Source organism: Streptomyces sp. CT34 (assembly GCF_000805335.1).
Taxonomy (GTDB): Bacteria; Actinomycetota; Actinomycetes; order Streptomycetales; family Streptomycetaceae; genus Streptomyces.
Map to the genome: position 1 here is coordinate 6364622 of NZ_KN708638.1, position 56631 is coordinate 6421252.

A 56631-nucleotide genomic window follows, 5' to 3' on the forward strand; every position below is an offset into this window, starting at 1 on the left:
GGGGTCCCCGGGGAGCCGCTGGACCACGGCTCGATCAGCCGCGGCGCCCATGCGGCAGACACTCTGGCGGGCTTCCTCCGGGCGCTCCATGTGGAGGTGCCCGCCGAGGCGCCGATCGCTACGGACCGCGGAGCCCATCCCAGGAACTGCACGGACGGCTTCGAGAATTTCTTCCAGGCCGTTGCCCCCGACGACATCGCTGCCGACGTCCGGGCCGTCTGGGACAACGCCGTTGCGGCCCACGCATGGGAGGGCCCACCGGTGTGGGTGCACGGCGACCTCCATCCCGCGAACGTCGTCGTCTCGGACGGAACGCTCTCGGGCATCGTCGACTTCGGTGACATGTTCGCCGGCGACCCGGCGTGGGACCTCGCCGCCGCATGGGTGCTGCTACCCACGGGCACGGCCTCACGGTTCTTCGACATGTACGCGCATGCAGACGAGGCGGCGATCCGGCGCGCCCGAGGGCTGGCCGCGATGAAGAGCCTCTTCCTGATGCTCATGGGACAGAACGGAGATCGGGGCCTTCCCGGCGGCAAGCCGAACTGGGGACCTATCGGCCGCGCGGCACTTGATCGTGTTCTGAAGGGCGTTTGATGCACGATTCTTTGCTTTGAGCCTGTTCTCGATCTTGGTTGAGGGCCATGCGGAAGCCCACCTTCGTGGGTTCATCGATCACTACGCGTGGTGGGGATGCCAAGGTCCACGGCCGTATGCTGCCCGTGGCCCCTATCGAGCTGGCGGAGCTTCTCCTCGGCGCCAGCCAGACTGACCTGGAGACCCTCGACCTCTCCGAGCCAGCCCTCCCGCTCGGCTTCGGCGATTCGGGCGATCAAGTTGTCGCGGATCTCGGCAAGCCGCGCCCGTTGGGACGGGTCAGGTCGAAGGAGCGAGCATCTGACACAAACTTCTCTGAACTATCGGTAGCGGGTGCGGATTACGTCTCGTCGGGGCCGATTACGGCGTTCAGCGCGCGCAGTAGGGCGTCATCGTATTGGCGACAGCCGAACTGGAACGGACCGAATGCCGTGTACTCGCGGGTCTTGCGATGGGGTTGCTCGAAAGAGTCCCAGATCACGAGGTCGACTGTCGCGGTGATGCGGGCCATGAGGGGCCAGCATCCCCACTCGCCGCATTCACAACCAAGAACGGGTGTCTTCGGCCCCCTCGCGTTGGTGGACCGTCCGAGGAAGTGATCCTGCATCGGGCCGAACCGGAAGAACTCCGGGATCAGACCGCCGTAGGCGTCGCCTGCGGGCTGCATCCCGGCCGCGATCTCGAACCCGTCGATCAGCTCGGTGAGTGGGGCTCCGTCGATACGGGGGACGATCACGAGCGGGCCGCCGTCGCCACGGTGCCGGCAGTCGAACCGGATGTCATTGCTGGTCATCTAGTGATTGTGTCAGCGAAGCCGTTCCCTCCACCTGAGCGAGTCGAGCTGGAGCTATGCGTGGCATGCCGAGGTCGATCGCCGTACCGCCGGGAGTATGTCGATCCATGTGAGCGAGCTTGTCTTCGGCACCAGCCAGGCTGACCCGGAGCCCCTCGACCTCTCCGAGCCAACCTTCGCGCTCGGCCTCGGTGATGCGGGCGACGAGGTTGTTGCGGATCTCCTCCAACCGGCCGCACTGGGCCGGGTCCGGCCGGAGAAGCGAGCAACGAATGCAAGCGTGTTCATGAACACAAGGGCTTGAAAGGCGCGACCGCAAGTACCGATGGAGACCTTGCGCTTCTCAAAGTGCGCGAGGAGAGCGTCCCATTCCTCCTCGGTCGGCGTCCGACACTCTTCGCTGGGCCGGCTGGCCCGGCAACGGGCGATGAAGACGCGATGGGCCTCGATGGTCGCGGTCGGGTAGATCGCCAATGGTGGAGTCGGGCATTGGAACTGTCTGCATGCCTGGAGTGCCTGTGCTCTCTCGCGCAATCCGAAATGCAGCCATGCGACCTCGTGTTCGTTCAGTTCCAACTGTCCGCTGTGGTGGGCGTCGTGGTCCCAGGCGGCGGTCCAGCAGGAACTGAGGGGCACCGCCTCGGGCGCCGGGCGGGCGAAGCCGCCCATGAACACGGTCACGGTGTGGGTGTGGAAGGACCGCTACGGAGGACTGCGTGCCGCCGACCAACAGTCCCGCCCCGAAGCCTCCGTTCGGCATGTCCCGCTGCCCGACGACACCGGCTCGCTGCAGCGCCTCTACGGCAACCTCACCCGCATGATCGCCGAGCGGGAAGCCGCCGGCGGGCCCGTGCACACCAACCGCGGCACGCTGCCCGTGAGGCTCTGGGAGACACGCGATGGCGACCTGACCGCCAGCCTCACCCGGCGCAAGGGCACCACCGTCGCGGCCCTTGACGCTGCCGGCCGAACTGGAGCCGTTGCGCGACCTGCGCGCCAAGGTGGTGGCGCAGATGAAAGCCCTAGGGATTCCCCGGCGGCCGTGGACGAAGCACAGCAAGCGATCATCATGAGTCCGAAGTCCCCGTCGGTGTACGGGAGCAGCGTGCCCCAAGGTCGAAGCTCCCGGGCTTCTGGCTCGGGAATAACGAACCTGCTGTGCGACTGCCTCAGCCGGCTGTTCGGGCGTGCATACGACGTCGTGCGGGGTGACCACGGGCAGTGGCTGCTCGCGTAGGCGGATGACGATATGGCCAGAGGAAGTGAGGGCTTCAGTTGCGCTATTGCTTGTTTCCGGCGTAGTCCTGCCTTCCAGGAAGGGCCTGTTCTTTTCCCATCGGGATGTAGGGTGAGACGAACATGATTGATGGTTCTGCTGTCTCGTCGTATCCGGGGGAGCGGATGACGGCGAACTGGAAGCCCTGGGCATCACTGTGCTTCTCCAGGACGTAGCGTTTCATTATGTATGACGACAGCATCCGGTACCCCGGTAGCTGCGTGACAAACGAGAAACCTTGACTCATGAAATGAAGGATCTCGTTTATCGTATCGAATACGGATTTTTCCGAGCGTCGGTTGGCATACCATAAAATATGGATTACTTTCCTCTCGGGTATGGTGCTTATGGATTTCCAAGGTGTTGTTTCTCCGTCCCGGCTTAGCACCCGGTAGACGAGGCAGTGGTCATGTGTCGCGGGACGCGGCGCGAAGAACCGCCAGTTCGGCAGAAAGGACAGAGTGTCCTTGTTCTGCAGGCGCATGAAGTCGGGGCTGTAGTGCTGGGTGAGGATGGTGGCCGCCACGAGGGCTGATCCGACGATCCTGGTGGTACCCCCGGGCCCTGTCACGAGTTCTTTGACATACTGTCCCGCTTTCACTTTGCCTGCTCCTTTGCTGCCTCGTTGTGGGAAGCTGTGGCTGCCGCGTCAAGGAAGCCGGCGATACGGGAAGCCAGGGGAATCGCGTACTCGGCGTTGGTGAGCAGAGTCTCGTGGGCTGCGCGTTCGACGACCGTTGATGCGACCAGGCGTTGTTGGCCGCGATGCGCCTGGGCGATCTCGTGATGCATGAGCAACTGTTCTGGATCGCGGTCGACGGTCTGCTGCGCCGAGACGACCAGGGCAGGCGTTTCGACAGGAGGCAGAGCCCCGCTGAACGTCTCGAACTCTGCCATTACCGCGTCCCACTCGCGTCGCCCAGACTTCCACGCACATGTGTCCGCGTACTGAGAGAAAGCCGTCGACCGGTACTTGGGGGGAAGCGAACCCACCGACCTGGGGGGAAGCATCACCAGTCCCGCGCCAACGCGCAGGGACCAGAGCATCACCGTCAGGTACTCCCGCGTGTTCGGCGCTGTCTTGCTTTGCTGGGGGGAGCGGTTCAGTTCTGCTGGGTGTGACGAATCTAGGTAGACCACGCTGTGTGTCCGGTGTTGTAGCCGGCGTGCGGCGCGTCGTGCTATCTCGCCACCCAAGGAGTGCCCCACCAGCACGATCTGGCGGCCGGTGGGAACTGCCTCGTTGACCAGGTCGTGCAGGTCGTCAACGGCCTCATCCAGCTGGAATGGTGCTCTGCAGTGCCGTTCGCTTCCGCAGTATCCAGCCCGGTCGTAGATGAGGACTCCATATCCGGTTTCTTCGGTCATGTATTCGGTGATCCATGAGAAGTACTCGGACGGGCTTCCCAAGCCGTTGCAGAAGACGAGGACAGGCTTGTCCTGCTCTCCTTGTGACAGCAACTCGTACTGGAGAACGTTCCCATGCCGCGTGGTCACGTTGCGTGCCCCGGGCTGGGGCTGACGAACACGCATCCGGCGCTGCGCCGCGACCATCGCGGCGGCCGACGCGGTCAGCAACAGAGCTGTTCCCGCCAGCGCGAGAGCACGGTCATCGCGTCCGGATACCTTCGGATGGCTCTTGGGGGCCGCGGTGTACAGGACTGCTGGGTGCATGGCGGGAAACGCGGTGGAAAAACGTCCCAGTCCCATCGCGAAGCCGTTGAGGACGTGGAAGGCCACGGCGCTGGATATCACGGGGCGCGCCAGTCTTCCTCCTGCGAGGTACGCAATGGGAAACAGGCACTCAAAGCCCAGTACACCGTGGGTCAACGCACGGCTGGCGCGAGGGTACTTGCGGGTGAGTTTGAACGCGCTCTGGCTCCCGTACGTCTTCGTGCGCAGCACTCCGCTCAGAGCGGATCCGTCACGCCAGGGCTTCCCCACGAGCTTGAACCAGCCCGCCACCACGTACGACAGGTTCGACTGCAAGGCTATGTACCACAGGGCCGCGTCCTTGACCTGCGGCGTGTTGGAGAGTCGTGCGGTGCCCGCAGCCATCTGCACCAGCATGGAAACTTGGTCCGAGCCGTCTGTGCCGTAACGGTGCCGGGGGTAGAGCAGCGATGTCGTCGCGCTCAGAAAGAGACTTCCCGCGCCGCGCCACCGGCTCTTTCCGGGAAGTAGCATCCCTGCGCTTACCACGGCTTCTGCCACGTGCACGGCGGTGGTGACCCGTTCGCTACTGAGCAGGTCCAGAAGCTTTTGGGTCAGAGGGGATGATGTCGTGTAGTGGTCCTTCGTGATGTCCCAGTCGTTCAGGCCGCCCTTTTTGAGCTGGTGCCGTTGCGTAAGGTATTCGAGAGATGAGGTCAAGCTCGTTGCCGCCGCAAGGCGTTCACCGACTCCTATGGCTGTCTCCCTGGACACCGGACAGGGTTTGAAGACATCCGCCGCGATTCTCCTGAGCAGACTCACAGCACCTCCACTGCTTCTTTCTTCCGGACGGCGATATTCGAGCATCGGCTTGGTCCGCACAAGGGTGCAGACCAAGCCGATGGGTATTCGTGCTGGGCGATAACGACTACCAGCCGACGACGCACCCGTGGTTGTTGATGTTCATGTCAGAGCTGAGAGTCGAGGTGATCACAGGAGCCACCTCCTGTATGAACTTGTCCGCCTCCTCGCCCATGGGAAGCGTGAGAGTGGAGTTCGCGAACGACTCGATCTTCTTCATGTCTTCCATGCTGACTCTTCTCCTGTGTTGAGACATTTCCTGGCCCAGGATGTGTGCCAGGGATATGCCGCCATTCACGCGGGATTGCGTGCAGGCGGCAGCATGAATGACGACAGGGCGGTTTCTCTGAACGGCTATCCGCCCGGTCGAGATTCCTGGTGCGACATCAGGCGTAGCGCAACGCGATGAAATTTTGATGAAATTGCGATGACTCGCCTGGTCGCGACGGTGGCGAACCGGCCAAGTGTGAGTCTGAACTGGTCTGCTACAACCGCAGACATCGCAACCTGCAATTGCCACATGAGTACAATATTCATCTGATGATTCCTGAAATAAGCACGCTCATTCTCCACCGCGTGGACTCGAGGTCCTGAGGACCGCGACCGTGACTTTCTCCCCGAAGAGATCCGTCCCCTGATCAACGGGCGGGACGTCATCGAGGGAGTCTTTGACCTTGGGGCCACCAACCTCTTCTGGCAGTCGCTGGAAGGAGATGTTCTGGTGGCCAGTGAGGCAGGGCGCGAGGTGCTGCTTGCCGGCCCGGAGTGTTCTACCTATTGCTGCGGCGCCGTGTCGGTGACCATCCCGCGCGAGGGCGCGTACGCGCCCTGGGGCGCTACCCACGCACCGCTCCGCGGCGAGACACGATGGTCCGAGCCCGTACGTCCAGCAACGCCTCGGCGGGGAGGCGTTGCCAGTGGTCGCCGGACGGTGAGGCTGCTTGCTCCGCGGGCGCACGAAGTGATTGCCGTCGAACCTCCTACGGCCCGAGGCAGCGTGTCGTCTGGATGCGGCCGAAGTCGAGGTTCTATTGAAGACCTCGCCAGCGCCATCACGGGTCTCGGAGACACAGCCACCGAGACTGACCTGACCACGGAGGAAGCGTGGCCATAGACCACCACACCGATATGACCATCAACGGGCATCTGGTGGCCAACGTCTCCTGGGCCTGGGGAACGATGTATCCCGCGGAGCGGAGGTGGCAAGAGGGCTGGGGAACCTCCATCGAGACCCCCGCAGTTCTCGAAATACTGGACATGGTCGCTCTCGGCCAGGCATCTGCTGGAGAGGTCCGGGCTGCCCTCGCTCAAACCGGGGAGAAGCTCTGCGCCACCCATGACCGCGACTACGGCGATCCGGATTCCGAAGCTCTCGCTCGCTGCTACGGCGACTGCCAACGGTGCCAGGATCGTGAACCTGAGGTCCGCCGAACCATCGAGGCCCGCGCTGAGCGCAGCCGCAACCTGCTCAAGCCCGAGTACCAGTACGTCATCTGTGGACGCCTCGCACACTCAAGCGAATGTCGTCATGTCAGTGACCTGCGCCGACACGCCGAGCCCGTTCCAGACTACGAGTTCCGCTTCCTGCTCCACGAAGTGGTCCACGACGAATGCTCCCTCGACGATTCCTTCGAGCCCGTCACCTACGACGGCTTGCTTCGCTGGTGCCAGGCCAACACCGGGCCACAGGGCGGGCGGTACTACCGCTCCTGCAAAACCTGCAACGTCCAGTTCCCCTGATAGAACGCCCTGGGGGAGAGCCCCATGCCTCTTCGACGCCACGCGCGCCGCCAGCCTGCCGCGCTGATTCACTGCCAAACGCTCCTTGATCCGCAGATCAGTACCACCGCCAGGCTCCTCTACGCCGTCCACACCGCGAGTCTCGACGAGGACCTGGACCTCGAACACATCGCACACCTTGCCGGGCTGGACGACGCCAACCAGATCCGGCCCTTCATCGCCGAGTTGGAAACCGTCGGGATCGTCGACCTCAAAGACCACCAAAGCCGCGGGGAGATCATCACCGTCCGTGCCATCCCTCTCGTCCCCGAAGAACGCAGCCACTCCTGCGTACCGTGCGAAGACTGTGGCGCATGCTCCTGCGAGTACATGAAAGGAATCTGCCGGATTTGCCACGAAATCCGGCGGGTGCGCGCGGAGGCCAAAGCCGATATCGCCCGATGGCAACACCAGGTAAAGGCGGGCAAGCCGTACGCGATGGGCGCCAACACGGCCCGCCTGCACCGATGGGACTGCAAAAGCCTCAACAGCGTCGACAAGGGCCTCAGCGCCATGAAGGCAGCCATCGAACATGCCAAAGAAAGCCGCCACCTCGCATACGTTTGCTGGCCGAAGCTCTCCACCCTGTACACGGCCGAGGAACTGCGGCTGAAGGGCACGAAGAAACGGAACTGCGCACTGTGCGGGCCCGACCACCTGTAGGTGGCCGGCTCGGCCCGAGCTCAAGGAAAGCCGCCAGCAGCCGCGAGCAACCACGGTCGTATTTCTCGCATTCCACTCAAACGGCCTCAGCCAGCGGTTTTCAAACCCAACTGGCCGGATGGAGACGCGTTGTCAGAGGTGCCCGCTTCGGTGTGACCGACGCTGAGAGGAGGGCCGGTTGAAGACCGAAGCTACGTGCCTACCGTTTCACCCTGGCCCCCACTCCTGCCCAGGAGCAGAAGCTGCTGCGGTGGTGCGGCAACGCCCGGCGCGCCTTCAACTACGCGCTCGCCGCGAAGAAGAAGGCCCACGAGCAGTGGGGGACGCAGGTCGAGCAGCTGGTCGCCAGCAAAGTGCCGGAGGCGGAGGAGTGGAAGACGATGAAGGTCCCGATCCCGTCGAAGCCCGCTGTCCAGAAGGTGTTCCTCGCTGAGCGCGGCGACACATGGGCGCCCTCTATTCGCGGAGCCGGATTCCCTTGACAGCGGTGTCGTAGGCCGGCCGATAGCGGTCCCATCGGTCATTCGGCGCGGAGAGGTAGATCACGTACTGAGTGCCGTCGGTGCCGCTGAAGGCCAGCTCCACTGCCCGGTATTCGCGTGCTCTGCCCTGGAACGTGAACTCCCAGTACCCCGCGGGCTGTCCCCGGAACGTCGTGGGGCCCATCCTGACCCGTTCATAGCCCGGGTTGTCGCGACGTGTCTGGGCCTCTTCGGTCTCCCGCCAGTGCCGGAGAGGATCTCCGCCCGCGAACTCGACGACGTCGATCCTCAGGCTGGCCAGCCCGGAGATGTAGGCGACCTCACCGCCAGGCATGTTCTTGAAAGTCCAGCCGTCCTGCACAGGGACGGAGAAGCCCTGGCCTGCCTTCTCCAGGTGGTACCCGTTGGGCAGTGGGGGCAGCGATGGCGGCGACGAAGGACTCGGGGCCGGCGGGTGGCTGGAGGTGACGGCCTCCGACGGGTGAGGGCTCGGTGTAGCTACTCCGCCCCCGGGCCAGAGCAGCACACCGCCCGTCGCGATTGCGGCCGCCACTGCCGTCGAGAGCATCCACAGCGCCATGCGGCGGCTGCGCTTGCCCCCGGCACCGGGGCTGCTGGGCTACTCGCACGGGCCTCCAGCCGCGTGGGCGAGTCGAGGGGGACGGCTCCCGTTGTGGGCGCAAGGCCCAGGAGGCGTTCGGCCTCGTGGGCGTCCATACGCTGGTCAGGTTCCTTCAGCAGCAGGCCCTCGATCACGGGAGTGAGGTGCCCGGCGTTGCTCGGGGGCGGGCACTCCTCGGTGGCGATGGCGTACGCCGTCTCGATCGCGGTGTCCCGCTGAAACGGGGGACGCCCTTGGACTGCCTGGTACAGCGTCGCCCCGAGGGCCCACAGGTCGCAGGCGGGGCCAGGCTCGGCGATCCCGGGCCGGAGGCGTTCCGGCGCCAGGTACTGGATCGAGCCGACCAGCTCGCCGGTCTTCGTCAGTGACGGCGTTCCGGGCTCCACTGCGATCCCGAAGTCCGTGAGGACGATCCGCCCGTCATTCCCCAGGAGAACGTTGGCGGGCTTGACGTCCCGGTGCAGCACTCCGGCGTCGTGCGCGGCGCGCAACGCGGCGGCCATAGCGCGGCCGACCCGGGCCGCCTCGCCGGGTGGCACCGTACTCTGCCGCTTCAGAACGTCGCTCAGTGTGACCGAGGGTATGTACTCCATGACGATGCACGGCAGCCCCTCGTCGTCGACAACATCGTGCACAACGATCACGTTGGGGTGGGTGATTCGGGCGGCGCTGCGGGCCTCCCGGCGGGTGCGCTCGTAGAGCCGCTGGACTTCATCGTCGTACAGATGCGGCGGAACGTGCAGTTTCTTCACCGCGACGTACCGGCCGAGCAACTCGTCCTCGGCCCGCCACACAGTGCCCATCCCGCCACGGCCCACACGCTCCACCAACCGGTAACGGTCGGCTATGAGCCGCCCCAGATCAGACACCGTGAAACCTTCGCTTCCCGCACGCCTGAGCATGCCTGACAGTTTGCGGGAGCACCTTAAACGCGTGCTCGTTGCATGGCCACGGCAGCGGATTGCCCAAGTGGCACGCCATCCCACGGGCACCCCTTCTGGCCCCATCCGGATCGCGTACTGATGGCAATCATGAGGGAGCCGACCGGCCCCATGGCAAATGATCTATCCCGTCCCGACCTGCCCGCTGCCAGTACGAGCACCACGACCGACCCCGCGCACCCCTCCCGCCAGCAACTTCAGCTTGGGATCGACTCAAGGTGCTGCCATTCGCACCAACAGACTCAGGCCACACGAAAACCATGCGTCACACTCTCCGACCAACCGGGGACGGTTCACCGCGCCGTGTGCATGTCGTCCGTTCATACCGGGAAGCCCGTCACCGAATTGTGAGGGGCTTCCCGGTGTATGAGGAGGTCAGTGGGCCTTGGCGTACGCTTCGCGTACCTCGGCTGGCACCCTGCCGCGGTTGCTGACCTCATAGCCGGCTTCCTTGGCCCATGCGCGGATGGCGGCGCTGTCGTCACGGCTGACGGCAGTGGCCTTGGGGGACTTGCGGGTCCTACCGGTCTTTCGCCCCGCCTTGGTGAAGGGGGCCATTGCCTCAAGCAGCTGGTCGTAGCTCTCGGGAGCCAGGTCAATCTGGTACTGCACACCGTCAAGGCTGAAGGTGTGGGTGGTGGCCTCCGAGGATTCTTCACCCGTGAGGTCATCCGTGTAGATGGTTACAACTTTCTGAGCCATGGCGCGATTGTAGGAGCTGGCAGTGCAGCCAAGAACGATCCGTGAAGCGGGCCGTTTCCGACTCGTCAGGCAGTCCTAGTGGGCCGCCAGCATCCCCACAACGAGGCCGACGACCGTCACCACGCCGACGGCCAGTAGCGCGTGCTTGGGATCCACTCCCGTGGAACGGTCCGATGACCCACGGCGCCGGAAAGCGGGGATCGAGACGAAGCCCTGTGCGTCCCCGGTGTGATGGTGGTGGCCGTGGTGGCCCAACCCACCGCTGTGATGGTGCCCGCCAAATCCACCCCCGTGGTGGCCGCCCCCGCTGAATCCTCCGCCGCCGTGCATGGTGCTCTCCCCGTTGTCCGTGATCCGTTCTTCAGCACCCCCTGCCCGGGGTGCGCCGGCCTACACCTGGACGACCGAGGCACCTCCGCGCCTACTCGCTGACTGCGTATCAACCACCTGGCTCATCGGAAAGCACACCTCGCCCTCGCAGGGGCCATCTCCGGCGCCACCAGTTGGTAAGTACGCTTGGGCACGTGAAGCAGTACAACCAGCGCGGTACCGATGCGCACACCTATACCGTCCTCGCCTTGACTCTGATCGGCACCGCCATCGGCGGCTTCGCCTTCAGCGCCGCCTCGGAGTGGCAGGGAAAAATCCTCGCGCTGATCATCTTGATCGGTTGGGGACTCGGCGTCCGATGGTGGAGCCGCACCCGGCCCCACCACACCAGCGACACCCACTGACCTCGCGAGGCGACGGGAAGGCGGGCGGGGACGACGTCACTTCAGCGTCGTATGCGCCGCCACCGTCAGGATCGACCGTAGCTGCGCAATGATGTCCAGCCGGTTCCGCACGAACTGCGGATCCGTGATCCTTCCGGTCGCCGGATCGGTGTTGCCGGCGCCGAACTGGAGCACCGGTGTGTGCACGTGCCCGCCCGGCAGCGTGTCGTGCAGGCCCAGCCGGTCGCGCAGCAGGGTCGCGCGGTAGGCGATCTCATTGGAGAGGTAGTTGCCGCCGCCGCCCTCACGGGCCGTGGAGCCCGGGGTGGGGCCGCCGGGGCGTACGACGGGTTCGGTGCTCCCTGCCGGGATCTCGGTCACCTCGGTGTGGTCGTAGGCCGGGAACCGGCCGGTGTGCGCGGTCACGATCGCCTTGTAGGGGAGGGTGGTCGTCGTCCACTGCGGCTGTGTGGCCGGGGCGGCGACCGGGATCGTCCCGGTGCTGCTGATGTTGTCGTTGTCGGGGGAGCCGCCACGCCAGGCCCCGTTCGTCCGCTCGACGTCGAAGCGGCCCACCCGGCCCTGGCTCACCGTCGTGTACAAGTCGACCTTCGGCAGGTACGGCGCCAGCGTCCGCTCCACCGTCCCCTCCGCGAAGTCCTGCCAGCGCACCGGGAACGTGACGGCCTCGATGCGGGCCGGACCGGAGTCGGTCTGGATCACCGTCCCGTCGAGAGCGAGCGCGACGGCCCCGGACGGGTTGGAGATCCTGATGTCCCGGTCCAGTGTGAACGGGTCGAAGCCGGTGACGAGAATGCGCTTGATGCCCGTGGCGCGCGACGGGTAGCGGATGTCGGTCTGGCCGCGCGAGGTCCGCTCCAACTGGTCCAGCAGGGACGAGCGTTGCGCGTCACCGAGCCCGAAGCCCGGCTCCCACGTGCGCACGTCCCGCGTCATCCCGAGCCGCGCCCAGTACAGCGGCCGGTCGTCGTCCCGGCCGAGGTCGCCGCCCGAGGGGCCCCGCCCCTGCGCCCGGTCGACGGCGCGCCGCCACAGCGCCGTACCGTCCCGTACGACGATGCCGCGGGCCTGCTCAAAGGAGTGCGCCCGGGTCAGGTCGCGGACGAAGTCCGCGTCCACGGAGTCGAATCCGGAGCGTCGCAGTATCTCCTGCGGCGCCGCCTTGTCGAGGCGCTGCTCCTCGACGGTCGGGGTCGGGGCGCCCTGAGCGGCCCGGGCCGCCGCCGTGGTCGCGGGTGCCGCCAGCCCCGCCAGCCCCGTCAGCAGGGCCATGCCGAGGATGCCGATCCGAACACGTAGGGAATTCAAGGGACTTGGGTCCTTCCGTCGCTGTGGGGGCGCGCGCACTGCCGGACCGCTGCAGTATCGCGTGACGGAAGTGGCCTACGCCATGGGGTGTGGCTCAGGAGCCTCGAACTCATACCGCAACCAGTAGAGATGGGCCGCCTTCACCATCAGCGTCACCTCGACGGTGAGTTCCGCCCTTGATCCGTCGGCGCTCCAGCGGCGAGGCGGCCATGAGCAAGGTCAACATCGACGCCACCCTGGTGCGCGGCGGCGAGGCGGCCCTGTCGCGCACCGAGGAACGCGTTGGGCGGGTAGGCGGTGCCATCGGCGTCTTCCTTGTACATGTCGTTGAACCGGAGCAGTTCGTTGCCGCAGCCGCCCTTGTCGCAGTCCTTCCACTTGACCGGTTTGTTCCACCAGCATTTCAGGTCGCCGCGGGTGCAGGCGCCCAGGCCCGGTTCGTTCTTGTCGTTCGGTCCGATCTTGCTGGGATCGCACTCGTTGTCCTTGGTACAGAACAGGCTCTCGGGCGGCTTGACTGCCGTGCGCGCGGGGTTGCTGGTCCACCAAGGCGGCACGGAAGCCGTGCACCATCGTGCCGGGGGACTCCAGCGCCTCGAGCGGGCGTGCGGCCCAGCCCAGGACCTTCTCCTGGTACGGCCAGTCCTGGGGGTGGGCTGCGTCCTTGTAGCTGTCGCCGCCGCTCGGGCTCTTCAGGAACGGAAGCCGGTTGGCCTTCCACAGTGGGTTGGCGGGGTTGTTGGTGAAGCCGACGCCCCACTTGCCGCCGTTCTTGTCTGCCTCCGCCTTGGGGTAGTAGCCGGAGTTGTAGGCCCACAGGGCGAAGAACCAGCTCTCCAGGTACTTCGGATTGCCGCCGTTGACGGTCAGGCCGTCCTTGTGGGTCACGTTCCACTTGTCGGCCAGGATGTTGACGCCGGCGGCGATGTTGGCGGTGTAGTCCAGTGCCGCGGCCTGCTGCTGCAGTGTGGTCAGTGGGCCCTCTTCGGGCTTCTCCTTGCCGCGGACGCGCATGCCGTCGGTGATCTGGGTGATGCCGTAACCGCAGTCGGCCTTGTCCCAGTTGATGCCCCACGACGTCCGACCGGTGCCGCAGCCGCGGACCCCGGACGAACGCGGCCTGGCGGACCTGTGGCGGCGTACGGCCCCGACCTTGTCCACCGCAGCTCGATCGCACTTGTGCGGCAACCTCGGGCTCTTCCTCGACAGCTATGTGCACGAACTCGCCGACGCGCACCGCGACCATGTGCCCGACCCCGCCGACCATGTGGCCAATCGCGCAGGCACGTTCGGATTCGCCTTTTCCCACGACCCTGTCCACCACCTGCTCAACCCCGCAGTGCCTCTACACCTGTTCGATACCTGGTAACTGCGCGCACTGCTCACCGCATTTGCCCAGGCCCCCACCGCGCAGAGCGACGCCCTGACCTACCCGCGCACCGCAGACACCACGGCTCGGCTGAACCACGGCGTGCACGTCCTCAAAACCTTCCTCGGATGCGACGCACAACACGCCGGCCGCCTCCTCAACGACCTGGGCAAAAGCCGCCTGGACACCTCCGGCTTCCTTGCGGCCTCGTTCAACCGAGGCCGCTGCGGCCGGATGCGGTAGGGCGTTGTCGTGATTGAACCGCTAGGCGCGACAGCTCCGATGGCCGCGCGCTCTGTCCCCTGCGACTTGCTTCGATAACTCATAGGGAGCGGTCGGGGCGCTTGACGAGGGCCGCCACGAGGAGCAGGCCGCTGAGTGAGGCGACGAGCAGGCCCGTGTGGTGCAGTGCGCGATCGTTGGCGGAGTCAGAGGTGAGGAAACTGAGCAGCGCGATGGCGAGGTTGGCGCCCAGTGACTGGCAGGTGCGGTACAGGCCGGAGGCGGCGCCGGATTGGCCGGCGGGTGCAGCGGCGTACATGGAGGTCTGGTTGGCCATGTTGTTGAAGCCGTCCGGCAGGCCGAGGACGATGCAGATGAGGACCAGGACCCACAGGGGGGAGGAGCTGGTCGGCAGGCAGAGCATCAGGCCGGCGGCGGCCATCGCGGCAGTACCGATCAGCAGTGGCACTCTGGGGCCCCAGCGTTTCTCCATGTAGGTGCTCACGACGGTGGTCGCGATCCCCAGGGCAGTGATGGGGAGGAGGACCAGGCCGGCCGTGGTGGTGCTCAGGCCGCGCGCTTCCTCCAGCCATTGCGGGAGGCCGTAGAAGATGCAGTAGAAGGCGGTGTAGGTGACGGTGGTGCGCAGGTAGGTGGCGCCGAGTTGACGGCTCGTCAGGAGACTCAGTTCCAGGAAAGGGACCGGGGCGCGGCGTTCGCGGGCGACGAGGGCCAGGGTGCCGAGGACGACGACGGCCAGCCACCAGGGCTGTGGCGCGCGGGCCAGGGAGAACAGGAACAGCATCAGTGCCGTCGAGACCGCGGTGAACAGCAGCATGCCCAAGACGTCGAACTGGGCCGCTGTCAGCCGTTCCCGAAGCCCGGTGGCCCGGGTGGGCGGCGTGGGTTCGGCGGGCACGGTGAGGAGCACCGCGGTGCCGGCGATCAGCGCCATCGGCACGTTGAGAAGGAAGATCCCTGGCCAGCGCAGCAGGTCCACCATGACTCCTCCGACGGTGGGTCCAAGTGCGCCCACCACCTGTGCGCAGACAGCGAGTGCCCCTAGCGCTGTCTGCGGCCGGGCCTGCCGCTCCTCCGTGACTTGGCGGATCATCGCGACGGCGCTGGGGTACTGGGCGGCGGTGCCGATGCCGAGCACCACCCGGCAGGCGATCAGTGTGCCGATGCCGGGGGCGTACGGAGCCACGCAGGAGCTGACGACGACCAGGCACAAGCCCGTCAGGAAGACCTTGCGTGCCCCCACGAGGTCGGCGATCCGGCCCATGACGGGGGCTGCGACCGCGGTCGTCAGGTACAGCGCCGAGACCAGCCAGAACGTCAACTGGCCGGCGTCGAAGTCCTCCCGGATGCTGACCAGCGCGACCGCGATCATCGTGGAGTTCAGGGCCTGGAGTACGGTCCCGAACGCCAGGGAGCCGATGATCCGTTTGGGTAGTTTCGCGGCGTCGTCGGTCCTGCAGTCCGGGGTGTCGGCGTGGGTCACAGTGCTCCTGACGCGATGCGGTGGACGGCTTCCTCCAGGAGGCCCCGGTCGGTGGCGAAGGTCATCCGTGCCCAGTGGCGGCCGTCGGAGCCGAACTCGCGGCCGGACAGCAGCCGGACCCCGGTGCGCCGCTCGATGAGCCCGGCTGCGTCCTCCCGCAGCCTGAGCCGCCTCAGGTCCAGCCAGAGGAAGTAGGTGGCGCGCGGCGGCCGGACCCGGACGGTGGGGGCGAGGTCGCGCAGTATGCGCACCATGGTGTCGCGGTTGCCGCGCAGATACGCCCGGGTACCGCGGAGCCAGGGGCTGTCCTCGGCGTAGGCGGCGGTGAGTGCGGCCTGTTGGACGCCCTTGGGGACGGTCATGCGCGGGCCGATGCGGCGTATCGCGTCCTTGAGGGGGCCCTCGGCAGGGGTGAGCGCGAAGGCCACGCCGAGGCCGGAGAGGTTGTGCGACTTGGTCGGCCCGGACAGGGTGATGGTGCGCGCGCGGGCATCCTCGCCGAGTGCGGCGATGGGTGTGTGGTCCCCTTCGAGGATGAGCCGGGAATGCAGCTCGTTGGAGATGATCGACAAGTCATGCTCGCGGGCGAGCCGTGCGAGTTGCCGGAGCTCTTCACAGGTGAACGCGTATCCCGTGGGGTTGTGCGGGTTGCACAGATGGAAGGCGCGGGTGCGTTTCGTGAGGCGCGCGGCAACGCTCTGATCCAGGGTGCCGTCGGGGCGCAGGGGTACTCCGACGGGCCGTCCCCCGGCGGCGGCGATGGCGTCCGGGATGAAGTGGTACGAGGGCGAGAAGTAGAGGACTTCGTCGCCGGGGCACAGGAGTTGGTCGAACAGCAGGTAGGCGGCGGCCACGCAGCTGCTGGTCAACCAGACGTCCGCGGGGGCGAGCGTCAGGCCGTGGTGCGCAGCGTAGTAGTCGCAGATGGTCTGTGCGGTCCCGTTGGTCGTGTAGTGCGGCGGGTAGCCGAGGGGGTGGCGCAGGCGGCGGCGGACCGTGTCGGTCACCGCGGGGTCGGTGGGGAAGTCCATGTCCGCCAGGTCGAGCGGGATGCCACCGGGCGGGCACTCCTGCCACTTCTTGGAGTGTCGCCGCGGGTTGTCGGCGTACTGTGCCGGAGCCGGGGCAGGCGGGGCAGTTTCAAACGGTGTCATGGCCGAAGTTCCGTGCCCCCAGGTGGTGGTAGTAGTCCTTGCGCAGCGTGCGCAGCGGCCCGGCGGTTTCGGCGAACGCGCCGGAACCGGTCACGAGTCGGTCGGCCTCGATGATGACGAGCCGCTCAAGCGCCTCGTGGGATGCGACGAGTTGGCTGCTGTCCAGGTGCCGCCATGCCTCTGTGATGGCGTCAGCGGCCCGTCGGCGCACTGGTTGCCCCATGGCGAGCAGGGCGTACAGCGGCAGGGTCCACTGGAAGACCGACAGCAGGTCGTGGTGGCCGCAGGCGCGCACGGCGAGTTCGTCGGCCACGCGCAGGGCGCGCTCGGTGCCGGGCGCGGTATCGCCGCAGCTGAGGAAGTGGGCCAGACTGTTGGTCATCCGCTGGACGGGATCGGGCAGCCTCTCCCCTGCGCCCGGTAGGACTTCACGGGCGCGGATGATCTGCTCGGCCTCTGCCGGCGCCGCGTCCCCGCGCAGCTCTGCTCGGTGCCGGTAGGCGTGCGCGTACCGCAAGGTGTCATCCTCTGGTACGTCGTGCAGCATCCACAGGCAGTCCGCCAGCATCCGGACCCGGGCGAGTTCGCCTGGGGGTGCGCTGTCCGGGTCTTTCCGGCCGCCCTCGGTGGTGGGGCCCAGCAGCCAGGCGGCGAGGTGGTGGGTGAACACTTCGAACTGCTCGGCCGCGGCGACTGGTGGTGGCGGCGGTGCGGCCAGCGGGAAGCCTGTGGCCAGCGGCCGGTCGAAGGCCACGTACATGTCGCGGGCGAAGAACGATCGGAGCGCACCGAGTCGGGCGGCGGGCGCGACGAAGACGGTGGGGTCCAGACCGGGGCACGTCGCTCGCAGCCGGGTTTCGAGGCCGTGGGCGGGATGGCCGTCGGCGGCCTTGTCCTGGACGACGGCCAGCAGGTCGATGTCGGACACCAGGCGGTAGCGGTCCGGGTGTTCGGCCTGGACGGTCGGTTCGCCGCGTGCCAGCGATCCGCTGACGTAGACGTTGACGTCGGTGCTGCCTTCCGCGTCCAGGTGTTCCTGGATGCTTCGGCGGAGCCGGGTCATCTGCCGGGCGACCTCGTGTCGCGCGGGAAGGGGGATGAACTGGGCGTGGCCGCACCACTCGTTGAGGGCGTGGGTGGTGTCGGTGGTCATGACAGGGCTCCTTCGCGGTTCGTCCCGGTCCTGGGCGGGGTGTGGTGGCGGACGGAGCCGTGGTGGACGAGTCGTCCGCGAGCCATGACGAACGTGGGGTGGTGCAGGGCAGGCAGGTCCGTCAGCGGGTTCCCGGCCACCCCCAGGAGGTCGGCCGCCATGCCGGGGGCCAGGTTCCCGGTGCGATCGGCGATGCCGAGCGCAGTTGCTGCGTGGGTGGTCGCCGCGGCCAGCACCTCCTGGTGCGTCATTCCGATGTCCGTCATGATCTCCAGGCCCGACGCGTAGGCGTGGTGCGCGATGTGCTCGATGCCCGCGTCGGTGCCGCCGATGAGCCGTACGCCGGCGTTACGCATGGCGGCCAGATGCCGGGAGCGCTGCCGCCAGTCGATCCGGCCCGCGGGGTTGCGGGCGTTGCTGTTCACGGTCGGGCAGACATACGTCTCCCTACGGGCCATCAGGTCGGCTATGTGTGGGGCGAATTCCAGGCCCTTGCGCCCTACCCAGGTGCAGTGCTCGAGCGTGTCGACGCCTTCCTCGACCGCCATGGCGATGCCCTCGGTGCCGTGTGCGTGGGCGGCGACCCGCATGCCCAGTCCATGGGCCGTCTCCACGGCCGTGCGCACCTCGGCCCTGGTGAATTGGGGTGCCCCCGGAGCCGTCCGGTTGGTCATGAACCCGCCGGTGACCATGATCTTGATGAGGTCCGCGCCGTGGTCGTGGTGCCGTCGCACGGCCTCGGCGACAGCGTCGGCGTTTGCGCACTCGCCGCCCATGAACCAGCAGTGGCCCCGCACCGTGGTGATCGGCCGGGTCACGGTGACCAGACGCGGTCCGGGCACCATGCCCGCGGCGATTCTGTCGGCCAGCACGCGATCGAGATCGCCGCGGGCACCCAAGTCACGGACGGTGGTCACGCCGGCACGGAGCATGCTCGCGGCATTGCGGGCCATCAGCGCCAGTTGCTCGTCGTCGTGTTGGCGGCGCATCACCGATACCGGGTCAGGTCCGGCGTCGAAGCCCAGGTGAACATGGGCGTCGATGAGTCCGGGCAGCAACGTCGCATCGCCCAGGTCCAGGCGGGTGGCGGGGTGCGGCAGCGTGGCAAGGTCGGCCTCCCGGCCGATGTGGCGGATGACGCCGTCCGCCACATGTACCGCTCCGTGGTGCAACACCTGGAGTCCGGTGCCGGCGAGTACCCGGTCGGCGGTGACCAGCCAGCTGCCGGTGTCCAGGCGGGCCGTCATCGGTCCACCGCGATGGTGATGTCGTCCTGCTTGAGTGCGTAGACCTCCCGGCCGCAGATGCTGTTGAGGATCAGCGCGCTACGCCAGGCAGCCAGGCTGAGGTTCGGGTCGGCCACGCCGTGCGTGGCGCCGGCTGCGTTCTGTACGTGGATGTGGTGGGAGGCGGGGCCGTCCCAGGCGATGCGGTAGTCCTTGCCCACGCGGTAGGCGCCGTCTGCGAGGTTGAGGCGGCCCGCCAGCGGTGCCATGAATTCGGGGAGTTGTGAGCGATAACCGGTGGCCAGGATGACGTAGTCGGCGTGCACCTCCTGGGACGTCCGGGTCGTGGCGTCCTCCAGCACCGCGGAGGCGACGTCCCCGGTCCGCTCCAGTGCGATGAGCCGGGCGCCCGCCAGCAGTCGGTGGTCGACGTGTTCGGGCAGCAGGTAGTCGATCTCGTACAGGCGGCGGTAGAGCTGTTCGAGGAGGGGTGCGCTGATGCCGCCGTGGGCAGCGGCGGATTGGCGGCCCAGGAGGTCGTGCCGCTGCTGCTCGGGCAGGCCCTGGAAGAACTCGACGTATCGGGGGTTGAACCAGTCGTTGGTGAACGGGGAGTTGTCGACGGGTGCGAAGCCTCGGCCGCCGCCGGCCCAGGTGAACTGCCGGGGCAGGCCGGTACGTCCGGAGAGGATGTCGGCGGCGATTTCGGCCGCGCTCTGGCCGCCGCCGACGAGCAGGACGTTCCGGTCGCCCATCGGCCGGTCGCGGTGTAGGTGGTCGGCGGCGTGCCAGACGTTGTCGCTGTGCGTGTCGCGGGCGCATGGCGGGATCCAGGGCCGCTGTCCGACGCCGAGCACAAGGTGGCGGGCGCGCCAGTGGGCACCGTCGTCGGTGTGGGCGACGAACGATCGCCCGTCGTGGTCCACGTCCCGCACGGCACGTCCCAGGTGGACGGGGAGCCGCTTCGCCGCCCAGCAGAAATACTGGCTGAACTCCTTGCGGCTCACGTAGGGGGCGGCGGCGACCAGATGGCGGTAGAGCCGTCCTTCCTCCCGTAGGAAGTTCAGGAACGAGTGGGGGTTGGTGGGGTCCACGAGGCTCACCAGGTCCTTCACCGGGCTGACCTGGAGCCGTGAGGAGTCCCACAGCAGTCCGGGGTGCCAGGAGGGAACTTGGCGCGCCTCCAGCAGGGTGACCGCCACTTCTGCGCACGGCTCGGCCAGTGCGGCGAGACTGAGGTTGGCTGGGCCGGCACCGATGCCCAGCACGTTGTTGACGCCATCCATGTAGGTACTCCAGGGGTGAGGGGAAGAGCGGGCGCTACGCGGCGTCTGCCGGGAAGTCGACCACCGCCCAGGTGGCGATCTCCCGCCACAGCTCCACGCCTTGGACGTGGTCGGGATGGCTGAGGTAGCTCTCGACGGCCTGGTGGTCGGAGAATCTGCCGATGACGGCGAAGTCGTAGCCGATGTCGCGGTCAGTTGTGTTGCGGCCGCACTCCCAGGAGAGGATTTCCGGGATGTGGACGGGGTGGCGCCGCGAGGCGCGTTCGGCCTGGAGGGCCCGGGGGTCATCCCAGGTGACTCCGGGGCGGAATTTGAACAGGACGACGTGGTTCAGCACGATGATGGTTCATTTCTGTGAGGCGAGCACAGCGCGGTGTACTGCGGGTTGATGTGACGGCCGTTGTTGTGGTCCTTGAGGGCGGCGTAGTAGTCCAGCCGTACGTCGGTCAGCGCGGTCTGGCCGGCCGTCATGGCGTGCTGGTCACGCTCCGCGAGGTCGCGCGGCGTCGTGGAAAGCAGTGATTCGGCGACGGCCGCCCGGGAGCGTAGGTCGGTCGCGGCGGTCCGGGACCAGATGTCGTACAGCGCCTCGGCGGCCCGTAACCGGTCGTCGGGGCGGGGCGCTCGGACGGCCAGGAGGAAGAGCAGCAGGCCGCACTGGAAGAGGTTCATCACGTCGGTACGATCGGCGGCCAGTGCCTCGATGCGGGCGACGAGTTGCCGCAGTGCTCCGGGACCCTCTCCGGCGCCGAACAGGACGGCCAGTGAGGTGATGACGCACTGGTAGACGTCGAGGTCCGGTGAGGCGCCGGGGAGGTGGGTTTCCCGGTAGCGCACCAGTTGGCCCACGTTCGGTCCCGGCATCACCCGCCCGATGGCGGGCGTGTCGCGGTAGGCATAGGTATCGCCGTAGCGCAGCGGCCCGTCGGGCGGCGGCTCCAGCAGGCACCGGAGGCTCTCCAGGGCGAGCTTGAGCAGATGGACGGCGGAGGACTCCCGTAAGAGGTAGCTGTGGTCCGCGTCGCCGGCGGCCGTGTCGAAGAGCAGACAGGCACCCAACTGGTGGACCAGTACCTCCAGTTGTTGTCGCGGGCCGATGTCGGGCGGTGCCGGGCGGCGGACGTCGAAGCTGCGGACGAGCGGCCGGTCCAGGCCGCACCACAGGTCGCGACCGTAGAGGGAGCCGACCCGGGGCAGATCGGACGCGGCGACGTACAACACCGTCACCTCCACGTCCGGGAAGCGGTGCGTGAGGTGTTCTTGGAGGGTGAACACACCGTGGTCCGCCGGGAGTTCGTCGTCAGTGACGGCCACGAGGTCCACGTCGGAGTGGAGCCGGTAGCGACCGTCGGAGCCCAGCGTGACGGAGGGTTCCTGCCGGGACAGGGAGCCGCTGAGATAGAGGTTGACGCCTTCAGCGCGGCAGTCGAGGAGGTAGCGCGCCGCCTCGGCGACATAGTGGTCCAGTTGCTCGGAGACCTGGGCACGCGCGGTGTGCGGGACGAAGCGCGATGCGGCGAACCAGTCGAAGTCCGGGCCGGTAGACATGGCGGAGGAATCCTTCGGGTGGTGAGGGGAGACCAGGCAGGGAACGGGGGCGCCGCGGGGTGCGGTGGCGAGCCGGTGCGCCTAGCGGGCGCGGTAGACGGCCTTCACCGCCGCCATGTCCCAGTCGGCCATACCCTCGTCGCAGGCACGGTTCAACTGCTGCTGGGCGCGCTGTGACACGAGCAGGGGCGGGGCGCCGCCCGGCCGCGCCCGCAGCGCGTACGCCAGGTCCTTTGACAGCGTTCCGACCGCGCACTCCACGTCGGTGAAGTGGGCTTCGGTCATGTTCCGGCCCTTGCTGGTGGCCACACCCGCCCCCCAGCCGTGCGCCGACAGGATGGCGGTGACGTGTGCCGGGGCCAGTCCCAGGGACTCCGCCAGGGACAGGGCCTCGGCCGCGGCTACCAGGATCGTGCCGCAGAGCATGTTGTAGACGAGCTTGAAGCCGACGGCTTCGGGGATGCCTCCCATACGGATCACCTTCTGGCCGATGGCCGAGAACACCGGTTCCAGGCGGTCGAGCACGATGTCTGCGCCACCTGCGAAGACGATCAGAGTGCCCGCCTCGGCTCCGGGCCGGCTGCCGGTCACAGGAGCCACCGCGGCCCCGGCGCCCCGTGCGGTGACGGCCTCGTGCCACTGCCGCGCCCACTCGGCGGAGAGCGTGGAGATCTCCACCCCTACACTCCCGTCCACCATCGTGGTGAGTGCCCCGTGCCGGCCGAGCCACACCTCGCGGCTGGCCGCGGCGTCGGCGACGACGGACAGCACGGCGTCCGCGCCCTCGGCTGCCTCGGCGGGGGTGGCACAGACGGTGTCCCGCGGCGTGGCAAGGCCGTCCAACCGGGCCCGTGTGCGGTTGTAGAGCCGCAGCGCATACCCGGCCTGCTGCAGATTGGCGATGATTCCCCGGCCCATGATCCCGGCGCCGAGTACGGCTACCGTCCGGATCCCGTTCATGGTGGTCACCTCCGGTCACCTGGCGCTTTTCGGCGCCCTGCCGTACAGGCACCAGATCATCGTCGGTCGGAACACCTTGACCGGGCGCAGCGGCTCGGTGCGCTCGACGACGTCGAGTGAGGCGATGCAGGCGTCTGCCCCATCCCTGGCGGCCAGTTGGGCGGCCAGTGGCTTGGCTCGTACGTAGGTGATGTCGGCCTGCGGCACGTACTCGCGGGCGAAGGCGAGCGTGGCGGGATGGACGGCGAGGGTGCGCACCTCGGAGACGTTGGCGACGCGCCGGGGGTTGAGGGCCACGCACATGTCCTTGGTGGGCTGCTCCCAGAGCGCCAGCAGCCGTAAGCGGCCCAGGTAGCTGAAGTGCAGGTCGACCCAGCTCTGTTGTATTCCGGACGGGTCGCGGTCCAGGTAGCCGGTCGGCACCAGTGCGCAGATGTCCCGGTTCCAGGCCCGTTCCATGGCCTGGCTGAAGGAGTCGGTGAGTTCGACGTGAGGGAAGTGCAGCTGGGCGGTGGCTTCGGCGTCGGTGCCTTGGGGACCCAACGTGACGACCGTCTCCGTGATGCCGCGGGGTGCGGTGGTGTAGGGCGAACCGGGACACGGGGCGGATTTTTCGGGAGGACAACAGAGTTGAGCCACCGGGTCGTTCCTTTCATGTGCTGTTCATCTTGCAGTCACCATGCGCGGTGGCCACTTCGGTAGAGTCCTGACCGAAGGCCGGGCAAGCCTTTCGGGCGAGTGACCGCCTGATGCGGTATCCGCGTATGGCGTGGAATGGCAGAGATTTACGGCAGAGGCGTACGACTGCACGGACCTGAAATCGCGTGTCCGAGCTGTGTGGACAGCGAAATCCGGACAGTCCGAGCAGAGTTCCAGAGATCTGGAAAAGCCCGTGGGCGGACGCGGGTCCTTCAGACTGCCACTGCGCTGAGCAGCCCGGTTTCCACCGGTTGCGCCTTCGCGAGCAGATTCACCAGAAGCGAGCGGCGGACCGCGGTCCGGGCGATGTCCTGCCAGTCCTGCGGCGAGCTGCCGGGTGGCGCGGGAGCGGGGTGCACCGCGCACACCACGTCCTGCAGCGGAACAGGCACGCTGGTGTCCACCTTGAGCAACCCGCGGATGTCGACGCGGGCTCGGGCGGCCACGTCCCAGGAGCACTCCACGCCCGTGTGCAGCAGCGCCTCGCGCCGGGCCAGCAGTGCCACCTCCGAGGCCAGCCCCATTAGGAGGTATTCCTGTGGGTTGGGGCCCCAGTCGACACCGGTGAGCTGCTTGGGCTGGTCCACCCGCAGCACGGGGGCGTGGGGGCCGTCCGCGCCGGTGGACTCGAACTGCGTACCGCTGACCCATCGCACCCGCCGGGTCAGCAACTGCGCGCCGGCGGTCGCGAGCGGGGGCAGCACGGCCTGCGGCGCCACGTCCTCGTCCGTCTCCCCGCCAAGGTCGAGCCGGACCGGCACCGGGTCGGTGAGGGTGCGGTGGTTGGGGCTGTGGCTACGCACCTGGTCGAGCACCTCGTGCAGGACAGCGGCGTCTGCCGCGCCCTCCGCCTCGATGCGGTAACCAAGGCCGGCCGGGGGGACGGTGAGATCGGAGCTGTCCGCGGCGGGCACGAAGGCGGCCCTGATCGTCAAGGCGAGGGATTCAAAGGTGATACCGCGTGCGCTTCCGCCGCCGACCATAGTCTTCAGCGAGCAGGCAGCCACAGCCGTGAGGGCCAGGTCAAGGGGGGTGGGTTCGTGTACCGAGCCCAGGGAGGCGCCCAGCGCATCGGGGGTGCGCACGTCGATGCGGAAGTCGCGGGCGGACTTGACGCTGCCGAGCAGCGCCGGTTCCGTGTGGGCGGTGACGCCGCGGGCCGGGGAGAAGCGTGCGCGGGCTCCGTAGCGGTACTGCGCCTCGCGCGGGTTCTCCCGTATTTCATGCGCCACCTCGCTGAAACCAGAGGTGTTGAAGCTGTTTCTCATGATGGCTCTCTTCCGGGTCAGAGGGCGTCGAGCGCCTGGCTCAGATCGTCGATCAGATCGGTGAGGCCCTCGATACCCACGGAATAGCGGATCAGTCCGGGGTGAATGCCGATCGCCTCGCGCTGAGCCTCGGTCAGAGAGCTGTGCGAGGTATTGGCAGGCATGCTCACCAGTGATTCGATGCCACCCAGGCTGGTTGCCGTATAAGGAATCCGTAGCCCGGCCGTCAGCTTCAACGCGGCCTCGTCCCCCCCCTCGCACCTGGAAGCTCACCATTCCACCGTATCCACCGTGCACATCTTCCCTGAGATAGCTGTAGGGATAATCGGCGAGTGAGGGGTGGTGCACTCGGACGACATTCGGGTGTCCGCTCAGGAAAGCCGCGATGCCCTCCGCATTGGCGTTCTGCGTACGCATGCGTATCGGAAGTGTCTTCATCCCGCGTTCCAGAAGGAAGCAGGAGAGCGGTTCCAGGGAGCCGCCGAAGCGGAGCGTCTGCGCCCAGATACGGTCCAGGAACTTCCGGCGACCGACCACACAGCCAGCGGTCAGATCACTGTGTCCGTTGAGGTATTTGGTCGCGCTGTGCACCACCAAATCGGCGCCCAAGTCCAACGGCTTCATGTTCACCGGCGAAAGAAATGTATTGTCCACGACGAGAAGGGCGTTGTTCTCGCGGGCGATACGGGAGATCTCGCGCAGCGGGGGTGCCTTGAGCAGAGGATTGGTCAGGCCTTCGAAGAACAGCAGCTGGGTTTCCGGGCGGACCGCCTGGGCGATGGCGGCAGGGTCGGCCGGATCGACGAAGGTCACCTCACGACCTGCCGACGGCATGTCCTCACGCAGCAGGTTGTAGGTGCCGCCGTACACGTCGTAGGCGGAGATGATGTGGCTGCCGCTGTTGGTCAGCGCATAAACGGTGGCGGCGGTCGCGCTCATACCGGACGAGGTGACCAGCGCGCTCTCCGCGCCTTCGAGGGCGGCCAGCTTCTCCTGCACCGACCATTGGGACGGGTTCCCGTAGCGCGTGTAGATGGGCACATCGCGGGTCGCGCCTTCCGAAAACGCCCGGTAACTGGCCTCGTCCAGAAGGAAGGTGCTCGTCTGGAAGACCGGTGTGCCGACGCTTCCGGTGACCGGGTCCCCGTATGTCCCGCTGTGCACGGCGAGGGTCGACTCATTTGCGTTACTGTCGAGTATGCGATGGTGCGGTGAGCGCGGCCCCGCGGTCCGCCGGCGATTGAGGTCGTTGAACCAGTTGACGTCGCCCGTCGGGGTGGGGTCAAAGCCAAGTGCTGCGCGACTTTCCTCGTGCAATGAATTTCCTACCCTATTGGGTGGCATAGGAGTTGGGTCATGACATACCCAATCCCAACCATGCCACCTTGCGGAATACCCCCGAGCCGTCGGTCACGTAGGGGTCGAAGGCATGGCGCAGGGAAAACCCTGAATACCTGCATATGGCAGGAGCCTCACTTTGAGTGACGCCCGCTGTCAACCACCTGATCCGTTTCAAGCCAATGGCACGATCGCTCCCTTCGGCTCCCGTTCCGCATCTCCGCACGGGCGACAGCGCGCGCCAACCAGTCGGAGCTGGCTTGTTCCTGATGGTTGATTCTTGGCCGGCGAACGCACGAGCGACTACGGTGATCGCGTCAGTTGATTGCACAGGCAGTAAACTCGCAGGCGTGACCTGTTGTGACAGTGGACCGTCAATTCCCAAGTCCCTGCCAATAAAAGGTCAAGCGGGTCATCTTCCACAAGTTCGAGAGCAGGTGTGCCGGTTGAAGGTTCTCATCGCGGGCGGGGCAGGTTTCATCGGGAGCACGGTGGCCTCCGCTTGCCTGGACAGCGGGATCGTTCCGGTGATCCTCGACAACCTGGTGACCGGTCGCAGGGAGTTCACCACCGACCGCATCTTTTACGAGGGCGACATCGCCGATGCGGCGCTCCTCGACGCTGTCTTCGCCGACCACCCCGACATCGAGGCGGCGATCGACTGTGCCGCTCTCATCGTCGTCCCCGAGTCCGTGGCGGACCCTTTGCGCTACTACACGGAGAACGTCGCCAAGGGCATCCAGTTCCTCGGCCATCTCCGGCGCAACAACTGCCGCCGACTGCTGTTCAGCGCCTCGGCCTCCATCTATGCCACCGGTGACGACTTCACGGTCGACGAGGGCTCCCCCGTCGACCCCCTGAGCCCGTACGCGCGCACCAAGGCCGTCTTCGAGACCGCGCTGCGCGACATCGCCGCGGCCGGCGAGATGCAGGTGGCCTCCCTTCGTTACTTCAACCCGATCGGTGCGGACCCCACGATGCGCACCGGCCTCCAGGTACGCCGCCCGACCCATGCCCTCGGCAAGATGGTCGAGGCGATGACCACCGGTGAGAAGTTCATGGTCACCGGTGTCGACTGGCCCACCCGGGACGGCTCGGGCATCCGCGACTACGTCCACGTATGGGACTTGGCTCAGGCGCACATCAAGGCACTGCGGCGCTTCGACGAACTGGTGGCTACCGGCGACACGCCTGGCTACCAAGTTGTTAACCTCGGCACCGGCACGGGCACCACCGTCCGGGAACTGCTCTCCGCCTTTGAAGCAGTCACCGGCCGCCCGCTGCCGTCGGTGGAGACCGGTCGCCGCCCCGGCGACAACGCCGGTTCCTACACCCGCAGCGAGCGGGCGGCCAAGCTCCTGGGCTGGCGCCCGCAGCACTCCCTCGAAGAGGGCATTCGCCACACGCTGCAGTGGTTCGAGCGCCGCGACCGCGTCCTGAGCGCAGGCGACTGACCGCTGCTCCCTTTCGGCATCCCGGCGGATGCGGTGGCAGGCGGCCCGGTCACCGTATCTCGGAGAGGAACCCAGTCCGTGTCCCCGCACACTCCCGAGATCCTGCCTCCGCACCCGCTCCGCCCGGACTACGACCGGTCACTGGGCGCGGACGACGTACACGCCCTGTTCCAGCGCCGGCTCGAACCAGCCAACTACACCACCCGGTACTTCACTGCGCTGGCAGCGCGCCTGGACAAGGAGCTCTCCCGGGCCCCGGACGACGACCAGCTCGCTTACGAACTCGCCTTCGTCCTCCTGCAGAACCGCGCCGATGCCGATGCGGTGCACCGGGCCCGTGACCTGCTGGACCGTGTCCGCACCGAGGCCATGGCCCGCCCCGGCGACGTCGCCCATCTGCGCGGCCTCGTCGCCTCGATCATCTCGCGCCTCGACGCGCCCGTGGCCGCCCAACACCGCATCGCTCGACGCGTCAACTGGTCCATCAACAACCGCTGCCCCATGGCATGCCGGGGCTGCTACAACCCCTTCGCAGAGGACCAGATCGGCCTGACCGAGGCCCGGGTCGTCGTCGACAAACTCGCCGCGCACGGCACCAGCGACCTGGTGCTCTCCGGCGGCGACCCGCTGCTGTGGCCGCCGATCTTCGACGTCATTGACCACGCACACCAGGCCGGGCTGAAGGTCGCCCTCGACACCACCGGCTACACCCTGACTCCGGAGACCATGGCCCGGCTCAGCGGCTCCCTCGCCTCGATCCGCCTGCCGCTGGACGGCAGCACCCCAGACATCCAACATGCCTTCCGGCGCAGCCGCGACCGTGACTTGGTCACCCGCTTCCGCCGCTCCCTGCAGCTGTGCGACGACGCCGGCTTCAACGCCGTCCGCGTCCACACCGTCGTCTCCCGCCCCAACCTCACCGACCTCGACGCCATCGCCGAGACCATCTTCAGTCATGCGTGCGTGCGGCAGTGGCTCCTCTTCCAGTGGTGGGGTCGCCGGGCCTCGAAGCGACTGACCGACGAACTTGCCGTACCTCTCGCAGAGGTGACGGCCGCGGCCCGGCGCCTCGGCGAGAGGTACCCGGACAAGGAGATCTACTGCGCATCCACCGACAAACGAGAACTGGTCAACTTCTTCATCCAGAGCAGCGGCCAAGTCGTGACACTCGCCTCCGGCTACATGGAGGAATTCATCGTCGGCCACATGCTGCACGACGACATGGACACCCTCGCCGCCAGCCCGGTGCTCGACTTCCCCGCGATCCACAGCGGCCTCCCGGTCACCATCGACAAGCCCGCTGCACAAGGGGACACGGGAGTGACTCATGAGCGGACCATGTCGCCTCCCGCGCGTCCGAGCGAAGAGAGACCTTGATCTAACTGCAGAACGCCTCGGTCTCGCTGTCGCCGACCATCAGCCCGAGAACCTCGCGCCCGCCGTCCTCGGCGATGCCGGTGGCGATGACGACGGCCTGGGAGACGATCTGATGGTTCACGCGGGCCTTGCGGTACGTCGCGTTCAGGTAGATGTAGGGAGAGCGGGTGTGGTCCAGTGGCAGGGTGCGGAAGGGGGTGAGCCTATCGTCCAGACCTCCGCGGATCCGCGAGACCTCGCTCTTGGAGATGCCGGTGTCTGGACCCAGGGCCTTGACCAAGTCGTCTACCGACCGCGTCGAGACGCCCGGCATGTACGACTCCATGATGACGGCGTACAGCGCCTGGTCGATACGGCGCCGACGCTCCTGAAGGCTGGGGAAGAAGCTGCCGGTCCGCACCTTCGGGATGGCCAGGTCCCGGCCGCCGGCCTGCGTGGTCAGCAGCTTCTCGCGATGCCCGTTGCGCCAGGTCCTGCGGGTGTTGGTGTGCTCGCCCGGCTCGGCGTCGATCGTCTCCGCCGCACGCGGTGACTCCATCAGGCGGAGTAAGCCGGACTGGGACAAGGCCATCGCGCTGCCTCTCACTTGGACGGACCTTCTTCGTCGAGAGTTGCGCGACGGCCGCCTCATGACCTGGGACCACGTAAAGATCCCCACTACAGGGCCCCGGACCCCTATCTCTGACCCCAGGTGCAAAGTAGCGGTGTCACGGATAGTCGACGCTCGCCGCGTCGTGATCTGTCTTCGGCGGCAATCGGTCACCGTCAGCACCACAGGACAGCAGCAGTGGCAGCGACTCCAGCCTGGGTATGTGGATCCAGCCCTCAGCCCGCGCGGCATCGAGCTCAGCGGGGCCGGGGCGGACCGTTAGTCCAAGGGCTGCAGCTCGTGCGGTCAGCGCACACACGAGCGCGTCGAAGGCATGCTCGTTCTCATAGGCCCGACGCGTCGCGGTGTCGCACAGCAGCCATGGCGCCGCGGTCAGCAACTCGTCCGTGCTCCGCCGGCCGTTGAAGAGATTCCAACGGTAGCGCGAAGCCTTCGGGTACACCTCACAAATCTGGCCCTCGCCCGCGCGGCCAACGTGACAGCCCAGGTTGTTGAGTTCGTCCTCAAGGTGCGCCCACCGCGCGACCATCGCGCCGATCCGGTCGAAAGGAGCAGGAAGCGGCGGACTGAGAGGACGAAGCTGGTCCCGCACCAGGCGGTCGGTCAGCCGGTAGCGCAGGTACTCTTTCCGGTAGTGCTCGCTATCCTGTCCACGGCCCGGCCACGCAGCGCCACCAAGGTGCGCACCCACCGCCCGCACGAATTCGGCCGGCCATCCGAAAGGTGTGTCGACGCCGGCTTGGTCGCCAGGGCCAAGGCCCGAGAGTTGATCAAGTAGCTCGCCGTCGGTGCACCTGAGCAAGGGCGGGGAAACCGTCGCCGTTCTGTCTCGCCACTCCACCATCGACACCGCAGTCCTGGAGCGGTCCGCCGACAAGTCGATCCCCACCGTGCGCATCCGCCCATGGTGACACGACTCTCGCCGTGACCGTTTACTGGTGAAGACGGATCACGACACACCCTGCCTTGCATCCGAGGCCGGAGGAACCCGGAGCCGCTACGCCCCGGCGATAGCCGCCGCGGTGGCCGCCACTGGTATCGCCACCGTCACAGCGGTAACAAGGACGCCAAGCCGGCCGACGTGGACAAGGCGCTGACGGACGGCGCCACCTCCGACAAGATCAGCAACCCGGGCCAGGGCACGCCCAACAAGCTGCTGAAGATCGTGAAGTAGTCGGCTTCTGTCGCTCAGCACCGCACGCCGGCCGTCGCGCTCTCCCCCACGGGGCGCGGCGGCCGGCGCCGTTGTGCGACGAGCCGGCAATTCACCTTCCCCTGCGCAGAGTTATCCACAGGAGGCTTCCTCCGGAACCGGTGGCGGGGTGCTGCGACTACCGTCGGTGACATGCACGGAGGACTGCCGTTCATCGGCATCAGCACCATCATCTACGGCGCGATCGGCATCGTCTGCGTCGTGGTCAGCGCGATCCGCAGGACAGGGGGAAGCTCATCATGCACACCGTCACCGTCATCGTTCCCGCTCACAACGAAGAAGAGGGCCTTCCGGCCACGCTGGAATCCCTCGCGCGGCAAACCGTCCCGCCCGACCGGATCCTGGTCGTGGACGACGGCTCCACGGACCGCACCGGAGAAGTCGCCGCATCGCACGGAGTGACCGTGCTGCGCCCGCCGCACCGCCTCGGCAGCAAGGCCAGGGCGCAGAACCACGCACTGCCGCACTGCACCACCGACCTCGTCCTGGCCGTCGACGCGGACACCGTCCTCGCCCCGGACTACCTCGCCCGGATCCTCCCGGTCTTCGACGACCCCGATGTCACGGTCGCGGCGGGCACCGTCCGCACCCGCTACACCCGCACGGTGTGGGAACGCGGACGCTCCACGGAGTATCTGTTCGGCTTCCACTGGCAGCGGCCCATCCAGGCCCGCGCCAACAGCCCCATGGTGTGCTCGGGTTGCTGCTCGGTGTTCCGCCGCGACACGCTGACCGCCTTCGGCGGTTTCCCCGAGCGGACCATCGTCGAGGACATGGACTACACCTGGTCCCAGCAGATCGCGGGCAGACGTGCGGTCTACGTCTCCGAGGCGGTCGCTCTGGCCGCCGACCCCGAGGACCTCACCTATCTGCGGAAGCAGGTCTGGCGCTGGATGGCCGGCTTCTGCCAGAACGTCCGGCTGCATCTGGGGCAGTTGATCCTGCGCAAACCTCTGCTGGCGCTCTGGGTGCTGCTCGCCCTGTTCGAGATTCTCACCGCGCCCCTCTGGTTGGCCACCCCGTTCCTGATCGTCGCGACCGGCGGTGCGTCGGTCCTGTCCGCCCTTGTCTGGTGGGCCGGTGCCGATCTGCTCCTGACCGCACCACCGCTGGTGTATGCCGCTCGCCGCCGCCAACTCCCGCTGGTCGGCGTGTTGGTGAACATTCCCTGCGTCTATGCCACCAAGGCCGTCAACCTCGTCTATGCCTGGAAGGCCCTTGTGGTGGAACTGGTCCTGGTGCCGCTGCATCTCGCCCGGGGCCTGACGGTTTACGAGAAGGGGCGGGCGGACACCCCGCGGGGAGGGGAGGCGGCCATGGCGGTGTGAAGGGGCCGGTGCCGGTGCCGGTGCCGGCAGCGCGTCGGTTGCCGAACGGGGGCTCGGCCGTGCCGTGTTGAGTGCTTGGTGTCGATCGAGGCGGTCGGCTCCGCCGGGTTGCCTCAGGCGGCCTGCGGTGCCGAGTCGCCGCGGGTGCTTGCGCGGACGGTCTGGTCGTAGCGTCGGAGAAGGAGCCGGGCCAGTTCGGGGGCGGGGCCGAGGACTGGGGCGAGGATGTCGGCGCGGGCTTCGCGGGCGCCGGTGGCGATGCGGTCGGGGAGGAAGCCGGGGGCGATGACGTAGGGGGCGACGGCGACCCGTTGGATGCCCTCGGCTCGCAGGGCCCGTACGGCGTCGGCTGTGCGGGGGAGGGATGCGGAGGCGAACGCAGGTCGCACGGCGCACCATTGGGCGGTGCGCTGCCACTCCCGCGCGGTTTCAGCGATCACTGCGATCGCCTCCGGGTCTGAGGAGCCCGCTGCGGCCAGGACGATTCCGGTCGAGCGGTGGTCGCCGGGCCGTAGCCCGGCTTCCTCCAGCCGGCGCTCCAGGGCGTCGGTCAGGAGGCGGGAGGGGCCGAGTACTTCGGCCTGGTGGAGGGTGAGTTGGGGCAGCCGCGCGGCGGTCTCCCGCAGCACCGCGGGGATGTCGGACTTCGCGTGAAAGGCGCGGGTGAGGAGGAGCGGCAGCGCCACCACATTCCGCACCCCCTCGGCTGGAAGGCAGGTCACCGTTCCATCCAGCTGCGCCGACCGGTGTGGCCGTCGAGCGGCCACCACGCCGGAGCTGAAGGTCCGCGCTCTTCCAACTCCTCGAGGACCGCGGTGGCTACGGGAACCTCTTGGGCAAACTGCTCGGTCATCGGGTGCTCATCCACCATCGCACGCAGGTCCGCGACCCGATGGGGGAGGGCCCTCGGACCGGCGCCGGTCAGGATGAAAAGAAGCCGGGGGAAGACGGGGCAGGAGCCCTGCCAGGCGCGCAGCCGTGCCAAGTCCGCGGCACTGCGTCGGCCGACGAGAGGAACGTGATCGTAGAATCCGCGCGTAAGCGATCACCTTCGATGCGAGCCGCTCGGAAGACTCGGTTGCCCGGTCGACCTCGACGAGAGCGCGGAGCATGGCACGCGTAGGTGGGGTCTGGGTGTACCGCAGCAGGCCATCAGCGATCAGCACGCGGTGGTCTCCGCCGCTAGCACAGTTGTGGATCGGATGGGCCATTTCCGGGGTCCAGTCCGAGGCCGTGACCTCGTCGCCCCGTCGCCGCGCATCTTCGACGAACGCCAGCGCCGTCCGCGTCACGGCCAGCGAGTGGGCACTGCGTGCCCCCAGCGCCGTGTGCCGACGAAGGCGCCGCCCTGCGAACTCGGGCCAGCTGGCGACGTTCCGGGCGCCCTGATCGGTAAGCGACCAGATGCTAGGGCAGCGAGCCGGGGTGACGCTGTGGACCAGACCGAGCCCTCGAAGATCACGAAGGCAACGCCGCAGATACCTCAGTTCAGGCGGAGGCGCCAGCAAGCGACGCAACTGCTCCGTCTCCGCGGCACGGTGCACGAACAGCGCAGCCAGTGCCTGTTCCCGCACCGGAGCTGCGCGGCGGGATGAAGCCGTGGAGGAGGGGTGGGCATCAAGGCTCCCGGGCGTGGAAGAGCCCGCGGCGAAGGGGCCGCGGGGAGGGCTGGGAACCCTCGCTTTCAGTTCACCTGGGGCCTCTCACCACTGCGCCCCGCCCCGGTTACGGAACGATCACACCAGTACTTACCAGCACATGCCGACAGCGTGGGGCGGCCCCCCCAACTTCCCAGAGGAGTGTGGCAAGCTCACGAGGCGTAGAGGCTCCCCGGTGCCAGTATGGGCACATGAGCGGCGTGCCGGGTGTGAGTGGTTACGCCTGGTGATGTTGCTCGGGTTCACCGTCGAGGTCTTTCCGGGCTCCCGGGCCGCCTGGCTTCGCAGAGTCAGCGACTGCAACTCGCGGGCCCGTGACTCCGATTCCCGGGAGTTACGGGCCCGCTCCCTCGAACACTGCCCTCCCCGCCAGCGGCGCCCCTCGTGCCGTCAAGAGGCGTTCTTCAGAAGGCCGGACAGCATGTAGCTGACGACCTGGGAGGCTTCACGGCCGGCCTGTTCGTAGTCGTCTGCGAGCGCCAGTGATGTCGCCGCCTCGCACAGCGTCCCGAAGATCACTGTGCCGGCCATGTTGACCGAGACGTCCTGGAGTTCGCCACGGGCCTTCAGCTGCTCCAGAATCCCCAGCACCAAAGGGAGCGCCAGCTCGTCATCGATCTCGCGGCAACGCTGGACGCCGAGCACGCCTGCGGACTGCCGCAGCAGCGACCTCTTCCGCGCGTCGGCGACATAGCCGCCCAGGAAGCTCTGTACGGCGGTCGCGGCAACCAGCCACGGCGATTGCTCCTTCTCGTCGCCTTCCGCCGCCGCGAGTTGTTCCCGGACGTGCGCGAGAACCTCTTCCTGACTGGCCCGGAACACCTCGTCGAAGACGGCCCGCTTGTCGGAGAAGTGGTGATACACGGCGCCCTTGCTGACGCGTGCCGCAGTGGCGATGTCGTCGATGGACGTGACATCGAAACCCTTCTCCGCGAAGAGCTCCGCGGCCTCTTCGAGCAACGCGGCACGCGTCAGCGCGGCGTACTCGGCACGCCGTGACTTGACTCCCATATGACCTCCAAGAATACTGACCGACCGCGAGTCACCGACTTCGAGTCGGTCAAAGACTTAACGTCTTTCATTATCCAGCGTTCCAGCCAACTCCTCCACCGTAAGGCTGCACATGACTCCGCAGACCTCCTCCCCACCGCCCCCAGGCGGCCTCGCAGCCCGAACCTCCCGCATGATCGGGAAGGGGCGCTGGCCCCTGCTGGCGCTGTGGCTGATAGCCCTGGCGATCGGTGGGCTCGGCGCCTCGTCGATCGCCAACTCGCTGAGCGGCGGCGGTTGGTACGTCTCCGGCTCCGCCTCGGCCAAGGCCGCGCACCAGCTCGACCACGGCTTCAAGGGGCGGGGCAAGACCACCGTCACCCTCGTCATCCATGACAAGCTCCACACCACCGACAGCTCGCAGTTCGCGGAGCGGGCCCGTGACGTCGCCCGATACGTCGGGGCGGATGAGGCCCTGAAGGTCACGGATGCCCATGGATGGACCACGCTCAACTCCCAGAACCGGTCCCCGTACGCCGGCGACGACCATCGCACGGCCATCGACTCGCTGGCCCTCGACCTCGACGACGGCACCGCGCGCCGCGAACTCCCCAAGATCCAGAAGGAGCTGACGGGACAATTCGAGGGCAAGGGGCTTGAGGTCTCCCTCGTCAGCCCTTCCTCGTTCTGGGGTGAGGTCAACACCCTCAGCCAAGAGGGCCTGACCAAGGCAGAGCTGATCACGATGCCTTTGATCATCGTGATCCTGCTGCTGCTCTTCCGGAGCGTCGCCGCGGCTCTGGTATCGCTCGCGGTCGGGGTTTCCGCGATCGTCTTCACGCTGGGCCTGCTGGCACCGATCTCCCAGCACTACGAACTGTCGGTGTTCGTGGAGAACGCGGCCACCATGCTGGGGCTGGGCGTCGGAGTGGACTACTCGCTCTTCATGATCACCAGATTCAAGGAGCAGCTCGCCAAGGGGCAGAGCGTCGAATCCGCCGTCGCCGCCACCCTGCGCACTTCCGGGCACACCGTCATCGCCTCCGGCGTAACCATCGTCCTGGCGATGTGCACCCTGTTCCTCATCGACCTCAACGTCATCTTCTCCCTGGCGCTCGGCGCCACCGTGGTCGTCGCCTTCTCCGTGCTGACCGCGGTCCTCTTCCTGCCGGTTCTGCTGCACATCCTCGGAGACCGGATCAACGCCGGCCGCATACGCCTCCCCCGACGCCGACCGCGCACGGATACGGCAGGAGGTGAGGAGTCCAGCCGCTGGTACCGCATAGCCATGAAGGTCATGGCTCGACCGGTACTCTTCCTCGCCGCGACCAGCACCGCTCTCCTGGCACTGGCCGCGCCGGCCGCGCAGCTGCGCACCTTCTCCCCGGACGCCCGGATTCTCCCGGGTACCTCGCAAGTCCGGGTCGGCTACGACCACGTACAGGACGCTTTCGGAGTCGGCACCACCTCGCCCATCCAGGCAGTCGTCACATCGAAGAAGCCCCTCGACACGCCGACCCAGGCAGACACGCTGACCAAGTTCAACGACCGCCTGGAGAAGCTCCCCCACGTCGATCGGATCGACTCGGCTCTGCCCGCGCTGAAGACGGTCTCCCCCAAAGCGCCCTTCGCGGCTCTCGACGACACCGTCATGGACCGGCTGCCCGACGACGCCCGCAGCACGATCCGCCACTATGTCGCTGCCGACAACCGGACCGTCGTCTTCGAAATCATCCCGGACACCAAGGCATCCAGCGACGCCGCACGGAACCTGCTGACGCGCGTCCAGGACGAGGCAAACAAGCTCCCGGCCTCTCTCGATGCCGTGATCGGCGGCGAGACCGCCGAGGGAATCGACTCCAACCGCGTCATCGAGGATGGTCTGCCGCAGGTCATCCTGGCCATGCTGGCCGCGGTGTACGTCGTACTGCTGCTGACCTTCCGGTCACTGCTGCTGCCGCTCAAGGCCATCGCCATGAACCTGCTGTCGATCGCCGCGACCTACGGCGTCCTCGTGCTCGTCTTCCAGCGCGGCATGGGAACCGGGCTCCTCAACTTCGAGCGGACGAACTATCTGCAGAACTTCGTCCCCGTGCTGTTGTTGGCGCTACTGTTCAGCCTCAGCACCGACTACGAAGTCTTCCTCCTCGACCGAGTTCGCGAAGAGTACAAGGCAACCGGAGACAACACGGTATCCGTGGCCCGCGGCCTCACCCGCACCGCGCCCCTCATCTCAGGCGCCGCACTGCTGATGGTCGCCGTCTTCGGGGCCTTCGGCTTCGCCGGCATCGTCCCCATCCAGCAACTCGGATTCGGCATGGCGGTCGCCATCCTCCTCGATGCCACCCTCGTGCGACTCCTGCTCGTACCGGCGTCCATGCGCCTCATGGGCCGCTGGAACTGGTGGCTCCCGGGTCGACGCAACGCCACCCGACCGCAGGAGCCGACGGCCTCAGGCACGAGCACGCACCCCGAACGAGAAACCATCACTCAGTGAGAGGCACGGCATGGTGTTGATCGTCTTCGCACTGCTTCTCCTGGGGACCTTCCTAGGGCCCGTCGCCCATCTCCCGCTCCCCGTCAGCGTGGTTGCCGGCTCCCTTATCGCCGCCTGGCTGCTCACCTTCCTGGTGCGTGAGCGCCTCTCCGGACGCTGCGAAGGAGATACGTGACGTGCAATCGACTGCTCCGGAAATGACCAAATCGGCCAGCACAGCCGGGAAGCAGGCAAGTACCCAGGACGCCGACGGCATGGCCGTAGCGTCCTTCATACTCGGACTTCCGGGCCTACTGGTAGCAAACATCTTCCTTGGCCCCACCGCCATCGTGTTAGCCGCCATTGCCCTACGCCGTGGCACGTCACGGCGAGGACGCGCCTGGTTCGGCATGGCACTCGGCCTGATCGACCTAGCCGTTTTGGCGATCCTGATCACCGCCGACGGAACTCTCTCCTGGAGCCCATGAAGGCTGTCAGGCAGAACGGACAAGCAGTGGGGGCCGCCCCAAGTGGGCGGTCTCCCAACAGCCTGACGGAGGACGAGGTGACAGCGGCCACGAGAGCTGGGACAGGCGGTCAACCGAGTGGCGGCACAAGCAACCGCGTACCTTCGTCGGTCGCGCTGGTCTTGGTGATGAGACTCAGGCCGAGTGGCGTACAGGTGTGCCAGACCGCTTGGCCTTCACGTTGGCTGACGACCAGACGGGCCTGCCGCAGTGCCTTGGTGTGTTCGGAGACAGAGGACTTGCTGATGCCCAGTTCCCGCGCCACGTCGGTGGTGGTGCGCTGCCGGGTGAGCAGAGCCAGGATCGAGGCGCGGGTGCAACCCAGGAGGGTGGATACCGGATCTGTCGCCGATGGTTCCTCCAGCAGCGGCAGCGGAGTCACCGCCGGGTAGACCAACAGGGCGGGACCGTGCGGATAGACGCCGACCAATGGCCGGCCGGTCCAGAACGCCGATGGCAGCAGGGTGAGGCCGCGCCCTGCCAGTTGGATCTCGCGGTCCTCGGGAGAGTCGATTTCCAGAACGACGCCACGCCAACGGATTCCCTGGGAGAGACCGGCCACCATCGCGCGGATTCCGTGCCGGGCAAGGATCTGGCCGCGCCATGCCTGCTCCGCGTCGAAGCCGGCGGTGATCCGGTCCCAGGCGGGGGCGAGGAGACCGGTGTACCCGGCGCGCACGGCGACTTGAAGGACCTGCCAAGCATCGTGGTCCTGCTGGGCGAGATGGGTTGTCCACGAGGTCTGCGGACGGCTGGCGGTGCACACTCGTTGCAGGTCAGCCCGTACGAAGGCGGCAGGACTCGACCGGACCTGGTCGAGGCCGTCGCCGAGCCCCCGGCTGAGGGGGTCAAGGAACAACGGACCTCGGCCTGTTGCAGGTACGAGTTCCAGCAGAGGGCGCGCGGCAGGGGGGAAGGTCCGCAGCGTGCGCCGCCGCCATCGCGTGAAGACCGGGCCGATGTCCTCTCGTTGCAGCATGGCAGTGGCGAGGACCAGTTCCATGAGCGGTGCCGGCGTCGGCACCAAAGTGACCTGCAGAAGGTCATCCAGCGTGAAGTGCACGCGAAGCATTGGCCTCTCCCGTGGCAGCCGGTCCCAGACCACGCCGGAGCTGCACTGTTCGGACAGGGCCGAACCCTTTGCGGCGCCTTGGGCCGGGCACTGACCATATGGGCTGTAGCGAGCATGCCGAGTCTCGGCCATCCGACGCGGGACAAGGAAGGCGTAGACCAGACACGTCGGTGCCTGGAGCGACCTGGGGGTGGCGGGCCCCGTCACGTGGGCACGCACGTACCACACCGCTGCTCAAGCCCAGCGCAAGCACGAGCCACAGAGCAAGCACAGATGGAGGGGATATGAAGAAGGCGAAGCGCGCCGCCATGACACTGGCGTTGGCAGGCATGGTTCTGGGGGGCGTCGTCACCGTGGCCGGTCCCGCCCAGGCCTCCGGCAGATCCGGACCGTGCCACACCTGGCACGATGGCCACACGGCGGGCGGTTGGTGCGACGGAAGAGGGCCAGATTACGCCTACCAGACCCAAGCTGAGTGCCTGTCGAACGGCAGCCCGGGCCAGCTCTACATGGAGTTCGGGCCTACCCGTTGGTTCGGTGACCGGCGTCAGTCCTACGCCTACTGCGCTCCTGGCAGGTTGTACGCGGCATGGCTCTACGAGTACTACAAAGGGAAGCTCTTCCACTACGTCCGTATCGACTAGGTCGTGTCTCGCGTCGTGATCAATCTGCGGGATTCGCTCTTGCGGCGGGGCCTGGACCCGTAGATCTTCTTGCGCGAGGCAAAGGTCAACTGACCGACGAGGAAGGGGAGTTCATTGGGTCGTACTTGCCGGTCGGCGAGTACGACCCTGCCCCGAGCGGCTGCGGCAGCAGTTCGAGGGCGTGATCTGGCGGTTCAAGACCGGCGGGCGGTGGCGGGAGATGCCGCAGGAGTTCGGCCCCTGGTCGACCGTCCACAACCGTTTCCGGGCAGTGGCGTGACGCCGGCGTCTTCGAGGCCCTGCTGGAGGGCCCGATCGCGGAAGCCGCGAAGCGGGGTGGGGCGGACTTGTCCCTGGTCAGCATGCCCGGCCTCGTCGACCCCTCGGCGAGGCCGGGATCTTTCCGCCTCGTTTCGTGAGGAGTCACGTCATGGGTTCAGCACGCCCCCGAGCACTGGTGACGGGAGTCTCCCGAAGCATTGGCGCCGCCCTCTCACGCGGCCTCGCGCCCACACACGACCTGCTACTCGGTGGTCGCGATACCCGTGCACTTGACGCACTTGCTCACCAGTTGCCGGGCCGCGTGTTGCCCTGGGACTGACCTGGCCGGCCCGCAGGGACTCGTACAAGCGGCATCCGGGATCGATCGACTGGACGTTCCGGTGCACAACTCGGCCACCGCACAGCCGGGCCCCTCGCCGTCACCGGCGCCCTCGAACGCGGCGGACGCCTTCCTGCCGAGGGCGGCACCGGACCGGTGGATTGCTGCGAAACGCCGGGCAGACCTGACCATGAAGATCACGTTCTACGGCTGGCGCATTGCGTGAGGAGTTCCCATTGCATGTCTTGCTCGAACATATACGAAGGCTGTGTTTCGACTTTCGAGCTCGCAGGGGCGGTGTGGATCCCGCGCCGGGGGCAAGGCGCTGCTGCCTTCAGAGGAACACGCAACCAACCACTACGTTGCCTTAAGTATGTGGTTTCTTGGATGAGCGGAGCGACCATTGAAAGATAAGGCGAACCAGCGCAACCCCGCCTCCGGGGCCAAGGAGTACTGTAACGCCCTGTCCCAGCCCTTTACTGCTTACCTATGCGGCAGCTGACAGGGCCACGCTGAGGGCAAGGTGTCCTGCTGTCAGCCACGTTTCGAGGGGTTTCTTTCGTGTAATAAACAAAGCAGCAGTGAACCAAAAGACGAGAATCCCTACATAGAGGAAGGGGACGAATATCATTGCGCATCGTGCTCTTCTTGATTCTGGAACAGGGGATGCTTCCCGCCATCAGAGAAGCACCCCCGTTTTTCCGGGTTCGAACGTCAAGCCTCAGCGGCTCACTGTACCGCTAACTGCTGTACTCCGGATCAGGTTTGGTGCTGGGCCAGGAACAGAAGTGACCGCTGGGGTTGGCTCCTGGGCCGTCTGCTGCGTCCAGTCCCCAGGGGCTTCCGCTCTGCCACGACATCGGCTTGCAGTGTCCGTACGGCATGCCGTTGCCCCACGGGTCAATGACTGTGCTAAATGACTTGAAGTTGCCCTTGACGATGGGGCTGGCGCTCTTCGTGAAGTTTCCCTTGAGGTCAATGGCCTTGTTGTCGAGGTAGAGATATTGGCTGGGCATGTGGCTGGAACGAAGGATTGGTCTTCGTCGTACGGGCGAACCTTACCGTCGGCGCAGACCTGGAAGCTCAGTTCCTGCCAGATGGGGGGCGCGGTGTTGTACAGCGATCCGATCTTGCCCGGATTGAAGAAACCGTGGACGATCTCTGCCGCCACATTAACGACCTTGTGGTTCACCTTTGGATCTCCCTGGGCTGCCTTTTCCCAGGCGATCGCGGAATCAGTTGCCGCCCTGTTCGCCAAAAGGGGACGGTAACCGATCGAGCCGCCGGAAGTGTACAGAGCCCTGACGCAGGTTCCATTTTCGATCACGCTGGGCTTGAGGCCCATTGCGGCGTAGGAGCGGCCGGGTAGGACACCCGTGGTGTTGGTGTTGGTGGTGGTATTCCGGCCGTCGTGTTGGTTGAGATCCTTCGCTGTGTAGTTCAGGTTCGGCGCGCAAGCCAGGGGGTGAGGACGGGGTTCACGGCGAGGCGGCCGTGCGAGGAGAGGTCGGTGTCGGTGGGCGCCTCGACCTTGGCGACACCGCTCCCTTCCACCTTGACGTCCTTGGGGTGGCCGGTGAGGAAGGCGCGGCCCTGTGCGCCCGGCACCAGGTCGAGGTCACCGAGGCGTCCGGTGGCGACCGTGCGCGGCTCGCCGTTACCGCCGTACACCTTCGCCTGCGCCGTCTTCGTACCCTTACGGTCCACGAAGCCGGCCCGGCCACCCGCCATGGGGCGGATATCGAAGGGGACGCTGTCGCCCTTGGCGAGTCGGCGCATCTTCCCGTTGCCGTTGACGTGGACGAGATCGCGGCCCGGACCGGCGACGACGCCGTCCTTCACCGGGGCCGCCGACGACACCTGCCCGCGCAGCTCACCGGTCTTCGTGACCGTCTTGCCGGCCGTGTCCACCGTGATCACCTGCGTCTTCACCTTCGACGCGTCGTTCATGTCGCGGTACCGGGTGAAGGCGGCGGTGTGCGTGGTGCTGTTACAGGTGGGATCGAAGTAGGCGAGAGTGGCGGTGAACGGCAACTTCGTCACCTCACCTGTCGGGACGTTGACGACCGCCGTGAACGCGCCGCTTTGCATCAGGTCGGGCTTGTTCGTGAACGCGCGGGGCGCGTACACGGCGGCGACGTGGTCGCGGTCCATGACGCACTGGTTGCCGGTCCACGAATCGGCCGGCATGCCCGGCTCCGAGAGCGCCGCGGCCGTCTTCCAGTCGTACGCCTTGGCTTCATCGGCGACGAGGATCCTGAAAGCCTTCGCATCGGCCGCGCCGGTCACGGCCCGGTCCTCGCTCTTCTTCCAGTCCTTGCCGAGGTTGGTGTCCGGGCTTGCCACCCGGCTTGAGCGGGGATCCTCGGACGACTTCGGTTCGCTTTGTCCGGCGACCGCGGCTGCGTCACGGGCTGCGTCGGTCCAGGGCGAGACGGAGGACTCGCGGGATCTGATGGATTCAGCGGTGTGGGCGCTGTGGGGACTGTTCCTGGATCCGGCGGTGCCGCCGCCGCGCAGGGGGAATGACGGCTGTCTCAGTGGTCGGCGGTAGGTGGGGGTGAGGGAGTTTGTGGCGAGCCCGCGGGCACCCGCACGGCGCCTGGGCCGGCCACCGACTACCGCCAACTCGCCACCGAAACAACGCCGAAGCGGCCCCAGGGCGTGGTGTGCTTTCCCGAGGCCGCTCAGCGTGAGGTGTTATCGCTCCGTGCCGACACGGCGGCGCGTCAGTACGACGAGGCCCGCTCCGGCGCTCAGGGCGATGGCGGTGCCGCCCGCGGCCCAGGGCAGCGCGCCGTTGGTACCGGTGTCGGCCAGGGCGCCCTCGGTCGACTTGGACTGGTCGGTCATGGCCCGGTCGGTGGAACCGACGGCGGGACGCGCCCCCTCGCCGTCCTGCTTCTGGTCCTGCTTCTGGTCCTCGGCGGTCGGCTTGTTGTCCTGGCCCTTCCCTTGCTCTCCGCCCTTGTCACCCTTGTCGCCCTTGCCGCTGTCCTCGCTCTTGTCGTCCTTGGAGCCCTTGTCGTGCTTTGCGTTCCGGGCGTCCTTGGCGCGGGCGGTGAACTGGCCCTCGTCGATGAACTTCTGGACGTCTTCGGGGCTTCCTTCGAGCGCGGCGACGCCGGCCTTGCGTACCTCGGGACCACCCGCGGTGATGATCTGCCCGACCAGCACCCTGTTGTCGACGATCTTCAGGGCGTGCCGATCGGTGTCCAGGAACTTCTGCCGGTCGGCAGCCGTGCCGTTCATCGCCTTCTGGGCGCCCTTTTGAAGGCCGGGGCCGGTCTTCTTGTCGCCGATGATCCGCAGGATCTCGAAGCGGTTGTCCTCATCTCGGGCCGTGTACTGGGCCTTTTCGAGGAAGTGGACAAGGGCTTCGTGGGACCCGTCCCGCAGTGCATCGGTGGCGGCCTTGCGCACCGCCTTGCCGCCTATGCTCAGGATCTGGATGACGCGCAGCCGGTCGTCCGCCGTCTGGGCCCGGTTCCGGCCGGTCTCAAGGAACGCGCGCATCTCGGCGGGGGTGCCCTTGAGCGCCTTCTCCGCGGCTTCGCGCAGGATCCGGCCGGACTTCTTGTCGGCGTGGATGCGCTCGATCTCGGCTCGGTCCCGCTCGGCTTGCGAAGCACTGTCCTGTGATGAGACGGCAGCGTCGGCCGACCCGGTGCCACTGGTGGCGAAAGCAGGGGTGGAAAGCAGGACGGCCGGGGCCATAGCGGCGGCTACAACGGCAGCGGAAACACGTGCCAGTTTCACGCGGGGATCCTCAAAGATTAGACGTACCGGATACGGGAATCGCACGAGCCGATACAAGCAGCAACGAAACGGGCGAACGGTGGACATACTAGTCCACGCCTTGACCAGTCCTTTGCCTCGGGTCCTTGTCGGGGCCTACCTCAAGTTGATCGCACGGCGTGGGGGCGCTGATGGGAGGGAAGCGGCTCCGATGGGCCTGCGCCAGTTCGTGATCGATGCGTGGTCGTGGCTGAACTACAAACCGGTGATGGCCGACGCCGGCCGGCCGGGGAACTGTGCCTTCCCGGAGTTGGCGTCTTCGTGGCCGCCGCAGGAGGTGCGCCGGCTCGCCGCGTACAAGGTGTTGGCGGCGTACGACAACAACCAGGCCGAACAGCCGGCGGCTGACGCCGATTCTGCGTCGGAGCGCCGGGAGTTGGGAGGTGCGTCGGTGTTCAGCCCCGGCTCGCCGACGGCGTGCCGGCGACGTTCTTTGCCGTGTGAGCGTCGATGCCGTACACGCGCGTGGCGTTGTCGCGGAATACCTTGCGCAGCACGTCGTTGCCGCGCGGCCCCAGGACGTTGACCAGCATGCCGATGATGTCGGGCAGTGAGGCGTTGGGTCGGTCCATGGGGTAGTTCGATCCGAACAGCACGCGGTCGGGGCCGAAGGCGTCGGTGACGTGGTCGACCATGGGCTGGAGAAGTTGTTGGAGATTGTCGCGACCGCCGATGTTGCACTCGGGGCTGTGGCCGAAGCCCAGTTGCGGGAATGCGCACCCGGAGTGTTTGGCGACCACGTTGGAGTGCTCGGCCACCGCCGAGATGTGGTCCTTCCAGGCGCGGTAGATCTCGGCGCGTTTGGCTGCGGTGGCTCCGGTGTCGGTTCCCACGGGACCGAACACGCCGACCGGGGTGGCGTAGTGATCGATGATGATGGTCGTCTCGGGGTACTCGCGCGCCAGGACGGCGACGTCGGGGAGTTGGTCGGAGTAGATCGTCGCCTCAAAGGTCAGGCCCCGTTCGGCGACCGCGGAGAATCCGGTGAGGAAGTCCCGCCTCTTGAGCAGTCCCGGCTTGTCGTACCAGTTCAGGACCTTGGGGTCCGGGTGCCAGGCCGCGAGTTGACGGATGCACGTGACCTTGCCACTGGCCTGGAGGTGGGCGTCGATGAGCGCGGCGCAGTGCGGGGATGTGGGGTCGGCGTGCGCGACGATCGCGGCCAGGTCCGGCCGGCCGTCGCGGCCCCAGGGCAGGGAGATCAACCACTTGGTCTCCTCCACCGGCGCCATCGGGTCCTTCTTCTCCTGCCACCCGGCCTCTATATGCACCAGGGCGGTGACGGGCGCGCCGACCGCCTCGGCGACCCCTTTGGCCGCAGCGGCGTAGTCTCCGGGCAGGAACGGCTGTGCCACATACCGTGGGGTCAGGGTCAGTTCCCTGATCGTGGTCGGCGCCACCTTGGCGAAGGCCGCCTCGACCAGCCGTGGTGCCGCCCGATACACCGGCGCCGCCGGGCTGGCCTGACGGGGGGTGGTGAACGGATCCCATTGATGAACATGGGCGTCGATGATCCCATCGACAACGCCCTTGAGACTGTAGGCCATTTGTCTTTCCTCGGTCGTAGAGTGCGGTGGTGCGTTACGCCTGACGCACCGGGCTGAGGCCCTGGTCGTTGCCGGGTGCTGATCGTGGCGGTGGCGCTCTGATGGATCCCGCTGATGTATCGCGCCGGGGTGGCAGGTCAGATCAGCGTGCTTGGCCCCTGTGCCGCTTGCCGTCATCGACGACCGCGGTGGCACCCAGCGGCTTCTCGATGTCGACTCGATGTCGACGTTGAGGGTGGAGGTGATGCGGTCCATGGCCCGGTAGCAGCCGATGTACGAGCCTGGGAGCGGGCGGTGGCCCACCTGTGCCGCTGCGGCTGGAACCTTGTGCCGCTGCGGCTGGAACGTCGAGTGCGATCGCACGCTGGTGTTTCCAGGCTGCATCGGTGAGGACCGGCAGGCAAGCCGAACCGCCTCGAGAGGACAATATCCGCCACATCGGCCTGTGCCGGAGCCTGCCCCGACACCATCCGCCGTGCCCACGCCGTGCACCCGGTCACCGCGCTGCAGACCGAGTGCTTCCTGTGCTCCTGTGGCGCCCACTCCGGCTTGGCACGTCCGTCAAGAGGTGACCTCGGAGGCGCTTGCAGCTGTTGGGGAGGCGCCGAAGCCATGGTGGAGACGGTTGGCACGGCCGGTTGAGACACGCTCCGTTTCACACGGTGCACGTTGCGTATAGCGCGGAACGATGCTGACGGCAACTCCTGCCGGCGCTCTGGGTGCTGCTCGCCCTGTTCGAGATTCTCACCGCGCCCCTCTGGTTGGCCACCCCGTTCCTGATCGCCGCGACCGGCGGTGCGTCGGTCCTGCCCGCCCTTGCCTGGTGGGCCGGTGCCGATCTGCTCCTGACCGCACCACCGCTGGTGTATGCCGCTCGCCGCCGCCAACTCCCGCTGGTCGGCGTGTTGGTGAACATTCCCTGCGTCTATGCCACCAAGGCCGTCAACCTCGTCTATGCCTGGAAGGCCCTTGTGGTGGAACTGGTCCTGGTGCCGCTGCATCTCGCCCGGGGCCTGACGGTTTACGAGAAGGGGCGGGCGGACACCCCGCGGGGAGGGGAGGCGGCAATGGCGGTATGAAGGGGCCGGTGCCGGTGCCGGTGCCGGCAGCGCGTCGGTTGCCGAACGGGGGCTCGGCCGTGCCGTGTTGAGTGTTCGGTGTCGGTCGAGGCGGCCGGCTCCGCCGTGTCGCCTCAGGCGGCCAGCGGTGCCGAGTCGCCGCGGGTGCTTGCACGGACGGCCTGGTCGTAGCGTCGGAGCAGGAGCCGGGCCAGTTCGGGGGCGGGGCCGAGGACTGGGGCGAGGATGTCGGCGCGGGCTTCGCGGGCGCCGGTGGCGATGCGGTCGGGGAGGAAGCCGGGGGCGATGACGTAGGGGGCGACGGCGACCCGTTGGATGCCCTCGGCTCGCAGGGCCCGTACGGCGTCGGCTGTGCGGGGGAGGGATGCGGAGGCGAACGCAGGTCGCACGGCGCACCATTGGGCGGTGCGCTGCCACTCCCGCGCGGTTTCAGCGATCACTGCGATCGCCTCCGGGTCTGAGGAGCCCGCTGCGGCCAGGACGATTCCGGTCGAGCGGTGGTCGCCGGGCCGTAGCCCGGCTTCCTCCAGCCGGCGCTCCAGGGCGTCGGTCAGGAGGCGGGAGGGGCCGAGTACTTCGGCCTGGTGGAGGGTGAGTTGGGGCAGCCGCGCGGCGGTCTCCCGCAGCACCGCGGGGATGTCGGACTTCGCGTGAAAGGCGCGGGTGAGGAGGAGCGGCAGCGCCACCACGTTCCGCACCCCCTCGGCCGAGAGGCGCTCCAGCACCCGGGGTACCCGGGGCGCGTTGAAGTCGAGATGGCCGACCTCGACGCGCAGTCCCGGGCGCAGCTTCCGGACCCGCGCGCAGAGCGCGGTGACGGTCGCCGCGTGCCGTGGGTCGCGGCTGCCGTGGGCGATGACGAGGAGAGTGGGGCGCTGGTTCATGGTGTCAGCTCTTGACGAGGAGTCCGCGGCTGCGCAGCACCCGGCGCTCGATCGGGGCGAAGATGAGCAGTTCGATGCCGATGCCGACGATGAGGATGAGCAGGATCGCGGCCAGTACCCAGGACATGTCCTGGAGTTCGCGGCCCTGTTCCAGGAGTTGGCCCAGACCGGTGCCCAGGTCGGGCGCGTTGACGATGAGTTCGGCGGCCATCAGGGAGCGCCAGGAGAACGCCCAGCCCTGCTTCAGGCCGGCGAGGTAGCCGGGCAGCGCGGCCGGGAGCAGCACATGGCGGACGCCGGTGAGGCCCGTCGCGCCGATGGTGCGGCCGGCCCGCAGGTAGAGGGGAGGGATCTGGTCGACTCCGGAGACCAGGCCGTTGGCGATCGAGGGGACGGCGCCGAGGAGCACCACCGCGTAGATGGTGGCGTCGCTCAGCCCGAACCAGATGATCGCGGCCGGGACCCAGGCCACCGACGGGAGGGACTGGAGGCCGCTGAGGATCGGGCCGATCGCGGCGCGTACGGGCTTGACCCGGGCGACGATCAGCCCGAGCAGCGTACCGATGGCGACCGAGGCCACGAAGCCGAGGGCGCCGCGGGAGACGCTGGTCCACACGAAGCTGAGCAGGGTGCCTTCGAGCCACTTCTGCTGTAGCGAGCGGTAGACGTCGAGCGGGCTCGGCAGCAGGTAGTGGGGCTTGAGCTGGAAGTGGTAGGCGAGCTGCCACAGCGCCAGCACGATCAGCACGGCGATGACGGGAGGGAACGCCTTTGAGACGGTGGTGCGCAGCCACGGTTGCCGGGAGACGACAGTGGAGTCCAGGGCGTCGAGCCCGGCCTCCAGACCGGCGAGGTCGCCGGCGGCGGAACTGGCTTCGGCGCCGGGCGCGCCGGTGGCGGATGCGTCGGCCGGTGCCCCAGTGGCGCTGTCGGTGGCCGGGCCGGCGGATGGACCGGCGGGGTCCTCGCCGGGCTCTCCGGCGCTGGTCTGGCTGGTGGTCTCAGTGCTGGCCATGGCGGCGGATCTCCCCACGGAGCTGTTCGGTGATCTCGATGGAAAGGTCGGCGACCGCGGCGTCCTCGATGCGGCGCGGCTGCGGGATGTCCACCTGCCACTCGCGGGCGACCCGGCCGGGGCGGGAGGAGAGCAGCACGACCCGCTCGGCGAGCCGTACGGCCTCGCGGACGTTGTGGGTGACGAAGAGGACCGAAAGATTCCCCGCGGCGGAGCCGCTGTTGTTCTGGGTCTGCCAGATCCGGGTCAGCTCGTCGTGCAGCACATCGCGGGTGATGGCGTCGAGCGCGGCGAACGGCTCGTCCATCAGGAGCAGTTGGCTGTCCTGGGCGAGCGCCCGCGCCATCGCGACGCGCTGGCGCATGCCGCCCGACAGCTCGTGGACCCGCTTGCCGTACGCCCCCTTGAGCCGTACGAGCTCCAGTAGCCGCTCGGCCTCGGTGCGCCGCTCGGCGCGCGGCACCCCGCGCAGCCGCAGCGCGAGTTCGATGTTGCGGCCCGCGGTCAGCCACGGGAACAGCGCGTGCTCCTGGAACATCAGCGCGGGCCGGCCGCCGGGCGTCTCGATGGTGCCGGCGGACGGTTTGTCCAGACCGGCCACGAGACCGAGGAGGGTGGACTTGCCGCAGCCCGAGGCTCCCAGGAGGCAGACGAATTCGCCGGGGGCGACGTCGATGCTGATGTCGTCCAGTACGTGCTGCTGTGCGCCGGGGCGGCCGAAGGACTTCGAGACATGGTGGATGCGAGCGGCGTACGGACCGGTGGTTCCGGGCTCCGCCGTGGCGGGCTCGGAGAGCGTGCTGGTCGTCATCGGTGTCACCTCCTGGGGGACTGTGGTGCCGGGGCGGGGGTCAGTTGCTGCCGAGGCCGGCGTCGTCGACCGGCGGCTTCCCCTCGGCCTTGAGCACCTTGTTCAGCAGGGTGAGGTCGTAGATGCCCTTGAGGTCGGGCTTCTTCAGCAGGCCCGCCTGGACGGCGTGGTCCGCCTCTTCCTGGAGGGTGGCGGCCAGCGGGTCGTCGGTGACGTCGACGTTCTTGAACGCCGGGTCGATGACATCGGCGGGCAGCGCCTTGCCGGAGAACCGCGGGTTGGCGAGCTCCTCGTTGAGTGCCTTGACCGCCTCGGCGGGATGCGACCGGATCCAGGTGTTGGTCGCCACCGAGCCGCGCAGCACCGCCTCGACGGCCTTGGGGTGCTCCTTGAGGAACTTCTGCGAGACGATCACGTTCGTGATGACGAACTTCCCGTCCTTCCACAGCTTCTTCTCGTCCAGCAGCGACCTGCCGCCCGCGGCGACGAGCTTGGACGCGGTGGGCTCGGGGACCCAGGCGGCGTCGATGCTGCCCTGCGCGTAGGCGGTCGGGGTCACCTTGTTGTCGATGCGCTGGATGGTGACGTCGCCCTTGCCACTGGTGGCGTCGACCTTGTAGCCCTTCTGGGCGAGGAAGTTGAGCAGCGCGACGTCCTGGGTGTTGCCCAGCTGAGGGGTGGCGATCGTCTTGCCGCGGAGATCGTCCAGGCTCTTGATCTTCTTGGGGTTGACGATCAGCGAGACACCGCCGGACGCCGAACCGGCGATGATCTTCAGGCTCTTGCCGTGCGACTTGACGTAGCCGTTGATCGCGGGGGAGGGGCCGATCCAGCCGATGTCGATGGCACCGGAGTTGAGCGCCTCGATCTCGGCGGGGCCCGCGTTGAAGACGGAGGACTTGATCGCCGTGCCACCCAGCGCCTTCTGGAACTGGCCCGTCCGGAGGCCGATCAGCGGGGTGGCGTGGGTGGTGTTGCCGAAGAAGCCGATCTTGACCTGGTCGAGTCCGTCGACCTTGGGGCCCTTGGGGACGATGTTGGCCGCGGTGTCCTTCTTGGCCTCGGAGCCGTAGCCGCAGGCGCCCAGCGCAGCTATGAGGAGCGGGACGGTGGCGGTGGCCGCCAGCAGGCGATGTCGAACGGCAGACACGGGAGGCGTTCCTCTCGGAGGGCCGGGGCGGTGTGCGCCCCTCTAAGGCGCGCCCGGCGAGACGGTGGATCTTCGGAAGGGGGGTGTGGGGGATGCGGAGTGGAGCATCATCAGCACGCACATCGGCCGACTCCGCCCTGTCCGCTCCCGAGGGCGCCGCTGCCGATGCGGCCCCCTTCCTTCGCGAAGGTCGAGAAGATGTCCTGGAGCATGATCAGAAGTCCCACCCCTCGTCGTCCGCCGCGGTGGCCGGCGCGGCCTGCGCGTCCGCCTCCGCGAAGGCGGTGCCGGCCATGCCCGCGGTCAGCGTCGTACCGTCCGCCGGGTCGATCAGCAGGAAGGAGCCGGTGCGCCGGGAGTCGGCGTAGGCGTCCAGCGCCAGCGGTTCGGCGGTGCGCACCACGATCCGTCCGATGTCGTTGGCGGCGAGTTCGCCGGGTGCCGGGTGCTGGGAGAGGTCGGCCAGCGTCAGCCGGGACGGGATCTCCTTGACGATCGCCTTGACCGTACGGGTGGTGTGCTTGAGCAGCACCCGCCGGCCGACGGTCAGCGGCCGGTCGGCGACATGGCAGACGGTGGCCTCGATGTCCTGCGAGACCGACGGGGCCGACGCGGTCGGGGCGATCAGGTCACCGCGTGAGATGTCCAGGTCGTCGGCCAGCCGGACGGTCACCGACTGCGGCGCCCAGGCGACGTCCACGGCCTGGCCGAGCGCGTCGATGCCCTCGATGGTGCTCGTCCGGCCCGAGGGCAGCACGGTGACGGCGTCGCCGACGCGCAGCACACCGGAGGCGATCTGGCCCGCGTAGCCGCGGTAGTCGGGGTGTTCGGCGGTCTGGGGGCGGATGACGTACTGGACCGGGAAGCGGGCCGGGTCGTCCGAGGGGTCGGTGCCGACCGGCACGGTCTCCAGGTGCTCCAGCACGGTGGGGCCGCCGTACCAGTCCATGTTGGCCGACGGCGTCACGACGTTGTCGCCGGCCAGCGCGGAGATCGGGATGGCGGTGCACCACTTGTCCTGGGGGTCTCCCCCAGACCCCCAGCCCGGGACGCCCAGCGACGCCGCGTAGGCGGTGAACTCCTCGGCGATGGCGGCGAAGACGGACTCCTCGTAGCCGGCGAGGTCCATCTTGTTGACGGCCAGGACGACGTGCGGGACCCGCAGCAGGGCGGCCACCGCGGCGTGCCGGCGGGTCTGCTCGACCACACCGTTACGGGCGTCGACCAGCACGACGGCCAGCTCCGCGGTCGAGGCGCCCGTCACCATGTTGCGGGTGTACTGCACATGCCCGGGGGTGTCGGCGAGGATGAACCGCCGGCGGGGGGTGGCGAAGTAGCGGTAGGCGACGTCGATGGTGATGCCCTGCTCGCGCTCGGCGCGCAGCCCGTCGGTCAGCAGCGCCAGGTCGGGCGTCTCCTGCCCGCGGTTGCGGGAGGCGTGTTCGACGGCCTCCAGCTGGTCGGCGAGCACCGACTTGGAGTCGTGCAGCAGCCGGCCGACCAGGGTCGACTTGCCGTCGTCCACGGAGCCGGCGGTGGCGAAGCGCAGCAGCGAGGTGGCACCGGCGTCCACGGTCCGGTCCGCGTCAACGGCGTTGGTCGTGCTCATCGTTAGAAGTACCCCTCGCGCTTGCGGTCCTCCATGGCGGCCTCCGACAGCTTGTCGTCGGCCCGGGTGGCGCCCCGCTCGGTGAGCCGGGACGCGGCGATCTCCGCGATGACCGCTTCGATGGTGTCGGCGTCGGAGTCGACGGCACCGGTGCAGGACATGTCGCCGACGGTGCGGTAGCGCACCCGCCGGAGCTCCAGGCCCTCGCCGTCCTTGGGGCCGCCCCATCCGCCGGGCGCCAGCCACATGCCGCCGCGGGCGAAGACCTCGCGCTCGTGGGCGTAGTAGATGGCGGGCAGCTCGATCTTCTCGCGGGCGATGTACTGCCAGACGTCCAGCTCGGTCCAGTTGGACAGCGGGAAGACCCGGACGTGCTCGCCGGGCGAGTGGCGGCCGTTGTAGAGCTGCCACAGCTCGGGGCGCTGCCGGCGCGGGTCCCAGCCGCCGAACTCGTCGCGCAGCGAGAAGACCCGCTCCTTGGCGCGGGCCTTCTCCTCGTCCCGCCGGCCGCCGCCGAAGACCGCGTCGAAGCGGTTCTTCTCGATGGCGTCCAGCAGCGGCACGGTCTGGAGGGGATTACGGGTCCCGTCGGGGCGCTCGCGGAGCTCACCGCGGTCGATGAAGTCCTGTACGGAGGCGACGTGCAGCCGCAGGCCGTGGCGCTCGACGGTGCGGTCGCGGTAGTCGATGACCTCGGGGAAGTTGTGCCCGGTGTCGACGTGCAGCAGCGAGAACGGCACCGGGGCCGGCGCGAACGCCTTCAGCGCCAGGTGCAGCATGAGGATGGAGTCCTTGCCGCCGGAGAAGAGGATCACCGGCCGCTCGAACTCGCCCGCCACCTCGCGGAAGATGTGGACCGCCTCGGACTCCAGGGCGTCGAGGTGCGAGAGCGCGTACGGGTTGTCGGCGCCGCCGGCGCCCCCGGCTCCCTCGGCGTTCTCCGTCACGGAAGCCACGGTGGTCATGCCAGTCCCCTCTCGGTGAGCAGCGCGTGGAGTGCCGCCGCGGACTCCCGCACGGTCTGGGTGTGCGACTCGATCCGCAGGTCGGGCGACCCGGGCGCCTCGTACGGGTCGTCCACGCCGGTCAGGCCGGAGATCTCACCGGCTGCCTGCTTGGCGTAGAGCCCCTTCACATCGCGCTCGGAGCAGATCTCGACCGGGGTGGCCACATGCACCTCCAGATACGCGGTCCCCTCGCTCTGGTGGCGCTTGCGCACCGCCTCGCGGCTGTCCGCGTACGGCGCGATCACCGGCACCAGGGCCTTGACGCCGTTGCTCGCCAGCAACTCGGCGACGAAGCCGATACGTTGGACGTTGGTGTGCCGGTCCTCGCGGGTGAATCCGAGGCCCGCGGAGAGGAACTCGCGGATCTCGTCGCCGTCGAGCACCTCGACGCGGTGGCCCTCGCCGCGCAGCCGGCCGGCCAGCTCGCGCGCGATGGTCGTCTTGCCCGCGCTCGGCAGACCGGTCAGCCAGATCGTGGCGCCCGTCATCTGTGTCTCCAAGAACTCCGCCATCAGTGCAGTCCGCACTCGGTCTTGTCGCTGCCGGCCCAGCGCCCGGCCCGCGCGTCCTCGCCCGCCAGCACCCGCCGGGTGCAGGGGGCGCAGCCGACGGAGGCGTAGCCGTCCGTCAGCAGCGGGTTGGTGAGCACGCCGTGCTCGGCGACGTACGCCTCCACGTCCGCCTGCGTCCAGCGGGCGATCGGGGAGACCTTCACCTTCTGCCGCCGGGCGTCCCAGCCGACGACCGGGGTGTTCGCCCGGGTCGGCGACTCGTCCCGGCGCAGCCCGGTCGCCCACGCGTCGTAGCCGGTCAGGCCCTCTTCGAGCGGCTTGACCTTGCGCAGCGCGCAGCACAGGTCGGGGTCGCGGTCGTGCAGCTTCGGCCCGTACTCGGCGTCCTGCTCGGCCACGGTCTGACGGGGCGTCAGTGTGATGACGTTGACGTCCAGCACCGCCGCCACCGCGTCCCGGGTGCCGATGGTCTCCGGGAAGTGGTAGCCGGTGTCCAGGAACACCACGTCCACGCCGGGGAAGGCCCGCGAGGCCAGGTGCGCGACGACCGCGTCCTCCATCGAGGAGGTGACGCAGAAGCGCGGCCCGAAGGTTTCCGCGGCCCACCGGAGGATCTCCGGGGCGGGCGCGTCCTCCAGGTCGCGGCCCGCCTCCTCGGCGAGCCGCTGCAGGTCGGTTGCGGTGGTCACGGGGTACCTCCGTCGGAAGCGGCAGGGGCGGAGCCGGTGGCTCCGGGAGCCAGCAGGCCCAGGAACGTCAGCCGGAACGCCCGGCTGCAGGACCGGCATTCCCAGGCCCCGTGGCCTTCGTCCTCCGAAGGCCACAGGTCCTCGTCCCCGCAGTACGGGCAGTAGAACGGCGCGGCACGCTCGCTCACGATGCCTCCCGCCGGGTCTCGGCGCGTTCGCTCACTTCAGCGCACCCTCTTCGGCGCGCGCCGCCCAGGTGGCGAACCGCTCGCCCGCCGTGCGCTGTTCCTGGAACCTGCGCAGCACCCGCTCGACGTAGTCGGGCAGTTCGTCGGCGGTGACCTTCAGGCCGCGGACCTTGCGGCCGAAGCCGGGCTCCAGGCCCAGCGCGCCGCCCAGGTGCACCTGGTAGCCCTCGACCTGGTTGCCGTCGTCGTCCAGCACCAGCTGGCCCTTGAGGCCGATGTCCGCGACCTGGATGCGGGCGCAGGCGTTCGGGCAGCCGTTGAGGTTGATGGTCAGCGGTTCGTCGAAGTCCGGGAGGCGGCGCTCCAGTTCGTCGATCAGGGTCGCGCCACGGCCCTTGGTCTCCACGATCGCCAGCTTGCAGAACTCGATGCCGGTGCAGGCCATCGTGCCGCGGCGGAACGGCGAGGGCCTGACCTGGAAGTCCAGCGCCTCCAGTCCGGCGACCAGCGGGTCGACCTGGTCTGCCGTCACATCGAGGATGATCATCTTCTGCTCGACGGTGGTCCGCAGCCGGTCGGAGCCGTGCGCCGCGGCCAGCTCGGCGATCTTGGTCAGGGTGGTGCCGTCCACCCGGCCGACGCGCGGTGCGAAGCCCACGTAGAAGCGGCCGTCCTGCTGCCGGTGCACGCCGACGTGGTCCCGCCACTTCTGCGCGGGTTCCTCCGGCGCCGGGCCGTCGACCAGCTTGCGCTTCAGGTACTCGTCCTCCAGCACCTGGCGGAACTTCTCCGGGCCCCAGTCGGCCATCAGGAACTTCAGCCGGGCGCGGGTGCGCAGCCGCCGGTAGCCGTAGTCGCGGAAGATCCCGACCACGCCGGCCCAGACGTCGGCGACCTCGTCCAGCGGCACCCAGGCGCCCAGCCGCTGCGCGAGCTTGGGGTTGGTGGACAGGCCGCCGCCGACCCACACGTCGAAGCCCGGCCCGTGCTCGGGGTGCACCACGCCCACGAAGGCCACGTCGTTGATCTCGTGGACCACGTCCTGGACCGGCGAGCCGGAGATCGCGGTCTTGAACTTGCGCGGCAGGTTGGAGAATTCCCTGCTGCCGATGTAGCGCTCGTGGATCTCGTCCACGGCGGGGGTGCCGTCGATGATCTCGTCGGCGGCGATACCGGCGACCGGGGAGCCGATGATCACGCGCGGGCAGTCGCCGCACGCCTCGGTCGTGGACAGCCCCACCGACTCCAGCTTCTCCCAGATGGCGGGCACGTCCTCGATGCGGACCCAGTGCAGCTGGATGTTCTGCCGGTCGGTGATGTCGGCGGTGCCGCGCGCGTACTGCTCGGAGACCTCGCCGATGGCGCGCAGCTGCGGCACGGTGAGCCGGCCGCCGTCGATGCGCACCCGCATCATGAAGTACTTGTCGTCCAGCTCCTCCGGCTCCAGGATCGCGGTCCTGCCGCCGTCGATCCCGGGCTTGCGCTGGGTGTAGAGGCCCCACCAACGCATCCGGCCGCGCAGGTCGTTGGGGTCGATCGAGTCGAATCCGGACTTGGCGTAGATCGTCTCAATGCGTGTCCGCACATTGAGACCGTCATCGTCCTTCTTGAACTGCTCGTTGCCGTTGAGTGGCGTGAAGTGACCAACGGCCCACTGGCCCTCGCCGCGGTGGCGTCCGGCCTTGCGGCGGGTCGTGGCGGAGGGACTGTCAGGGTTGGCGGCCATGGGTGTACGTCCTTCTGGGCGGCTCAAAGGGGGTGCGGACGGAGTGCGCGGCACCCCCTGCGGCCTGTGCGGACACACCGAAGCGCGGCGCGTGGGCACGCGTCGGCGGTGATCTGCGGGTCGGGAGGGTGCGCGCGTCCGCGACGATGGGGACGGCGTGGAGCGGTGGTGCCAAGTGCTGTCCGGGTGCGGAGGGGTCAGGACCCCTGATCGTGCGGCGTCAGCCTGCCCGACAAATGGCGCTGGACATGCGGCCGAGGTCGACGTGCCGCCGACTCACCAAGGCAATTCCAGCTCTGGACATGACCGAAGCGTGGCACGGCGTTCTCCGGCCAGTCCACCGTTATCCAAAATATGGACACAGGTGTCCTGAATGACGAGACGATGTGGCCTCGGTCACTTTGCGGCCGGTGTGCGTGGTCCGGCATCCGGCCACGGGCCGGGCATCGCGACCTCGGGCTCCTCGGTCGCCTTCGTCCCGTACACCCGGAAGCCGCGCCGCTCGTAATTGGCCCGCGCGTGCGGCCC

The 56631-nt window shown here is 67.8% G+C and carries 53 protein-coding genes and 4 pseudogenes (1 of these 57 running past the window's edge); 16 read left to right on the forward strand and 41 right to left on the reverse strand.

Going from position 1 to position 56631, the window contains the following annotated elements:
- Window positions 1–597, forward strand: a 597-nt coding sequence (locus tag RZ84_RS27730; RefSeq protein WP_241777881.1) for a phosphotransferase, incomplete at its 5' end; no start/stop codon positions are given.
- 340 nt (window positions 598–937) lie between these two features.
- Here RZ84_RS27730 and RZ84_RS27735 read toward each other — a convergent pair.
- Window positions 938–1390: a hypothetical protein gene (locus RZ84_RS27735; RefSeq protein ID WP_043266789.1), complete on the reverse strand. Its 453-nt coding sequence runs from the start codon at window positions 1388–1390 to the stop codon at window positions 938–940.
- 97 nt (window positions 1391–1487) lie between these two features.
- Between RZ84_RS27735 and RZ84_RS39185 the strand changes: the two genes are divergently transcribed.
- Window positions 1488–1694: a hypothetical protein gene (locus tag RZ84_RS39185; protein ID WP_043266791.1), complete on the forward strand. Its 207-nt coding sequence runs from the start codon at window positions 1488–1490 to the stop codon at window positions 1692–1694.
- 363 nt (window positions 1695–2057) lie between these two features.
- On the forward strand, window positions 2058–2627 hold the full coding sequence (locus tag RZ84_RS27745) for a hypothetical protein (RefSeq protein ID WP_043266793.1): 570 nt from the start codon (window positions 2058–2060) through the stop codon (window positions 2625–2627).
- A gap of 43 nt (window positions 2628–2670) precedes the next feature.
- On the opposite strand, the gene RZ84_RS27750 is transcribed toward RZ84_RS27745, so the two are convergent.
- The 3 genes from RZ84_RS27750 to RZ84_RS39190 all read right to left on the reverse strand — a co-directional run bounded on the left by RZ84_RS27750 (window position 2671) and on the right by RZ84_RS39190 (window position 5409).
- Window positions 2671–3267 (reverse strand): hypothetical protein, encoded by a 597-nt coding sequence (locus tag RZ84_RS27750; protein ID WP_063772705.1) that lies wholly within the window; start codon window positions 3265–3267, stop codon window positions 2671–2673.
- Window positions 3264–5141 (reverse strand): alpha/beta fold hydrolase, encoded by a 1878-nt coding sequence (locus tag RZ84_RS27755; protein ID WP_157878906.1) that lies wholly within the window; start codon window positions 5139–5141, stop codon window positions 3264–3266. The genes RZ84_RS27750 and RZ84_RS27755 overlap by 4 nt, the downstream gene beginning before the upstream one ends.
- A 106-nt stretch (window positions 5142–5247) precedes the next feature.
- Window positions 5248–5409, reverse strand: a complete 162-nt coding sequence (locus RZ84_RS39190; protein ID WP_157878907.1) for a hypothetical protein — start codon at window positions 5407–5409, stop codon at window positions 5248–5250.
- A gap of 875 nt (window positions 5410–6284) precedes the next feature.
- Here RZ84_RS39190 and RZ84_RS27760 point away from each other — a divergent pair.
- Together RZ84_RS27760 and RZ84_RS27765 are read left to right on the forward strand one after the other, a co-directional pair.
- Window positions 6285–6920 carry a hypothetical protein gene (locus RZ84_RS27760; protein WP_043266795.1) on the forward strand — a complete coding sequence of 212 codons (636 nt, stop codon included), beginning with the start codon at window positions 6285–6287 and terminating at the stop codon, window positions 6918–6920.
- Between the two features lie 24 nt (window positions 6921–6944).
- On the forward strand, window positions 6945–7622 hold the full coding sequence (locus RZ84_RS27765) for a hypothetical protein (RefSeq protein ID WP_043266798.1): 678 nt from the start codon (window positions 6945–6947) through the stop codon (window positions 7620–7622).
- A gap of 280 nt (window positions 7623–7902) precedes the next feature.
- Here the strand turns inward: RZ84_RS27765 and RZ84_RS41810 are convergent, their stop codons facing one another.
- The 3 genes and pseudogenes from RZ84_RS41810 to RZ84_RS27775 form a co-directional block, all read right to left on the reverse strand.
- On the reverse strand, window positions 7903–8067 hold the full coding sequence (locus RZ84_RS41810) for a hypothetical protein (protein ID WP_241777882.1): 165 nt from the start codon (window positions 8065–8067) through the stop codon (window positions 7903–7905).
- Window positions 8068–8078: 11 nt separating this feature from the next.
- A pseudogene (locus RZ84_RS27770) lies at window positions 8079–9595 on the reverse strand (serine/threonine-protein kinase).
- Window positions 9596–10042: 447 nt separating this feature from the next.
- Window positions 10043–10369: a histone-like nucleoid-structuring protein Lsr2 gene (locus tag RZ84_RS27775; protein ID WP_043266800.1), complete on the reverse strand. Its 327-nt coding sequence runs from the start codon at window positions 10367–10369 to the stop codon at window positions 10043–10045.
- 524 nt (window positions 10370–10893) lie between these two features.
- Between RZ84_RS27775 and RZ84_RS27785 the strand changes: the two genes are divergently transcribed.
- Entirely contained in the window at window positions 10894–11103 is a 210-nt protein-coding gene (locus RZ84_RS27785) for a hypothetical protein (RefSeq protein ID WP_043262638.1), read from the forward strand.
- Window positions 11104–11139: 36 nt separating this feature from the next.
- Here the strand turns inward: RZ84_RS27785 and RZ84_RS27790 are convergent, their stop codons facing one another.
- Together RZ84_RS27790 and RZ84_RS39195 are read right to left on the reverse strand one after the other, a co-directional pair.
- Entirely contained in the window at window positions 11140–12411 is a 1272-nt protein-coding gene (locus RZ84_RS27790; protein WP_198539915.1) for a pyroglutamyl-peptidase I, read from the reverse strand.
- A gap of 219 nt (window positions 12412–12630) precedes the next feature.
- Window positions 12631–13572, reverse strand: a complete 942-nt coding sequence (locus RZ84_RS39195; protein ID WP_157878908.1) for a hypothetical protein — start codon at window positions 13570–13572, stop codon at window positions 12631–12633.
- Here RZ84_RS39195 and RZ84_RS27800 point away from each other — a divergent pair.
- Window positions 13478–13780 carry a terpene synthase family protein gene (locus RZ84_RS27800; RefSeq protein WP_043266805.1) on the forward strand — a complete coding sequence of 101 codons (303 nt, stop codon included), beginning with the start codon at window positions 13478–13480 and terminating at the stop codon, window positions 13778–13780. The genes RZ84_RS39195 and RZ84_RS27800 overlap by 95 nt on opposite strands.
- Before the next feature lie 322 nt (window positions 13781–14102).
- Here RZ84_RS27800 and RZ84_RS27805 read toward each other — a convergent pair whose 3' ends face one another.
- The 12 genes and pseudogenes from RZ84_RS27805 to RZ84_RS27855 all read right to left on the reverse strand — a co-directional run.
- Window positions 14103–15506 carry an MFS transporter gene (locus RZ84_RS27805; RefSeq protein WP_052230182.1) on the reverse strand — a complete coding sequence of 468 codons (1404 nt, stop codon included), beginning with the start codon at window positions 15504–15506 and terminating at the stop codon, window positions 14103–14105.
- Complete coding sequence (locus RZ84_RS27810; RefSeq protein WP_043266807.1) at window positions 15503–16660, reverse strand: aminotransferase class I/II-fold pyridoxal phosphate-dependent enzyme; 1158 nt, start codon at window positions 16658–16660, stop codon at window positions 15503–15505. Before RZ84_RS27810 ends, RZ84_RS27805 begins: the two co-directional genes overlap by 4 nt.
- Window positions 16647–17813, reverse strand: a complete 1167-nt coding sequence (locus RZ84_RS27815; RefSeq protein WP_043266809.1) for a hypothetical protein — start codon at window positions 17811–17813, stop codon at window positions 16647–16649. Before RZ84_RS27815 ends, RZ84_RS27810 begins: the two co-directional genes overlap by 14 nt.
- Complete coding sequence (locus tag RZ84_RS27820) at window positions 17810–19060, reverse strand: metal-dependent hydrolase family protein (RefSeq protein ID WP_052230183.1); 1251 nt, start codon at window positions 19058–19060, stop codon at window positions 17810–17812. Before RZ84_RS27820 ends, RZ84_RS27815 begins: the two co-directional genes overlap by 4 nt.
- Window positions 19057–20325, reverse strand: a complete 1269-nt coding sequence (locus RZ84_RS27825) for a lysine N(6)-hydroxylase/L-ornithine N(5)-oxygenase family protein (protein WP_052230184.1) — start codon at window positions 20323–20325, stop codon at window positions 19057–19059. Before RZ84_RS27825 ends, RZ84_RS27820 begins: the two co-directional genes overlap by 4 nt.
- A 34-nt stretch (window positions 20326–20359) precedes the next feature.
- Window positions 20360–20662 carry a Dabb family protein gene (locus RZ84_RS27830; protein WP_043266811.1) on the reverse strand — a complete coding sequence of 101 codons (303 nt, stop codon included), beginning with the start codon at window positions 20660–20662 and terminating at the stop codon, window positions 20360–20362.
- A complete protein-coding gene (locus tag RZ84_RS27835) occupies window positions 20656–21873 on the reverse strand; it encodes a hypothetical protein (RefSeq protein WP_043266814.1) in 1218 nt (405 codons plus the stop codon). The genes RZ84_RS27830 and RZ84_RS27835 overlap by 7 nt, the downstream gene beginning before the upstream one ends.
- A gap of 81 nt (window positions 21874–21954) precedes the next feature.
- Window positions 21955–22833, reverse strand: coding sequence for an NAD(P)-dependent oxidoreductase (locus RZ84_RS27840; protein ID WP_052230186.1), 879 nt, complete (start codon window positions 22831–22833; stop codon window positions 21955–21957).
- Between the two features lie 15 nt (window positions 22834–22848).
- The gene (locus tag RZ84_RS27845) at window positions 22849–23376 is read right to left on the reverse strand and encodes a hypothetical protein (RefSeq protein WP_052230187.1); all 528 of its coding nucleotides are present in this window, start codon (window positions 23374–23376) and stop codon (window positions 22849–22851) included.
- A gap of 368 nt (window positions 23377–23744) precedes the next feature.
- The gene (locus RZ84_RS27850) at window positions 23745–24800 is read right to left on the reverse strand and encodes an OsmC family protein (RefSeq protein WP_043266816.1); all 1056 of its coding nucleotides are present in this window, start codon (window positions 24798–24800) and stop codon (window positions 23745–23747) included.
- Between the two features lie 17 nt (window positions 24801–24817).
- Window positions 24818–25036, reverse strand: coding sequence for a PLP-dependent transferase (locus RZ84_RS41815; RefSeq protein ID WP_241778099.1), 219 nt, complete (start codon window positions 25034–25036; stop codon window positions 24818–24820).
- 73 nt (window positions 25037–25109) lie between these two features.
- Window positions 25110–26144 (reverse strand): annotated as a pseudogene (locus tag RZ84_RS27855) (aminotransferase class I/II-fold pyridoxal phosphate-dependent enzyme); the annotation flags it as partial.
- 440 nt (window positions 26145–26584) lie between these two features.
- On the opposite strand from RZ84_RS27855, the gene galE reads away from it, so the two are divergent.
- Together galE and RZ84_RS27865 are read left to right on the forward strand one after the other, a co-directional pair.
- A complete protein-coding gene (galE, locus tag RZ84_RS27860) occupies window positions 26585–27592 on the forward strand; it encodes a UDP-glucose 4-epimerase GalE (RefSeq protein ID WP_043266818.1) in 1008 nt (335 codons plus the stop codon).
- A gap of 78 nt (window positions 27593–27670) precedes the next feature.
- Complete coding sequence (locus tag RZ84_RS27865) at window positions 27671–28969, forward strand: radical SAM protein (protein WP_043266820.1); 1299 nt, start codon at window positions 27671–27673, stop codon at window positions 28967–28969.
- Between the two features lie 19 nt (window positions 28970–28988).
- Here the strand turns inward: RZ84_RS27865 and RZ84_RS27870 are convergent.
- Window positions 28989–29507, reverse strand: a pseudogene (locus tag RZ84_RS27870) (transposase); the annotation flags it as partial.
- A gap of 169 nt (window positions 29508–29676) precedes the next feature.
- Window positions 29677–30477 carry a DUF429 domain-containing protein gene (locus RZ84_RS27875; RefSeq protein ID WP_078894258.1) on the reverse strand — a complete coding sequence of 267 codons (801 nt, stop codon included), beginning with the start codon at window positions 30475–30477 and terminating at the stop codon, window positions 29677–29679.
- A gap of 554 nt (window positions 30478–31031) precedes the next feature.
- Between RZ84_RS27875 and RZ84_RS27880 the strand changes: the two genes are divergently transcribed.
- Complete coding sequence (locus tag RZ84_RS27880; RefSeq protein ID WP_043266822.1) at window positions 31032–32120, forward strand: glycosyltransferase family 2 protein; 1089 nt, start codon at window positions 31032–31034, stop codon at window positions 32118–32120.
- 113 nt (window positions 32121–32233) lie between these two features.
- Here the strand turns inward: RZ84_RS27880 and RZ84_RS27885 are convergent, their stop codons facing one another.
- Together RZ84_RS27885 and RZ84_RS27895 are read right to left on the reverse strand one after the other, a co-directional pair.
- On the reverse strand, window positions 32234–32854 hold the full coding sequence (locus tag RZ84_RS27885; RefSeq protein WP_347232811.1) for a sirohydrochlorin chelatase: 621 nt from the start codon (window positions 32852–32854) through the stop codon (window positions 32234–32236).
- Window positions 32855–34168: 1314 nt separating this feature from the next.
- Complete coding sequence (locus RZ84_RS27895; protein WP_043266824.1) at window positions 34169–34789, reverse strand: TetR/AcrR family transcriptional regulator; 621 nt, start codon at window positions 34787–34789, stop codon at window positions 34169–34171.
- Window positions 34790–34961: 172 nt separating this feature from the next.
- On the opposite strand from RZ84_RS27895, the gene RZ84_RS27900 reads away from it, so the two are divergent.
- From RZ84_RS27900 to RZ84_RS27910, 3 genes are read left to right on the forward strand one after another with little or no spacing between them, the layout of a single operon-like run.
- Window positions 34962–37265 carry an MMPL family transporter gene (locus tag RZ84_RS27900; protein WP_043266826.1) on the forward strand — a complete coding sequence of 768 codons (2304 nt, stop codon included), beginning with the start codon at window positions 34962–34964 and terminating at the stop codon, window positions 37263–37265.
- A gap of 10 nt (window positions 37266–37275) precedes the next feature.
- Window positions 37276–37440: a hypothetical protein gene (locus tag RZ84_RS39950; RefSeq protein ID WP_043266828.1), complete on the forward strand. Its 165-nt coding sequence runs from the start codon at window positions 37276–37278 to the stop codon at window positions 37438–37440.
- A gap of 22 nt (window positions 37441–37462) precedes the next feature.
- The gene (locus RZ84_RS27910) at window positions 37463–37732 is read left to right on the forward strand and encodes a hypothetical protein (protein ID WP_043266830.1); all 270 of its coding nucleotides are present in this window, start codon (window positions 37463–37465) and stop codon (window positions 37730–37732) included.
- 109 nt (window positions 37733–37841) lie between these two features.
- Here the strand turns inward: RZ84_RS27910 and RZ84_RS27915 are convergent, their stop codons facing one another.
- Complete coding sequence (locus RZ84_RS27915) at window positions 37842–38834, reverse strand: ArsR/SmtB family transcription factor (protein ID WP_157878912.1); 993 nt, start codon at window positions 38832–38834, stop codon at window positions 37842–37844.
- Window positions 38835–39127: 293 nt separating this feature from the next.
- On the opposite strand from RZ84_RS27915, the gene RZ84_RS37140 reads away from it, so the two are divergent.
- Window positions 39128–39487: a hypothetical protein gene (locus tag RZ84_RS37140; protein WP_078894268.1), complete on the forward strand. Its 360-nt coding sequence runs from the start codon at window positions 39128–39130 to the stop codon at window positions 39485–39487.
- An 89-nt stretch (window positions 39488–39576) separates the two neighbouring features.
- Window positions 39577–39852 (forward strand): annotated as a pseudogene (locus RZ84_RS41820) (transposase); the annotation flags it as partial.
- Window positions 39853–40828: 976 nt separating this feature from the next.
- Here RZ84_RS41820 and RZ84_RS39205 read toward each other — a convergent pair.
- The 4 genes from RZ84_RS39205 to RZ84_RS27935 all read right to left on the reverse strand — a co-directional run bounded on the left by RZ84_RS39205 (window position 40829) and on the right by RZ84_RS27935 (window position 45433).
- Window positions 40829–41104, reverse strand: coding sequence for a hypothetical protein (locus tag RZ84_RS39205; protein ID WP_157878914.1), 276 nt, complete (start codon window positions 41102–41104; stop codon window positions 40829–40831).
- 424 nt (window positions 41105–41528) lie between these two features.
- Entirely contained in the window at window positions 41529–42434 is a 906-nt protein-coding gene (locus tag RZ84_RS27925) for a hypothetical protein (RefSeq protein WP_043266832.1), read from the reverse strand.
- A 354-nt stretch (window positions 42435–42788) separates the two neighbouring features.
- Window positions 42789–43847, reverse strand: a complete 1059-nt coding sequence (locus RZ84_RS27930) for an ALF repeat-containing protein (protein ID WP_198540058.1) — start codon at window positions 43845–43847, stop codon at window positions 42789–42791.
- A 434-nt stretch (window positions 43848–44281) separates the two neighbouring features.
- On the reverse strand, window positions 44282–45433 hold the full coding sequence (locus RZ84_RS27935; protein WP_052230190.1) for an amidohydrolase family protein: 1152 nt from the start codon (window positions 45431–45433) through the stop codon (window positions 44282–44284).
- Window positions 45434–46152: 719 nt separating this feature from the next.
- Here RZ84_RS27935 and RZ84_RS27940 point away from each other — a divergent pair.
- Window positions 46153–46512 carry a hypothetical protein gene (locus tag RZ84_RS27940; protein WP_043266836.1) on the forward strand — a complete coding sequence of 120 codons (360 nt, stop codon included), beginning with the start codon at window positions 46153–46155 and terminating at the stop codon, window positions 46510–46512.
- A gap of 113 nt (window positions 46513–46625) precedes the next feature.
- On the opposite strand, the gene RZ84_RS27945 is transcribed toward RZ84_RS27940, so the two are convergent.
- From RZ84_RS27945 to RZ84_RS27995, 11 genes are all read right to left on the reverse strand, one after another.
- Window positions 46626–47396 (reverse strand): sirohydrochlorin chelatase, encoded by a 771-nt coding sequence (locus RZ84_RS27945; protein WP_043266838.1) that lies wholly within the window; start codon window positions 47394–47396, stop codon window positions 46626–46628.
- 4 nt (window positions 47397–47400) lie between these two features.
- A complete protein-coding gene (locus RZ84_RS27950; protein ID WP_043266840.1) occupies window positions 47401–48411 on the reverse strand; it encodes an ABC transporter permease in 1011 nt (336 codons plus the stop codon).
- The gene (locus tag RZ84_RS27955) at window positions 48398–49222 is read right to left on the reverse strand and encodes an ABC transporter ATP-binding protein (protein WP_043266842.1); all 825 of its coding nucleotides are present in this window, start codon (window positions 49220–49222) and stop codon (window positions 48398–48400) included. The genes RZ84_RS27950 and RZ84_RS27955 overlap by 14 nt, the downstream gene beginning before the upstream one ends.
- Before the next feature lie 40 nt (window positions 49223–49262).
- Window positions 49263–50372 carry an aliphatic sulfonate ABC transporter substrate-binding protein gene (locus tag RZ84_RS27960; RefSeq protein ID WP_043266844.1) on the reverse strand — a complete coding sequence of 370 codons (1110 nt, stop codon included), beginning with the start codon at window positions 50370–50372 and terminating at the stop codon, window positions 49263–49265.
- Between the two features lie 214 nt (window positions 50373–50586).
- Window positions 50587–51981 carry a sulfate adenylyltransferase subunit 1 gene (locus tag RZ84_RS27965; RefSeq protein WP_043266846.1) on the reverse strand — a complete coding sequence of 465 codons (1395 nt, stop codon included), beginning with the start codon at window positions 51979–51981 and terminating at the stop codon, window positions 50587–50589.
- A 2-nt stretch (window positions 51982–51983) separates the two neighbouring features.
- The gene (gene cysD, locus RZ84_RS27970; RefSeq protein WP_043266848.1) at window positions 51984–52946 is read right to left on the reverse strand and encodes a sulfate adenylyltransferase subunit CysD; all 963 of its coding nucleotides are present in this window, start codon (window positions 52944–52946) and stop codon (window positions 51984–51986) included.
- Window positions 52943–53476 carry an adenylyl-sulfate kinase gene (gene cysC, locus RZ84_RS27975; protein WP_043271005.1) on the reverse strand — a complete coding sequence of 178 codons (534 nt, stop codon included), beginning with the start codon at window positions 53474–53476 and terminating at the stop codon, window positions 52943–52945. Before cysC ends, cysD begins: the two co-directional genes overlap by 4 nt.
- A gap of 23 nt (window positions 53477–53499) precedes the next feature.
- Entirely contained in the window at window positions 53500–54189 is a 690-nt protein-coding gene (locus tag RZ84_RS27980; protein WP_043266850.1) for a phosphoadenylyl-sulfate reductase, read from the reverse strand.
- Window positions 54186–54377, reverse strand: coding sequence for a hypothetical protein (locus tag RZ84_RS27985; protein ID WP_043266852.1), 192 nt, complete (start codon window positions 54375–54377; stop codon window positions 54186–54188). Before RZ84_RS27985 ends, RZ84_RS27980 begins: the two co-directional genes overlap by 4 nt.
- A 31-nt stretch (window positions 54378–54408) precedes the next feature.
- The gene (locus RZ84_RS27990) at window positions 54409–56103 is read right to left on the reverse strand and encodes a nitrite/sulfite reductase (protein WP_043266853.1); all 1695 of its coding nucleotides are present in this window, start codon (window positions 56101–56103) and stop codon (window positions 54409–54411) included.
- 396 nt (window positions 56104–56499) lie between these two features.
- On the reverse strand, window positions 56500–56631 hold the 3' portion of the coding sequence (locus RZ84_RS27995) for a GNAT family N-acetyltransferase (protein WP_043266855.1). It continues 459 nt past the right edge of the window; only the last 132 of its 591 coding nucleotides appear in the window; its start codon lies off the right edge, out of view; its stop codon occupies window positions 56500–56502.

Excerpts from the sequence above, each read along its gene's own strand:
- RZ84_RS27735 (WP_043266789.1), bottom strand. The coding sequence starts at position 1,390 with ATGACCAGCAATGACATCCGGTTCGACTGCCGGCACCGTGGCGACGGC.
- RZ84_RS37140 (WP_078894268.1), top strand. The coding sequence starts at position 39,128 with ATGAAGAAGGCGAAGCGCGCCGCCATGACACTGGCGTTGGCAGGCATG.
- RZ84_RS27950 (WP_043266840.1), bottom strand. The coding sequence starts at position 48,411 with ATGGCCAGCACTGAGACCACCAGCCAGACCAGCGCCGGAGAGCCCGGC.
- RZ84_RS27835 (WP_043266814.1), bottom strand. The coding sequence starts at position 21,873 with ATGTCTACCGGCCCGGACTTCGACTGGTTCGCCGCATCGCGCTTCGTC.
- RZ84_RS27765 (WP_043266798.1), top strand. The coding sequence starts at position 6,945 with ATGCCTCTTCGACGCCACGCGCGCCGCCAGCCTGCCGCGCTGATTCAC.
- cysD (WP_043266848.1), bottom strand. The coding sequence starts at position 52,946 with ATGACCACCGTGGCTTCCGTGACGGAGAACGCCGAGGGAGCCGGGGGC.
- RZ84_RS27840 (WP_052230186.1), bottom strand. The coding sequence starts at position 22,833 with ATGAACGGGATCCGGACGGTAGCCGTACTCGGCGCCGGGATCATGGGC.
- RZ84_RS27820 (WP_052230183.1), bottom strand. The coding sequence starts at position 19,060 with ATGACGGCCCGCCTGGACACCGGCAGCTGGCTGGTCACCGCCGACCGG.
- RZ84_RS27910 (WP_043266830.1), top strand. The coding sequence starts at position 37,463 with ATGACCAAATCGGCCAGCACAGCCGGGAAGCAGGCAAGTACCCAGGAC.
- RZ84_RS39950 (WP_043266828.1), top strand. The coding sequence starts at position 37,276 with ATGGTGTTGATCGTCTTCGCACTGCTTCTCCTGGGGACCTTCCTAGGG.
- cysC (WP_043271005.1), bottom strand. The coding sequence starts at position 53,476 with ATGACGGGCGCCACGATCTGGCTGACCGGTCTGCCGAGCGCGGGCAAG.
- RZ84_RS27745 (WP_043266793.1), top strand. The coding sequence starts at position 2,058 with ATGAACACGGTCACGGTGTGGGTGTGGAAGGACCGCTACGGAGGACTG.
- RZ84_RS39205 (WP_157878914.1), bottom strand. The coding sequence starts at position 41,104 with ATGCCCAGCCAATATCTCTACCTCGACAACAAGGCCATTGACCTCAAG.
- RZ84_RS27875 (WP_078894258.1), bottom strand. The coding sequence starts at position 30,477 with ATGCGCACGGTGGGGATCGACTTGTCGGCGGACCGCTCCAGGACTGCG.
- RZ84_RS27850 (WP_043266816.1), bottom strand. The coding sequence starts at position 24,800 with ATGAGAAACAGCTTCAACACCTCTGGTTTCAGCGAGGTGGCGCATGAA.
- RZ84_RS27945 (WP_043266838.1), bottom strand. The coding sequence starts at position 47,396 with ATGAACCAGCGCCCCACTCTCCTCGTCATCGCCCACGGCAGCCGCGAC.
- RZ84_RS27935 (WP_052230190.1), bottom strand. The coding sequence starts at position 45,433 with ATGGCCTACAGTCTCAAGGGCGTTGTCGATGGGATCATCGACGCCCAT.
- RZ84_RS39190 (WP_157878907.1), bottom strand. The coding sequence starts at position 5,409 with ATGGAAGACATGAAGAAGATCGAGTCGTTCGCGAACTCCACTCTCACG.
- RZ84_RS27880 (WP_043266822.1), top strand. The coding sequence starts at position 31,032 with ATGCACACCGTCACCGTCATCGTTCCCGCTCACAACGAAGAAGAGGGC.
- RZ84_RS27900 (WP_043266826.1), top strand. The coding sequence starts at position 34,962 with ATGATCGGGAAGGGGCGCTGGCCCCTGCTGGCGCTGTGGCTGATAGCC.
- RZ84_RS27895 (WP_043266824.1), bottom strand. The coding sequence starts at position 34,789 with ATGGGAGTCAAGTCACGGCGTGCCGAGTACGCCGCGCTGACGCGTGCC.
- RZ84_RS27955 (WP_043266842.1), bottom strand. The coding sequence starts at position 49,222 with ATGACGACCAGCACGCTCTCCGAGCCCGCCACGGCGGAGCCCGGAACC.
- RZ84_RS27815 (WP_043266809.1), bottom strand. The coding sequence starts at position 17,813 with ATGACCACCGACACCACCCACGCCCTCAACGAGTGGTGCGGCCACGCC.
- RZ84_RS27990 (WP_043266853.1), bottom strand. The coding sequence starts at position 56,103 with ATGGCCGCCAACCCTGACAGTCCCTCCGCCACGACCCGCCGCAAGGCC.
- RZ84_RS27775 (WP_043266800.1), bottom strand. The coding sequence starts at position 10,369 with ATGGCTCAGAAAGTTGTAACCATCTACACGGATGACCTCACGGGTGAA.
- RZ84_RS27810 (WP_043266807.1), bottom strand. The coding sequence starts at position 16,660 with ATGACACCGTTTGAAACTGCCCCGCCTGCCCCGGCTCCGGCACAGTAC.
- RZ84_RS39185 (WP_043266791.1), top strand. The coding sequence starts at position 1,488 with ATGTCGATCCATGTGAGCGAGCTTGTCTTCGGCACCAGCCAGGCTGAC.
- RZ84_RS27965 (WP_043266846.1), bottom strand. The coding sequence starts at position 51,981 with ATGAGCACGACCAACGCCGTTGACGCGGACCGGACCGTGGACGCCGGT.
- RZ84_RS27800 (WP_043266805.1), top strand. The coding sequence starts at position 13,478 with ATGCCCCACGACGTCCGACCGGTGCCGCAGCCGCGGACCCCGGACGAA.
- RZ84_RS27825 (WP_052230184.1), bottom strand. The coding sequence starts at position 20,325 with ATGGATGGCGTCAACAACGTGCTGGGCATCGGTGCCGGCCCAGCCAAC.